The sequence below is a fragment of the Stutzerimonas kunmingensis genome, assembly GCF_021432085.1.
In the GTDB taxonomy this organism is placed as follows: domain Bacteria; phylum Pseudomonadota; class Gammaproteobacteria; order Pseudomonadales; family Pseudomonadaceae; genus Stutzerimonas.
In genome coordinates, this window is sequence record NZ_CP090366.1 from 4,658,160 (window position 1) to 4,714,951 (window position 56,792).

Consider the following 56,792-nt stretch of genomic DNA (forward strand, 5'->3'; position numbering starts at 1 on the left):
CTGCTCGAGCACGCCGATCAGGCGCTGTACGCGGCCAAGCACAACGGCCGCAACCAGGTGCAGATCGCCCAGCGCTGAGCGCACGGCCCTTTCGGCGGCGAACCGCTGTGGTCCGGACGGGTCTGACTATACTGATCTGATCCCGGTGACCGCGCGGTAGCGAGGCAACTGGGGATTCTGTGCAGTCATCCCCGGCGGAAGGAGTCCGGTTTGCCCGCAAGACCCGCGATCGGTTGGCATTCAATCGCCTTTCTCGCTGCGTTTCTGTTGCTCGTCGCGCTTGGCTGGCAAGGCAAACGCACGCAGGAAGCGCTGTTACAAACCAATCGTTCGGTCAGCCATAGCCTGGAGATCATCACTTCGGTCCAAGCAATTTTGTCTTCGTTGCAAGACATCGAAACCGGTTCGCGCGGTTTCATCCTCACTGGCGACCCTATCTATCTCGAACCTTACGAGCGCGGCCTCAGGCAACTGGAGGGCAACCGGCGCAGCTTGCAGCGCCAGGTCGACGGGCGTCATTTTCCTGATCGGCGTTGGTTCCAGACCCTGGATACAACCATTGCTGACCGCCTCGAAGTAGCCGCCAGCAATATGCAAACCCGCCGTGAGGCCGGGCTGCAGGCTGCCGTAGAGCGTCTGCGCGGGGCCGGCGGGCACCTGTTGATGGACCGCCTGCGCGCATTGCTCAACGCCGTCGAGCAACACGAGCGCAGCCACCTGGCCGCCGCCAGCGAAGCCATCGCACGCACCACCCAACGCGCGCAGCAACTGGCACTGATCGGCACGCTGGTGGTGATCGGTCTGTTCCTGGCGGCCTTCTGGGCCTTGCAGCGGAATCTGCAGATTCGCCAACAGCTCACCCGCAGCGCCCAGGCCGGCGAGGCACGTCTCGGTGCCCTGTTACAGGCCATCCCGGACCATCTCTACGCAGTTGATGAGCGGCAGCAGGTATCCAGCATTTCGCGCGGCACACCGCGCCGCGCTCCGCCACCAGAAGCGATCGAACCCTTGCTCATCGAGCTGCTCAATCAGACCGACGAAGGCGCGCTGCGGCAGAAGACCTGGTGCGAGTTGCAGACCCAGCGCACTTTCGAGGTCCGCTTGATGCCCACCGGGCTGGGCGATCATCTGGCCATCGCGCGCGACGTCAGCGAACTGCAACGCAACCGCGACAGCCTGCACGACCAGCAGGTGTTCCTCCGCCGTGTGGTCGACACCGACGACAACCTGATCTTCGTTCGCGACGCCCAGGGCCGCTTCCTGCTCTGCAATTCGGCGCTCGCTGCCCTGTTGAACGCCCGCCCCCAGGATATTGAGCAGCGCCATCCCGATGATGTGCCGTCCGCGTTGCGACTGCAGCCCCTGCTGCTGGGTGACGAAGAGCTGGCCGAGCTGGCGGGAAGCAGCGGCGATTTGCGCAGCACCGAGGTTGCGCTGACCGATGCCCATGGCACGGAACACTGGTTCCAGGTGGTCAAGCACCCGCTGCGGATCTCGGCACGTACTTGCCATGTAGTCACGGTGGCGGTGGACATCTCCCTGCGCCGACGCATGGAGCAGATGAAGACCGAATTCATCTCCACCGTTAGCCACGAGTTGCGCACGCCGCTGACCGCCATCCGCGGCGCCCTCGGCATGCTGATCGGCGGAATTGCTGGCCATATCAACGACGACGCCCGCCCGTTGCTGGATATCGCGCACAAGAACAGCGAACGCCTGGTGCGCCTGATCAACGATATTCTTGACATCGAAAAGCTCGAAGCCGGGCGCCTGGCCTTCAATTTCGGCCTGCACGACGTGCATGTGCTGGTGCAGCAGGCGCTGTCAGACATCGAGCCGTACGCCCGCGACTACGGTGTCAGCCTCGCATTGGTGAGCACCGACGAATCGCGGACGAGCGAGGCTATGGTCGACCCCGACCGATTCGCCCAGGTGATGGCTAACCTGCTCTCCAATGCGATCAAGCATTCTCCCGCCGGTGGCAGCGTAACGGTCGATCTACATCATCACGACAACGTGCTGGAACTCGGCGTGCAGGATCAGGGGCCGGGGATTCCCGAGGCTTTCCGTGGGCGCATCTTCGAGCGCTTCGCCCAGGCCGATTCCTCCGACGCCCGCCAGCGCGGCGGCACCGGGCTGGGACTGGCAATCACCCGCTCGCTGGTGCAGCAGATGCACGGACAGATCGGTTTCGACTCCCAGGAAGGTCACGGCTCGCGCTTCTGGCTGCAGCTGCCGCTGGAGGAGCAACCAGCGACGCCGCTGCAGCGACCCACTACGCCGCCGGCCAGAGCAGCCCAGCCTGACAATGCTGCGTTGATCCTCATCCTCGAGCCGGACACCCAGGCGGCCGAGCAGCTGGCCGCGGCGCTGCAGCAGCATGGCTACGCGACCTTGACCAGCGGCACCGCAGCCGAGGCACGCCGGCTGTTGCAGCAGTTCGACATCGAGGCACTGACCCTGAGCCCGGCGCTGGATGACGAAAACAGCGCGGCCTTCCTGCAGAGCCTGCGCAGCCAGCACAACTACCGCAACCTGCCGGTGCTGATCGTCAGCCTGCAGCCGCAGCGCCGCGATGATGACGACGGCACGCTGCGCGGCGGCGCGGTGGGCGTGATCGACTGGCTGCACAAACCGATCGACCCCTCGCGGGTCATGGACGTGATCCGCGCCTGTCTGCAGCTCGGCGGGCACAAACCGCGCATCCTGCACGTCGAGGACGACGACGACCTGCGGGTGCTGCTGGCCAGGCAGATCGCCGCGCTCGATGTCGATCTTTCCGGCGCCGCGACGCTGCACGAAGCGCGCGAGCTGATCGCGGCACAGACCTTCGACCTGGCGATCATCGACCTGATGCTGCCGGACGGCCAGGGCACCGAGCTGTTCGACCAGCTGGCGCAGAGCGTCCCACCGCCGCCGGTGATCATCTTTTCCGCGCTCGACACCCCGATTCAGGACGACCGCCTGGCGCTGCGCCAACTGGTGAAATCCCGTCACGACGGCGATGAGCTGGCCAGGCTGATCCAGCACCTGCTGCAACACTGGCCGCCGGGGCACACACACGAAACCGACGAGGCTCACCCATGAGCGAATCCGCCAGCAAACGCATTCTCATGGTGGAAGACGAAGAAGACATCGCCTTTCTCATCCGCTACATGCTCGAACGTCACGGCTTCGTGGTCGACCACGCCGCCGATGGGCGGCAGACATTGGAGTACTTCGCCCAGAGCGAGCCGCCGGACCTGACGCTGATGGACATCATGCTGCCCTACCATGATGGTCTGGAACTCATCGAACGGCTGCGGGCGCAACCCGGCTGGGACAGCGTGCCGGTGCTGATGCTGACGGCCAAGGCCCGTGAAGTGGACATCGTCCGAGCGCTGGAACTGGGCGCCGACGACTACGTGACCAAACCCTTCCAGCCGGAGGAACTGCTGGCGCGTATCCGTCGCCTGCTGAGGGGCCGCCGATGAAGCGAGCGGTAATGCTGCTTGCCCTGGCGCTGCCTTGCGGTGCGGCGCTGGCGGACGTCACCACCGCCGAGCGGCAGGTCCAGGCGCAACAACTGGACGCGGCCGAAGCCACACTTCGTGCGCATCTGGCTGGGCAGCCGGAGGACACCGCGGCGCAGTTCCTGCTCGCCCGTGTATTGAGCTGGCAAGGCCGCCCTGAACAGGCGCTGCCGATCTATCGCCGCCTGCTGCAGCAACAGCCGGACAACGCCGACTATCTGCTCGGCGAGGGCCAGGCGCTACTCTGGGCTGGTCATCCGCAACGGGCGCTGGAATCGCTCGAGCGCGCCGCCCAGCTCGCCCCGGACTATGCCGAGGTGCAGCAGGTGATCCAGCAGGCCCGTGCTGCGCTGACCGTGCCCAGCACCGCAGCGGCGCCCGTGCCGGTGGTCGACGCCGCGACCAGGCGACGCCACGAACTGGAAATATCCGCTCGCCAGGACTGGCTCGACAGCGGTTTTGACAACTGGCGCAGCCAGCGCCTGGACTACGCCTCGACGAAACCGGAGAGTCTCGGCTGGTATGGCGCGCTGACACGCGAGCAACGCTTCGGCGAGTGGGACGAAGGCGTCGAAGCCGGCGCCGTCATTGCGCTGGACGAGAACTGGACCCTGCAACCGGAGGTCGGCTACCAGCCGTCGCCCTATTTCCTTCCCGAGTGGCATGCCGATCTGCGCCTGCAGCGGCGGCTACCGGGCGGCTACCTCGGCGCCGTCAGTGTCCGTCGCACCGAATACGAGACGACCCGGGTCGACCGCCTGGCGCTGAGCGCCGAGCGCTACTGGAATGCCTGGCGCGCCGGCTACACGCTGAACGTCACCGATGTCGCCAATGCCGGCACGCCGATCGGTCATGACCTGGCGCTGGACTACTACTACCAGGGCCTGAGCTACGCCGGCCTGCGCCTGACCGTCGGCGAGGAAGAAGCGGTGGAGGAACAGCAGCTGATCACCAGCGACGTGCGCGCCATCAGCCTGCAAGGTCGCCACTGGTTCGACAGCCGCTGGGCGCTGAGCTGGGAAATCGGCCATCACCAGCAGGGCAGCTACTACGACCGGCAATGGCTGCAGCTCGGCCTGCGTCATGCTTTCTGAATGGCTGGCGCGCTGCCCCCGCTGGCTGTGCGAAACACCGGCGAACGCCTGGGCGCAGCTCTGGCCGGAAGACCGCATGCTGCAACTGGCGCTGTACTGCGCCCTCGGCCTCGGCACACTGACCGTGCTGGTGTTGCTGCAGGTGCTTCTGCTCGGTGAGGTATCACGCCGGCGCACCGTACGCCGGCAGCAGTTCAACGAACAGTGGCGGCCCTTCTTCGCCCTCTGCAGCTTGAGCGACGAACTCCCGCCCAGCCATGCACCGCTGCCGAGGCGGCGGCAGCTGTGGTTCCTGCTGCAGTGGAACCGCACCCAGCTGCAGCTGCGCGGCGCCGCCCGCGAGCGCATGAACCGCGCCCTGATCGCCCTGGGCATGGACCGCCAGGCCCTGAACCTGCTGCGCGGGCGGGTGCGCAGCAAGCTGATCGGCCTGACCTGCCTGCGCCATCTGGCTGAACCGACACACTGGGACGCAGTACAGTCGCTCTTGCTCAGCCGCAACTCCATCGTCGCCCTCTCCGCCGCCCAGACCCTGGTGGCGATGGACGCCAGCAAAGCCATGGAGCTGATCCTGCCGGCGGCGGTGAATCGCCCCGACTGGGCCCTGCCGCGGCTGATCAGCCTCTGCCAGCAGGCTGGCGAACAGGCCGTGACCACGCCGCTGCTGATCGTGCTGTCCTCCTCGGAAGATCCGCGTCGCGAGCGTCTGGTACCGCTGCTCGTGCAGGGCGATCCCCGCCACGCCGCGCCCTGGGCCCGCGCCCGGCTGGACGAAGGCGCACCGGCAGAATATCTGCAGGTAGCGCTGCGCTGCCTGTGCGAACTCGGCGACCCGCGCGACCGCCACCGCCTGCTACGCGCCCTGCAGCACGAACAGGACACCGTGCGTCTGGCTGCGCTGCAGGCACTGCACAAACAGGCACGCCGCGAAGACAGCGAACTGTTCCTGCCGCTGCTATCGGACAGCAGCTGGTGGGTGCGCCAGGCGGCGGCCGACAGCCTGGCGGCGATGCCGGGCGCAACGCTGGAGGGGCTGCAGCATATGCTTGAACAGGTTCGTGATCGTTACGGCAGGGACGCCCTGCGCCGCGCCATCGCGGAGGTGCGCCGGTGACCGATACCTGGCTGTGGTGGTTGCAGGTCGCATTCATCCTCTATTTCCTGCTGCTCAACGGCATGTACCTGCTGCTCAACATGCTGTCGATGGCAAGCCTCATGGGCTACATCCGGCAACGGGCGGAAACCGGCGAATTGGCGCCCTACCTGGGGGTTGAACCGCCAGTCTCGGTGCTCATGCCGGCGTTCAACGAGGAAGCGACCATCCGCACCTCGGTGCGCTCGATGCTGCAGCTGCAGTATCCCGAGTTCGAGATCGTGGTGATCAACGACGGTTCGAAGGACAACACCCTCGCCGTGCTGATCGAGGAATTCGACCTGGTGCCGCACCCCGAGCCGCTGCGCCAGGCCGTGGCCCACCAACCGGTGCAGGCCATCTATCGTTCGCGGCGCTACGCCAATCTGCGGGTGGTGGACAAGGCCAACGGCGGCAAGGCCGATGCGCTGAATGCCGGTATCAACGCGGCACGCTATGGACTGTTCTGCGGCGTCGACGCCGACTCGATCCTGCAGCGCGACAGCCTGTTGCGCGTGGTGCAGCCCTTCCTCGAAGACGAGCGCACCATCGCCGCCGGCGGCACCGTGCGCATCGCCAATGGCTCGCAGGTGCGCGGCGGCTTTCTTATCCAGGCCGGATTGCCACGCAACTGGCTGGCGCGCTTCCAGATCGTCGAATACCTGCGTGCGTTTCTCTTCGGCCGTCTCGGCTGGTCGCCGCTCAACGCCGTGCTGATCATCTCCGGCGCCTTTGGCCTGTTCGACCGCGAACGGGTGATGGCGGTCGGCGGCTATCGCACCGATACCGTTGGCGAGGACATGGAGCTGGTGGTGCGGCTGCACCGTTATCACCGCGAGAAGCGCATCCCCTACCGCATCCGCTACCTGCCGGACCCGATCTGCTGGACCGAATGCCCGGAAGATCTCGGCACCCTCGGCCGTCAGCGCAGCCGCTGGCAGCGCGGCCTGGCCGAAAGCCTCGGCCGTCATGCGCGGCTGGCTTTCAGCCTGCGTGGCGGCACGCCGGGCTGGCTGGCCTGGCCGTTCATGGCGCTGTTCGAATGGATCGGCCCGCTGATCGAGCTGGTCGGCTACGGCTTCATGCTCGCCGGCTTCGCCTTCGGTGCGGTGTCCTACGCGGCGCTGGCGGCCTTCCTGCTGGTGGCGATCGGCATGGGCATCCTGCTGTCGGTCAACGGCCTGCTGCTGGAAACCATGTCCTTCCGCGTCTACAGCCGTCGACGCGACATGCTGCAGCTATTCCTGATGGCCGTGCTGGAGAACTTCGGCTACCGCCAGCTGAACACCGTCTGGCGCTGTCGTGGCCTCTGGCAATGGTTCTCGCGACGCAAGCACCACTGGGGCGCGATGCGCCGCAGCGGGCAGTGGGGGCAAAGCTAGCTGAACGCTCAAAAAACCAAATCGGAGGGTGGATCACGCTTCATCGATCCACTGGCTGTGCAACAAGGTGGATGTAAAAGGCGACATCCACCCTACGGATGCCGTCAGAGCTGAATCCAGGTCGCCTTGAGCTCGGTGTACTTGTCGAAGGCATGCAGCGACTTGTCACGACCGTTGCCGGACTGCTTGAAGCCGCCAAACGGCGCGGTCATGTCGCCGCCGTCGTACTGATTGACCCACACGCTGCCGGCGCGCAGCGCCCGCGCGGTGCGGTGTGCCTTGGACAGGTCGGCGGTCCACACCGCCGCGGCCAGGCCATAGGGCGTGTCGTTGGCAATCGCGATCGCTTCCTCGGCGCTGTCGAAGGTGATCACCGACAGCACCGGACCGAAAATTTCCTCCTGCGCGATCTTCATCGCATTGTCGACGCCATCGAAGATGGTCGGCTCGACATACAGTCCGCCAGTCTCCTCAAGCGTGCGCTGGCCGCCGATCAGCACCTGCGCGCCGGCCTCACGCCCGGCGTCGATGTAGCCAAGCACGGTGTTGAGCTGCTGGGTGTCCACCAGCGCGCCAACGTTGGTCGCCGGATCCAGCGGATTGCCCGGCTTCCAGCCCTTGAGCGCCTCGACCACCATGGGCAGGAAGCGCTCCCTGATCGAACGCTCCACCAGCAGCCGCGAGCCGGCAGTGCAGACCTCGCCCTGGTTGAAGGCAATGGCGCCGGCCGCGGCTTGCGCTGCCGCCTGCAGGTCGGGCGCGTCGGCGAAGACGATGTTCGGGCTCTTGCCTCCGGCTTCCAGCCAGACGCGCTTCATGTTCGATTCGCCGGCATAGATCATCAGCTGCTTGGCCACCCGGGTGGAGCCGGTAAAGACCAAGGTATCGACGTCCATGTGCAGCGCCAGCGCCTTGCCGACGGTGTGGCCGTAGCCCGGCAAGACGTTGAGCACGCCGGCCGGAATGCCGGCGTCGATCGCCAGCTGGGCGATGCGGATGGCGGTCAGCGGCGACTTCTCGGACGGCTTGAGCACCACCGAATTGCCGGTGGCCAGCGCCGGGCCGAGCTTCCAGCAGGCCATCATCAGCGGGAAATTCCACGGCACGATGGCCGCCACCACGCCGACCGGCTCGCGGGTGACCAGGCCCAGCTGGTCATGGGGCGTGGCCGCCACTTCGTCGTAGATCTTGTCTATCGCCTCGCCGCTCCAGCGCAGCGCCCGCGCGGCGCCTGGGATGTCCACCGTCAGCGAGTCGCCGATCGGCTTGCCCATGTCGAGGGTTTCCAGCAGGGCCAGTTCTTCGCGGTTGGCTTCCAGCAGGTCGGCGAAGCGGATCATCACCGCCTTGCGCTTGGCCGGTGCCAGGCGCGCCCAGCTGCCGGCATCGAATGCGGCACGGGCACTGGCCACCGCCCGCTCGGCGTCGGCCTGGTCGCAGCTGGCGACCTGCGCCAGCACCCGCCCGTCCACCGGACTGATGCAGTCGAACTGGCCGCCGTCCGCCGCGGCGCAATACTCACCCTGGATAAAGGCACGACCTTCGATGTGCAGGTCGCGGGCACGCTGTTGCCAGTCGGCGAGGGTCAGGGTGGGCATGGTGCATCCTCTCTAGTCAGGTCTTCGGGCTGTGGAAAAGGCACCCTAAACCAGCGGTGCGGACCCTATCAATATTTTTTACGAACGGCCGGTCAATCGCCTTGTTTTGTTCGTTTTATTAAACATAGACTCGATGAAAACCCTGCGGCTCGCCGTCGCAGCATAGTCGCTCGCCACCCGGAGCCAGCCCCATGTCACAGGATTTCCATCCCAACGCCTCGCCCGATCACTTCTGGATGCCCTTCACCGCCAACCGCCAGTTCAAGGCCACGCCGCGCCTGCTGGAGAGTGCCGAAGGCATGTACTACACGGCGAGCGACGGCCGCCAGGTGCTCGACGGCACCGCCGGGCTCTGGTGCTGCAATGCCGGCCATGGGCGCCGCGAAATCAGCGAGGCGGTGAGCAAGCAGATCGCCAGGATGGATTTCGCCCCGACCTTCCAGATGGGCCATCCGCTGCCCTTCGAGCTGGCGGAAAAGCTCGCCGCCATCAGCCCCGAAGGCCTGAACCGGGTGTTCTTCACCAACTCCGGATCGGAATCGGCGGATACCGCGCTGAAGATCGCCCTGGCCTATCAGCGCGCCATCGGTCAGGGGTCGCGCACGCGGCTGATCGGCCGCGAGCTGGCCTATCACGGCGTCGGCTTCGGCGGCATGTCGGTCGGCGGCATGGCCAACAACCGCCGCGCCTTCGGCCCGATGCTGCCGGGCGTCGATCACCTGCCGCACACCCTCGATCTGCAGCGCAACGCCTTCAGCCGCGGCCTGCCGCAGCATGGCGTGGAGCGCGCCGATGAACTGGAACGGCTGGTGACGCTGCATGGTGCGGAGAACATCGCCGCGGTGATCGTCGAGCCGATGTCCGGCTCGGCCGGGGTGATCCTGCCACCGGTGGGCTATCTGCAACGGCTGCGCGAGATCACCGCCAGGCACGGCATCCTGCTGGTCTTCGATGAGGTCATCACCGGCTTCGGTCGCGTGGGCGAGGCCTTCGCCGCGCAGCGCTGGGGCGTCACGCCAGACATCCTCACCTGCGCCAAGGGTCTGACCAACGGCGCGATCCCCATGGGTGCGGTACTGGTCGCCGACCACCTGTTCGATGCGTTCATGAAGGGACCGGAAAGCGTCATCGAGTTCTTCCACGGCTACACCTACTCAGGGCATCCGGTGGCCTGCGCGGCGGCACTGGCGACCCAGCAAATCTATCAGCAGGAAAACCTGTTCCAGAAGGCCATCGACCTGGAGCCCTACTGGCAGGAAGCACTGTTCAGCCTGCGCGACCTGCCCAACGTGATCGACATCCGCACCGTCGGACTGGTGGCCGGCATCCAGTTCGCCGCCTATGCCGATGGCGTCGGCAAGCGCGGTTACGAAGTGTTCCGCGAGTGTTTCGAGAAGGGCCTGCTGGTACGCGCCAGCGGCGACACCATTGCGCTGTCGCCGGCGTTGATCGTCGAGAAGGCCGAGATCGACCAGATGATGGAGTTGCTCGCCGACGGTATACGTAAGGCCGGCTGAGGCTTATCCGGCCTGACGAGCCATTCTCGCCGTATTTGCAGGGAAAACCGGTGGGCTGAAGCCCACCCTACAGGGGGCCGGTGGACGTTCGGTAGGGTGGGCTTCAGCCCACCAATGCCATTGCGGCGCGGTCTCAGAGCGATTCCAGGCAGTCGGCCAGGGTGACACCGAGACCTTCCAGCAGCTTCTCGTAACCCTGCGCATCGGTCGCCAGGCCGACGCCCAGCACGTCCAGTTCCGCCATCTTCACCGGCAAGCCGGCGGTCAGCGTCTCGACCAGGCGCGGACGCGCCGGCGGTTCGCTGAACACGCAGCTCGGACCGGCCTGCTGCAGCCGCTCTCGCATGGCCGCCACATGCCGCGCGCCGGGTTGCGACTCGCCACCGGCACTGAACACGCCGGCATGGCGCAGATTGTAGGCCGCCTCGAAGTAGTCATAGGCCTCGTGGAAAACGAAGAACGGCTTGTTCTGCACCTTGCTGAAGCGCTGCTTGAGGCGGGCGTCGAGCGCCTCGATGCGCTGGGCGAAGGCCGCCGAATTGGCCTGGTAGCGCTGTGCGTTGGCCGGGTCGGCGGTGGCCAGGTCCGCAGCCATGCGCTCGGCGATCACCAGTGCGTTGGCTGGCAGCAGCCACAGGTGCGCATCAAGCGTGCCCGGCCGATGGTCGTGGTCGTGCTCGTCGGCATGGGCGGTCTCGCCATGTGCGGCTTCGTCATGCTCGTGAGCATCATGGTCATGACTGTCGTGATCGTCGTGATCGTCGTGATCGTCGTGATCGTCGTGATCGTCGTGATCGTCGTGATCGTCGTGATCGTCGTGATCGTCGTGATCGTCGTGATCGTGATGTTCAGCCTCGTCGTGCGCGTGTGCATCACCAAAACGACGCAGGGTCAGCTGCGGCAGGTCCTGCACCGCCACGGTCGTGCCTTCACGAGCGCTCAGTGCGCGCGGCAGGAAGCTCTCCAGATCCGGGCCGATCCAGTAGAACAGCTGCGCATCGCGGATACGCCGTACGTCGGACGGTCGCAGCGAGTAATGATGCGCCGAAGCGCTCGCCGGCAGCAGAACGTCAGGCTCACCGACGCCATCCTGAACCGCCGCGGCGATCAGCTGCAGCGGCTTGATGCTGGTCAGCACGCGGACTTCGGCGTGGGCGGACGCGGCGCCAGCAACCAGCGCCGCGAGCAAGGGAAGGGAAAAAAGACGATTCACGGGCGTCACTCGTACGGGGGGAATTGGTACATAATAACGTCTCTACCCCAACACGTCGCCGCTCATGTCCAAGACCCCGCTGGCCTGTACGCCCCACGACCATGACCATTGCGTCAGCCACGCGCTGGCCGAAGCCGACAGCCTCTGCGCGCGCCAGGGCGTACGCCTGACCGCCCTGCGCAAGCGTGTGCTGGAGCTGGTCTGGCAAAGCCACAGGCCGCTCGGCGCCTACGACATCCTCGCCGTACTGAGCGAGCAGGATGGCCGCCGCGCCGCGCCGCCCACCGTCTACCGCGCGCTGGATTTCCTGCTGGAGAACGGCCTGGTGCATCGCATCGCGTCGCTCAACGCCTTCATCGGCTGCAACCATCCGGAGCATCCGCACCAGGGCCAGTTCCTCATCTGCCGGCACTGCCACACCGCCATCGAACTCGAGCAACGCGCCATCGCCGAGGCCATCGACAGCGCCGCCGGCAGCGTCGGCTTCGCCGTCGAGGGGCAGACCGTGGAAGTGGTCGGCCTCTGCTCGAACTGCCGGAAAGCCGCATGAGCGAGGTGCTGCTGCGGCTGGATGACATCCACGTGCGCTTCGCCAACCAGAACGTGCTGGAAGGCGCGCAACTGCAGGTGCATCGCGGCGAGATCGTCACCCTGATCGGCCCCAACGGGGCCGGCAAGACCACGCTGGTACGGGCCGTGCTCGGCCTGCTGAAACCCGATCGCGGCCAGGTCTGGCGCAAGCCGAAGCTGCGTGTCGGCTACATGCCGCAGAAGCTCCACGTGGACCCCACCCTACCCTTGTCGGTGCTGCGCTTTCTGCGTCTGGTGCCCGGCGTCGATCGCGCCCGAGCCCTGGCTGCGCTGGGCGAAGTCGGCGCCGAGCACGTCATCGACAGCCCGCTGCAGAAGATTTCCGGCGGCGAAATGCAGCGTGTGCTGCTGGCCCGCGCGCTGCTGCGCGAGCCGGAGCTGCTGGTGCTCGACGAACCGGTGCAGGGTGTCGACGTGTCTGGCCAAGCCGAGCTGTACCGCTTGATCGGCGTGCTGCGCGACCGCTACGGCTGCGGCGTGCTGATGGTTTCCCACGATCTGCATCTGGTGATGAGCGCCACCGACCAGGTGGTCTGCCTCAATCGCCACGTCTGCTGCTCAGGGCATCCTGAGCAGGTCAGCAGCGACCCGGCCTTCGTCGAGCTGTTCGGCCAGGACGCGCGCAGTCTGGCGATCTATCACCACCAGCACGACCACAGCCACGACCTGCACGGCAGCGTGGTGACCGGCAAACCCCACGTCCACGGCCCGAACTGCAAGCACTGACATGCCCGATTTCCTTCTCAACGCCCTGCTCGCCGGCCTCGCCCTGGCGCTGGTCGCCGGCCCGCTCGGCTCCTTCGTCGTCTGGCGGCGCATGGCCTATTTCGGCGACACCCTGTCCCACGCCGCGCTGTTCGGCGTCGCCCTCGGGTTGATGCTCGACGTCAACCTGACTCTGGCGGTGACGGTCGGCTGCGTGCTGCTCGCGCTCTTGCTGGTCACCCTGCAACAGCGCCAGCCGCTGGCCTCGGACACGCTGCTCGGCATCCTCGCCCACAGCACGCTGTCGCTGGGCCTGGTGTCGCTAAGCTTCATGGATGACGTGCGCATCGACCTGATGGGCTATCTGTTCGGCGATCTGCTCGCCGTCGGGCCGAGCGATCTGGCCTGGATCATCGGCGGCAGCGCGCTGGTGCTGCTGATGCTGATTCCGCTGTGGCGTCCGCTGCTGGCGATCACCGTGCACGAGGAGCTGGCCAAGGTCGAAGGCCTGCCGGTGGCCGGTATCCGCCTGGCGCTGATGCTGCTGATCGCCGTGGTGATCGCCGTGGCGATGAAGATCGTCGGCGTGCTGCTGATCACCTCGCTGTTGATCATTCCCGCCGCCGCGGCGCAACGCCATGCGCGCACGCCGGAGCAGATGGCCTTTGGCGCCAGCGTGTTGGGCATCGTCGCGGTGTGCCTGGGCCTGACGCTGTCCTGGTTCGAAGACACCCCCGCCGGACCGTCCATCGTGGTCAGCGCCGCCGCGCTGTTCCTGCTCAGCTTCGCCTGGCCGAAGCGGGCCTGAGGCCATGACTGATCTCAAGTACCTGCGCGGTTACCCGGAGCCGCTGCTGGCGCAGGTGCGCCAGCTGATCGCAGAGCAGCGCCTGGGCGACTATCTGCAGCGTCGTTACCCGGCACGGCACGAAGTGCAGAGCGACAAGGCGCTGTATGGCTATGTGCAGGCGCTCAAGCAGGAATACCTGAAAAGCACACCGCCGATCGACAAGGTGCTCTATGACAATCGCCTGGACCTGACCCATCGCGCGCTGGGCCTGCATACCGCGGTATCACGGGTTCAGGGCGGCAAGCTCAAGGCGAAAAAGGAGATTCGCGTCGCCGCACTGTTTCGCGAGACGGCGCCGGAATTCCTGCAGATGATCGTGGTGCACGAACTCGCCCATCTGCGTGAGAGCGAGCACAACCGTGCCTTCTACAAGCTGTGCGAACACATGCTGCCCGGCTACGGGCAGATCGAGTTCGATCTGCGCCTGTTCCTGCACTGGCGCGAGCTGGAGGCGCTACCGGGCAAGAACGCCTAGCGCATCAGTGCTGCCAGGCGTCGATCCAAAATGTAGTGCCGCTCAGATCCAACCCAGCCAGCGCCACCAGGTCATCGCGAACAGCAACATGCTCAGATAGCCGATCAGCGTTACCAGCACGCCGACCTTGGCAAATTGCCGGGCGCTGAAGGTCTCGGTGCCCAGGCAAACCATGTTCTGCGGTGCATTGATCGGCAGGATGAAGCCGTAACTGACGACGAAACCGAGCAGCATGGTCATCCCCAGCCGGCTGAAGTCGCCCGGCAGGCTCAGCAACACCGAAATCAGGATCGGCAGCATCGCCGATGTCAGCGCCGTGGCACTGGCAAAGCCCAGATGGATCACGATGAGGAAGGCACCGAGAATGGCGAAGATGCCGAGCGGCGCCACCACGCCAAGCCCGGTGTGAGCGACCACCTGCGCACCCAGCCACTGTCCGGCCTGAGTCGTGAGCAATACCGTGCCGAGGCTGATACCAACACCGAAGACGATCACCGTGCCCCAAGGCACCCGCGCCTGAACCTCCTTCCAGTTCATTACGCCGATGCGCGGCAGCATCAGGATTACCAGGCCGGCATAGGTGGTGCTGGTGGTGTCGAAGCTGTGCAACTTGCCCTCGGTGGCCCAGCACAGCAGCAACCCGATGGACACGGCGAGCAGGCGCTTCTGCGCCGAGGTCATCGGTCCGAGTTCGGCGAGCGAGCGCGCCACGGCTTCCTTGCCACCGGCTATCCGCTCGGTTTCCGGCGGCAGTAGCTTGAGCACGATGACCAGCAGGACGAAGGACATCAGCACGGCCCAGGGCGCGCCGGCGATGAGCCAGTCGATCCAGCTGACACGTTCACCCAGCAGCTTGTCCATGAAGCCCACCAGCAGCAAGTTTTGCGCCGCGGCGGTCTGGATGCCGATGTTCCAAATGCTGGTGCCCTGGGCGACGATGATCATCATGCCGGCGGCGAAGTTCGAACGCTTGTCGATCCCGAATGCGGTGATGATGCCAAGCATGATCGGCACCACGCAGGCGGCGCGCGCCGTGGCGCTGGGTACCACCAGGCTGAGCAGGACGATGACCACCAGTGTGCCGCCGAGGATATGCCGCGAACTGGTGCCGACCCTGGATAGGGTCATCAGCGCAATGCGCCGGTCGAGCCCGGTCAGGGTCATCGCCGCAGCGATGAACAGGGCTCCGGCTACCAGCGCCAATGCCGGATTGGCGAAGCCGGAAAGCCCCATGCCGATCGCCTTTGAGGTGCCGTAGACGACCTCGGGGTTTTCCAGCGTAGGCGCCGTACCGATGAGGAACGCCAGCAGCGCGGTGATCATGATCGCGCTGACCTCATAGGACACCGCTTCGGTGATCCACACCACCACCGCGAACACCAGGATCGCCAGCACTCGCTGGCCGGCCACGGACAGGTCGGCAGGCAGTGGCATCAGCAGCACGCCAATGAGCGCCAGTACGGCCACCAACAGACCGATCGGGATGCCAAGCAGACCTTGGCGAAGGGCTACGTTAGGGGTATCGCTCATGGTATGGCTCCATCCGCTGACAGACGCCTTCAGCATGGGCAAGCCAGATCAGCGAGACCATGACCTGTGTCTATTGCGGGCCTTTGCGGCGAGTTAACCAAGTAAAAAAAAGCAGAACGCCGGCATGCGCCGGCGTTCTGTGGTCGATGGTTCGCAGCACGTTTCGAGCGGGCTGGCGCCCGCGCCGAACCTTGCGCAAACCTCAGGCGGGGATGGCCTCCGCCGCGGCCTCGCGCGCCCAGACCCGATGCTGGCCAAGCGCCTGGGCGAAGTTGCCGAACACACCGTCCACATCGTCACCCTCCAGCAGACCGCTGTCGGGTTGCAGGCCCAGCGATGCCAGCAGCGGCCGCGCCGCACCGAGCATGACGATAGGTTTCAGGTGCTTGTAGGCCTCCAGCACGTAGTGCTTGGCCTCGCCGGACTTGGCCATGGCCGCCGCCGCATCAGCGCCGCCGGGGACGAACACGGCGTCGAACATCACCGATGGCATACCGTCCATAGCGGCATCGACTGGTAGCATCTTTCCGTCCGCCGTTTTCACCGGCGCCGGCGACGGGCCGATGATCTTGGCCAGCGCGCCCTCCGAGGCCAGCTTGGCCTTGAACGCATCGATCGCCGCACCATCGACGCCGTTGGCTACCAGGATGGCCACCTTGCGTGACTTGATGTTGCCCGGTGCATGATTCATCAGGCTCAGCGCCGGCGAATCCTGCGGGGTTGGCGTCTTCGGCGTCACGGTCGGTGCGCTCGGCGCCGGCAGACCCAGGTTTTCGGCGACACGGCGGGCCAGCTCCAGGTCGATATTGGCGAGGATCTCGTTGACCTGGCGTTCGCGGATGAACACCCGCTCCACCTTGCCCAGCTCGAAGGTGTAGGCGCCGATGATGTGCTCCTTCTCCGGCGCGCTCATGCTGTTCCAGAACAGCGTGGCCTGGGAGAAGTGGTCGCCGAAGGATTCGCTGCGGTTGCGGATCTTGTGGCCCTCGACGCGCTCCGGATAGCTCTCGAAGCCGCCACCCTGGGCCGCCGGCGGGGTTTCCTTGGGCCAGCCGCTGTCGATCGAGTTGGGCTCGTAATTGGCGCGACCCTTGTGGATGGTCTGGCGATGGAAGGCGTCGCGCTGATTGTTGTGGAACGGACACAGCGGACGGTTGATCGGGATCTCGTGGAAGTTTGGCCCACCGAGACGCAGCAGCTGGGTGTCGGTGTAGGAAAACAGCCGGCCCTGCAGCAGCGGGTCATTGGTGAAGTCGATGCCCGGCACGATGTGGCCAATGTGGAAGGCGGCCTGCTCGGTCTCGGCGAAGAAGTTGTCCGGGTTGCGGTTGAGGGTCATCTTGCCGAGCTTCTGCACCGGCACCAGCTCCTCGGGAATGAGCTTGGTCGGGTCGAGCAGGTCGAAATCGAACTTGTGCTCGTCGGCCTCTTCCACCACCTGCACGCCCAGCTCCCACTCGAAGTAGTCGCCCATCTCGATGGACTCCCACATGTCGCGGCGATTGAAGTCCGGGTCCTTGCCGGCAATCTTCAGCGTCTCGTCCCAGACCAGCGAGAAGGCGCCCGCGACCGGCTTCCAGTGAAACTTGACGAAGCGGCTAACGCCCTCGGCGTTGATCAGACGGAAGGTGTGCACGCCAAAGCCTTCCATCGCCCGGAAGCTACGCGGCAGGGCGCGGTCGGACATGGTCCAGAGCACCATGTGCGCCGATTCCGGGGTCAGCGAGACGAAGTCCCAGAAGCTGTCGTGAGCCGACTGTGCCTGCGGGATCTCGTTGTGCGGCTCGGGTTTCACCGCGTGCACGAAGTCCGGAAACTTGATCGCGTCCTGAATGAAGAACACTGGCATGTTGTTGCCGACCAGATCGAAGTTGCCCTCGTCGGTGTAGAACTTGGTGGCGAAGCCGCGCACGTCGCGCACGGTGTCTGCCGAGCCGCGCGAGCCCTGCACGGTGGAGAAGCGCGTGAAGACTGGGGTTTCCTTGCCTTCGGCGGCGAGGAACGAGGCCTTGGTCAGCCAGCTGTGGTCGGCGTAGCTGACGAACACACCGTGCGCCGCCGAACCACGCGCATGCACGATGCGCTCGGGGATGCGCTCGTGGTCAAAGTGGGTGAGCTTCTCGCGCATGATGAAGTCTTCGAGCAGCGAGGGCCCACGGTCGCCGGCCTTGAGGGTGTTCTGGTTGTCAGCGATCTTTACGCCCTGGTTGGTGCGCAGCGCCTCGCCGGTGGCGTCGCTGCGAAATTCTTCCAGTTGGTCGAGCTTGGCGTTGTGGTTGGCACGGTCGACGGTATCGGTGCCGGCCAGCTCGCTCTGTTTAGGGGTCTTTTCGGTCATGATGGGCCTCCATTAGCGGTGAGCTGAACCGCGAACGATCGGGCCACGGTCTGGACCTGATGCGTGATCATTTCACGGCGTACCGGTTAGTGACCCCTATAGCGGCTACATGGTTGCCGGCCGAACCGATTTGCTTTGGCTATAAGCCCGATGCATTTGCTCAATCGCAGCGGCACAGACAAGCGACCTCGCCGGCAAACGGGTAGAATGCCCGGCTTTCGCCGAATATCCCGGCAACGAACGCCGCACCCACAAGGTTCGCCCGTGATCGAATTCCATCTAGTCCACAAAACCTATCGGACCGGCGGCAGAGACGTCCCTGCCCTGCAGCCGACGCAGCTGGAGATCGCCTCCGGTGAAGTCTTCGGCCTGATCGGCCATTCTGGCGCCGGCAAGAGCACGCTGCTGCGTCTGATCAACCGCCTCGAGGAACCCTCCGGCGGGCGCATCCTGGTCAACGGCGAAGATGTCACCGCGCTCGATGCCGACGGCCTGCGGCGCTTCCGCCAGCGCGTCGGGATGATCTTCCAGCACTTCAACCTGCTGATGTCCAAGACCGTGGCCGACAACGTCGCCATGCCGCTGCGCCTGGCCGGCATCCGCTCGCGCAGTGAGATCGACGCCCGCGTCGCCGCCCTGCTCGACCGTGTCGGCCTCAAGGACCACGCGCGCAAGTATCCGGCGCAGCTCTCCGGTGGTCAGAAGCAGCGCGTCGGTATTGCCCGTGCGCTGGCCACCGAGCCGAGCATCCTGCTCTGCGACGAGGCGACCAGTGCCCTCGATCCGCAGACCACCGCCTCGGTGCTGCAGCTGCTGGCCGAGATCAATCGCGAACTGAAGCTGACCATCGTGCTGATCACCCATGAGATGGACGTCATCCGCCGCGTCTGCGACCGCGTCGCGGTGATGGATGCCGGTGCCATCGTCGAACAGGGGCCGGTCACCGAAGTGTTCCTGCATCCCAAGCACCCGACCACCCAGCGCTTCGTGCTGGAAGACGAGGCGATGGATGAAAGCGAGCTGCACGACGATTTCGCTCATGTGCCGGGCCGCATCCTGCGCCTGACCTTCCAGGGCGACTCCACCTACAAGCCGCTGCTGGGCACCGTCGCCCGTGAAACCGGGGTCGACTACAGCATCCTGTCCGGGCGCATCGATCGCATCAAGGACACCCCCTACGGCCAGCTCACGCTGGCTCTGATCGGCGGTGACATGGCAGCAGCAATGGCACAACTGCAGGCCGCTGACGTGCACGTGGAGGTATTGCGCTGATGGAAGCCCTTTTCAGCTCCTTGTTAGGGAATGTCGACTGGTACGAGATCTGGCTGGCGACGCTGGACACCCTGCTGATGCTCGGCGGCTCGCTGCTGTTCACCATCCTGCTTGGCCTGCCGCTGGGCGTGCTGCTGTTTCTCTGCGGTCCGCGCCAGCTGTTCGAAAACGCGCCGCTGTATGCCGCGCTGTCATTCGTGGTCAACGTATTGCGCTCGCTGCCGTTCATCATCCTGCTGATCGTGATGATCCCCTTCACCGTGCTGATCACCGGCACCTCGCTGGGCGTGGCCGGTGCCATCCCGCCGCTGGTGGTGGGCGCTGCGCCGTTCTTCGCCCGCTTGGTGGAGACCGCGCTGCGCGAGGTGGACCGCGGCATCATCGAGGCGACCCAGGCCATGGGCGCGACGACCCGGCAGATCATCTTCAGCGCATTGCTGCCGGAAGCGCGTCCGGGCATCATCGCCGCCATCACCGTCACCGCCATCACCCTGGTGTCCTACACCGCGATGGCCGGTGTGGTGGGCGCCGGCGGCCTTGGCGACTTGGCCATCCGCTTCGGCTACCAGCGTTTCCAAACCGACGTAATGGTGGTCACCGTGGTCCTGCTGCTGGTGCTGGTGCAGGTGCTGCAAAGCGTCGGCGACCGGCTGGTCACCCATTTTTCGCGCAAATGAACCATCAGCAGGCCGTTGAAAAAACGTAGGCGAGGCAGGCAAGACAAGGCGCAACGACCAGCGGGAGTAACAGCCGAAGGCTGGCCCGAAGGGTGAGTGTAACGAGTCAAAACAGGCGAGGACGCGGAGTTTAGTACTCTAAATGAGCAGTCCGAGCCTGTTTTTAACGCAGTATTGCCAACGCAGCTAGTTTTTCGACGGCTTGCTAGGGCGAGCGAACTTCGCACCCTGATCTACCTACGAAGGAACCGAACGATGAAAAAACTGATTGCCGCCCTGGCCACCGTCGCGGCATTTTCCGCACAGGCCGCCGAAACCCTGACCGTGGCCGCCACCGCCGTGCCGCACGCCGAGCTGCTGGAGTTCGTCAAACCGCAACTGGCCGAGCAGGGCGTCGAGCTGAACGTGAAAGTCTTCACCGACTACGTGCAGCCGAACATCCAGGTTGCCGAGAAGCGCCTGGACGCCAATTTCTTCCAGCACCAGCCGTACCTGGATGAGTTCAACAAGGGCAAGGGCACCGATCTGGTCAGCGTTGCCGGCGTGCACATCGAGCCCTTCGGTGCCTACTCGAGCAAGGTCAAGTCGCTGGACGAGCTGCCCAGTGGCGCCACCGTGGTCATTCCCAACGACGCCACCAACGGCGGCCGTGCCCTGCTGCTGCTGGCCAAGGCCGGCGTGATCACGCTGAAGGATGGCGCCGGCATCACCGCCACGCCGAAAGACATTGCCGAGAACCCGAAGAACATCAAGGTGCGTGAACTGGAAGCCGCGACCCTGCCGCGCGTGCTGACCCAGGTCGACCTGGCGCTGATCAACACCAACTATGCGCTGGAAGCCAAGCTGAACCCGACCCAGGACGCCCTGGTGATCGAGGGCAGCGACTCGCCCTACGTGAACATCCTGGTCGCCCGTCCGGACAACAAGGACAGCGACGCCATGCAGAAACTGGCCGCCGCGCTGCACAGCGAGGAAGTGCGTCAGTTCATTCAGGAAAAGTACAAGGGTGCCGTCGTTCCGGCCTTCTGACCGTGACCGCTCTGTCCTGAACAAACCCCGCCTCGGCGGGGTTTTTCGTTTGAGGATTCGCCATCCAGAAAAGGCTTCGCCGTTTTCCACCCCACGAAATCTTGCACCGGCGAACGCTGTACGCCGCCTCAGGGCACCAGCACTGCCGCGCCTTGGAAACGTCCATGGCGCAGGTCATCCAGCGCCTGGTTGGCCTGCTCCAGCGGGTAGGCATGGGTTTCGGTATGGATGCCGACCTGCGCGGCGACCGGGAAGAAGTCCAGCCCGTCCTGACGGGTCAGGTTGGCCACTGAAACCAGCTCGCGTTCCTGCCAGAGGATGTCGTAGGGAAAGCTCGGGATGTCGCTCATGTGGATGCCGGCGCAGACCACCCGGCCGCCCTTGCGCACGGCGCGCAGAGCCGCCGGCACCAGCTCACCCGCCGGCGCATAGATGATCGCGGCATCCAGCGGCACCGGCGGCAGCTCGCCCGAATCACCGGCCCAGACCGCGCCCAGCGAGCGGGCGAAGTCCTGCGCCGCCAGGTCACCGGGGCGGCTGAAGGCGTAGACATCACGCCCCTGCCAGCGCGCCACCTGCATGACGATATGCGCCGCGGCACCGAAGCCGTACAGCCCGAGACGCTTGCCATCACCGGCCTTGACCAGCGAACGCCAGCCGATCAGCCCGGCACAGAGCAGCGGCGCCAGCGCCACTGGGTCGCCCTCCTCGCCGAGGGCAAAGGCGAAGCGGGCATCGGCCACCACGTATTCGGCGTAGCCGCCGGGCCGCGTATAACCGGTGAACTGCGGCGCGTCGCAGAGATTTTCCTCGGCGTGCTGGCAGTAGCTGCAGGTGCCGCAGGTATGCCCGAGCCAGGGAATGCCGACCCGCTGGCCCAGCTCGAAGCCGCTGACGCCTTCGCCCAGCGCATCGACGCGGCCGACAATCTCGTGACCCGGGATGATCGGCAGCGGCACCTCCGGCAATTCGCCATCCACCACGTGCAGGTCGGTGCGGCACACGCCGCAGGCCAGCACTTTTACCCGCAGCTCACCGGGCCCCGGTTGCGGCTCAGGCAGCTCGCGCAGCTGCAACGGCTGGCCAATCTGTTCCAGCAACATGGCTCGCATCGACGTCCCTCCTTTCGTCTCCGTCGTGCTGAGCGTAGGCCGATCGGTGGAAAAAGGCTCTAGACTCGAAGCGTCCCATGCTCAGGAGTGCCATCTATGACGCTTTCGCCCTTCCACCTTGCCATTCCCGTCCACGATCTGGCCGCCGCCCGCACCTTCTACGGCGAGGCGTTCGGCTGCGCCGAGGGCCGCAGCAGCGAACACTGGGTGGATTTCGATTTCTTCGGCCACCAGCTGGTGATCCACGAAGCGCCGAAGATGCCGCATCAGGAGGCGGCCCACAGCAACCCGGTGGACGGCCACGACGTGCCGGTGCCGCATTTCGGCGTGGTGCTTGGCTGGGAACAATGGGAGGCACTGGCAGAGCGGCTGAAGGCGCGCGGCACGCGCTTCGTCATCGAGCCCTACGTGCGCTTCCAGGGCCAGGTCGGCGAACAGGCGACCATGTTCCTGCTCGACCCCTGCGGCAATGCGCTGGAGTTCAAGGCGTTCAAGGACATGAGTCAGCTGTTCGCCAAGTGAGCAGGATCAGCCGCGCTCAGCGATGTGCTGATCCTTGAGCTTCACGTAGTTGCCGGCGGTGTAACTGAAGAAGCTGCGCTCCTTTTCGGTCAGCGGACGGGCCTGCTTTACCGGGCTGCCAACGTAGAGATAGCCGCTTTCCAACGTCTTGCCCGGCGGCACCAGGCTGCCGGCGCCGATAATCACTTCATCCTCGACCACCGCGCCGTCCATCACGATCGAGCCCATGCCCACCAGGATGCGGCTGCCCAGGGTGCAGCCGTGCAACGTGACCTTGTGGCCGACGGTGACCTCGTCGCCGATGGTCAGCGGGAAGCCATCCGGGTTGTACGGCCCGGCATGGGTGATGTGCAGCACGCTGCCGTCCTGGATGCTCGAGCGCGCGCCGATGCGGATGCGGTGCATGTCGCCGCGGATCACCGTGAGCGGCCACACCGAGCTGTCGGCGCCGATTTCCACATCGCCGATGACCACGGCGGAGTCGTCGACGAACACGCGCTCGCCCAGTTTCGGAGTGCTGTTTTGGTAGCTGCGTATCGCCACGATAGAAACCTCTTTGGCTGCGGGGAGGACCGATTGTAATTAAGATGGCCGGCATTGCCGCGTTGAACTAGGCCTGAGCAGCATGCCGCCTGGCGTGGTCAGAGTTAACTACCGGCTGCTTGCCCGGCGGCGCGTTTCGTCGCCCGGCGTTGAAAAAGCGCGGCAGCGCGTCCATCTATGACATCTGCCTGCGTGCTGGCCTGTCCAGCCTCGCTCCAGTGAGCGGCCTGCAATCCCTTTCGTCACAAGGTGTCCCCGTGAGCGCGAACAATCCCCTGCTGCAAGAATTCGACCTGCCGCCCTATTCCGAGATTCGCCCGGAGCACGTCGAACCGGCCATCGACACCATCCTCGGTGACAACCGCGTGGCGATCCAGGAGCTGCTCAGCCGCCCGGCAGAGAGCCTGGACTGGCAGACCCTGGTGGTCGGCCTCGACGAGCTGAACGATCGCCTCGCCCGTGCCTGGGGGCCGGTCGGTCACCTCAACTCCGTGTGCAACAGCCCGGAATTGCGCACCGCCTATGAGGCCTGCCTGCCCAAGCTGTCGGCCTACTACACCGAACTCGGACAGAACCGCGACCTGTTCGAGGCCTACCAGGCACTGGCTGCAAACCCCGCAGCGGCTGGCTTCGAAGTGGCGCAAAAGACCATCCTTGAGCATTCGCTGCGTGACTTCCGCTTGTCCGGTATCGACCTGCCGCCGGTGGAGCAGCAGCGCTTCGGTGCCATCCAGATGAAGCTCGCCGAGCTCGGCAGCAAGTTTTCCAACCAGCTGCTGGACGCGACCCAGGCCTGGACCCGCCACATCACCGACGAAAGCCTGCTGGCCGGCATCACCGACTCGGCCAAGGCACAGATGGCCGAGGCGGCCAAGGCCAAGGGCCTCGACGGCTGGCTGATCACCCTGGAATTCCCCAGCTACTACGCGGTGATGACCTACGCCGACAACCGCGACCTGCGCGAGGAGGTCTACACCGCCTACTGCACCCGCGCCTCGGACCAGGGCCCGAACGCCGGGCAGTTCGACAACGGTCCGGTAATGGCCGAGATCCTCGAGCTGCGCCATGAGCTGGCCGTGCTGCTCGGCTACGGCAACTTCGCCGAACTGTCGCTGGCGACCAAGATGGCCGAATCCACCGGACAGGTGCTGAGCTTCCTGCGCGACCTGGCGGTACGCAGCAAGCCGTTCGCCGAACGTGACCTGGCCGAACTGCGCGCCTTCGCCGCCGAGCAGGGTCTGGACGATCTGCAGAGCTGGGACCTCGGCTACTACGCCGAGAAGCTGCGCCAGCAGCGCTACAGCCTGAACCAGGAAGAACTGCGCGCCTACTTCCCGATCGACAAGGTGCTGTCCGGGCTGTTCTGCATCGTCCAGCGCCTGTACGGCATCGAGATTCATGAGCTGGAAGGCTTCGACGGCTGGCATCCCGAGGTGCGTCTGTTCGAGATCACCGAGAACGGCCAGCACGTCGGGCGCTTCTTCTTCGACCTCTATGCGCGGCCGAACAAGCGCGGCGGCGCCTGGATGGATGGCGCCCGCGACAAGCGCCGTACCGCCGCTGGCACGCTGCAGACGCCGGTAGCCAACCTGGTTTGCAACTTCACCCCGCCGGTGGGCGAGCGCCCTGCGCTCTTGACTCATGACGAGGTCACCACGCTGTTCCATGAATTCGGCCATGGCCTGCACCACCTGCTGACCCAGGTCGAACACGCCGGCGCCTCGGGCATCAATGGCGTGGCCTGGGATGCCGTGGAGCTGCCGAGCCAGTTCATGGAGAACTGGTGCTGGGACCCCGAAGGCCTGGCGCACATCTCCGGCCACTACCAGACCGGCGAGCGCCTGCCGCAGGACAAACTGGACATGATGCTGGCGGCGAAGAACTTCCAGTCCGGCATGATGATGGCGCGCCAGCTTGAATTCTCCCTGTTCGACTTCGAACTCCACGCCACCCATGGCGACGGTCGCAGCGTGCTGCAGGTACTCGAGCACATCCGCGACGAGGTCTCGGTGATGCGCCCACCGGCCTACAACCGCTTCCCCAACAGCTTCGCGCACATCTTTTCCGGTGGTTATGCGGCCGGTTACTACAGCTACAAGTGGGCCGAGGTGCTGTCGTCCGATGCCTTCTCGCGCTTCGAGGAAGAAGGCGTGTTCAACTCCGAGACCGGGCGCGCCTTCCGCGAGGCGATACTGGCCCGTGGCGGCTCCCAGGAGCCGATGGTACTGTTCGTCGATTTCCGAGGCCGCGAGCCGTCTATCGACGCCCTGCTGCGCCACCTCGGGCTGGTAGCGGAGGCCGCGGCATGAACGACGAAGTAACCCGTGTCACCACCAAGCGCTTCATCGCCGGGGCCGTGTGCCCCGCGTGCAGCGGTACGGACTGCATCAAGATGTGGGACATCGACGGTGTGCCGCACCGCGAATGCATCGACTGCGGCTACGCCGACACCCTCAATGCACAGGGCCAGTCCGTACCGATGGAGCTGGGCACGCGAGTCAACAAGGTCCAGCCCAAGCCGGCCAACCCGCAGGTGCAGTCGGTGCAGTTTTTCCCTAATCCGAAGTTGAAGAAGCCCGAGTAGCCACTGTGCTGCACCTGACCTGCGGCGACCTGGCCGGCGACAGCGTACGTGCGCTGCTGGCCAGGCTCGAGCCCGAGGCACAGGTGCGAGTGTTGCGCGACGACCTGGCTGTCGGACCGCTGAATGATGTGGATCGTGCGCCTTGCGCTGCTCGCGCCGCATTCTGGGAGCAGGTCTGGCCCGCAGAGGTGGCGCCACGCCCGGTGTTCGCCGATGAGCTGGCGGCTGATGCACTCTGGCTAGCCAACCTAGCCAAACAGGCTGCAGCCGTAACGGTCTGGCACGGCGACAGCGCATCCGAACAGCTGTTGCTGGCTCGCATCGCCGCGCTGCTGCAGGGCTCCAGCTGCGGGTTGCACGAAGCCGCATGCGGCACCGGAGACAGCCGCGCCGGCCAGCGCAAGGCGGTGTCCATGCATTCGCCCGAGGCACTGGCGGCGCTATACAGCCCACAGGCGGTTCCCGCGTCTCGCCAGGCTGAACTCGCTGCGGTCTGGCACGAGCAGTGCGCCAGCTCGCATGACATTCGCCGCTGGTTCGAGGGGGCGTTTCGGGGCGAAGACTATCGGCTGATCGACGCGGCGCTGGTCGCTGCCAGCCCCGACGAATTCGCTCCGCTGGCGCGTGCGATGGCCGAGGTCATGGGCCATTGCGACGGCTTCTTTCCCACGGATTTCTTCCTCTACTGGCGCGCCCGCGTACTGGCTGCCGCAGGGCGTCTGGAGGTACAGGGCGATCCAACAGCCGGTTACCGTGATCTGCAGGTGCGCCGAGTCATGAGGTGAAAGACTTCACTTCGCGGCCAAGACTCGGCGCGCCCAACCTCTAAAACAAAGAACCCGCCAAGTGGCGGGTTCCTTTTTTGTACCAGTCCAAATCAGCCTTCGACCTTCGGCGTCGCTCGCCCCGGCTGCGGTGGCGAAGCAAACAGGCGCTTGAGCTTCATTGCCGGCGCTTCGATCAGGTGCCAGGACAGCGCAGCGAGGATCAGCGTCGGCACGAAGGCGATCAGCGTCAGGCCGAGCACGCCGACCTGCGGACCGAACAGGTAGACCGTCAGCTGCTGGAACGGGAAGGCGTAGATGTACAGGCCATAGGAAAAATCGCCGTACTTGCCGAAACGCGAGATCAGCGGCAGCGGCGCGTAGGCCAGATAGAGCACCAGATACGGCAGTGCGATGAAGTACACCAGCGGGCCGATGTCGGTACGGAAGGTTGCCACCAGCGCGGCGAACAACAGCGCCGCGATCCAGCCGCGCCAGGGGATGTCGTCGCGATAGAGGAACAGTGCCGAGCCGCTGTAGTACAGCAGCCCCAGTTTGAAGATGTTCTTGATGAAGTAGGACTCGATACCCAGCTTGCCCAGCAGCCAGAAATGCCCGACGGCGAGCACGGCAATCGGCAGGAAGATCAGCCGGCGCTTGAGGAAACCGGTCAGCCCGAGAATCATCACGCCGATGTACATCAGCACTTCCAGCGGCAGTGTCCACAGCGAGCCGTTGACCACGTCCGGGTAGACGTTACCGGTGAATACGCCGGGCAGCTCGTAGCGTGTTACCAAGAGGATGTTCTGCAGGTAGGTCCAGGTGCCGTCGGCCGCGAGATACTGGCCGAGGGTCAGATGGGTGACCAGCGGCCCGATGACAAACACCGAGAGCAATACCGCGACGATCAGCGCCGGGAAGATGCGCAGAGCCCGCTTGATCAGAAAGCTCTTCGGACTGCTGCTGGCCAGCCAGGACGAGGTGATCAGATAGCCGCTCATGACGAAGAAGATGCCGACGGCGATCGAGCCGCCCTTTTCGTAGCCGGTCAGCAATGTCAGGGGCTCATCACCGCGGCGGCCAACCAGCGGATAGCTGTGGGCGAACAGCACCAGCGCCGCAGCGAAGAAGCGCAGGAAGTCGAAATTGTTCTCCCGGGTGTGGAAAGAGCCGGTGGGATGCATGGTCTGCTCCTGACGAGTAGCGGCAGTGACGTGAAGGATGGAGCGCACGCAAGCGGTGCATGCCGGTACTGCCGGATCGGTTGCGCGTCGCGCTCCGATCGTCCTTTTTGTTTGCCGGCCGGCTCCACGACAGGCGTCGCTCGCGCGTGCACCCGGTCAGCCCCTTTGTCCCGAGCGCGAGGCAAATGTTCCCGAGCCAGCCGACAGGCGGTAGCAAGCAGCGTCGATCAGCGGCGCTGGCGCGCTGTCGCCGAGGCGATTACTGTATGCATGAACAGTAACTGGATCGATTTCCATGAGTTTCCCCCGTGCCACACCACCCGGCCGCGGTACTGCGATCAACCCGGACAACCGTTTCGCCCCGACACGCAGCGAGGCGTACGACGACGGCTGGGAACAGGACGTGCCACCGACCCGCGCCACCGAAGTGCGATTCGAGACGGCCAAGAGCGTACTGACCCGTAACCAGTCGCCTGACGTGGGTTTCGATCGCTCGGTCAATCCCTATCGAGGCTGCGAACACGGTTGCATCTACTGCTTTGCGCGGCCCAGTCACGCCTATTGGGACCTGTCGCCGGGCATCGACTTCGAGACGCGGCTGATCGCCAAGACCAACCTCGCCGAGCGCCTCGCACAGGAACTCTCCAAGCCGGGCTACGTGCCGCAACCGATCGCGCTGGGGGTGAATACCGACGCCTATCAGCCGCTGGAGCGCGAGCAGCGTCTGACGCGCCAGGCGCTGGAGATCCTGCTGCGCTTCAAGCACCCGGTGCACATCATTACCAAGGGTTCGCTGGTGCTGCGCGATCTCGATCTGCTGGTGCCGTTGGCCGAGCAGCAGCTGGTCAGCGTCTCCGTCAGCCTGACCACGCTGGACGACGAACTGAAACGCATCATGGAGCCGCGCGCAGCCTCGCCCTCGGCGCGCCTGCGGGTGTTGCGCACCCTGCATGAGGCTGGCGTGCCGGTCAGCGTGATGTGTGCGCCGATGATTCCGATGATCAACGACATGGAGCTGGAGCACCTGCTCGAAGCCGCCCGCGAGGCCGGTGCGCGCTCGGCCGGCTACGTGCTGCTGCGGTTGCCCCATGAAGTGGCCACGCTGTTCGATGAATGGCTGCAGGAGCATTTCCCGCAGCGCGCTGCCCATGTCATGAGCCTGGTGCGCCAATCGCGCGGCGGCAAGGATTACGACAGCCGCTTCGGTAGTCGCATGCGCGGTGAAGGCCAGTTCGCCCAGCTGCTGGCGCAACGCTTTCAGCTGGCGTGCAAGCGCCTGGGCTTCAACCGACGGGATCAGAACTACGGCCTTGATTGCAGTCGTTTTGCCGTGCCGGGTTCGCAGATGTCGTTGCTCTGAGGTTCGCAAGCGCCGCCAGCGCCATCACTACGACAGCAATCAGGAAGCCGAAAAGGCTCGTCCTAGAGCGGTTTGTTCAGTTTCAGTTAAGTCTCGCTGACTAGCCTCGGGGCAAATGTGACCAGCCAGTCACCAGCCGCACAACCGGCCTGGATGAGTGCTGGCATGCCTTGCCCTGCATCAGGAGACCACCCATGCGTGAAATATTCACCGCTCGCGCCGAGCGCAACGAACCATCCGCACGTGGCGAAAGCGCCGACGAATCCTTCGCCCATCTGGTCGATGGCTTTCGCCGCTTTCGCACCGAGGTCTATCCCGAACAGCAGGCGCTGTTCGCCCGCCTGGCCAGGGCCCAGCAGCCGCGTGCGATGTTCATCACCTGCGCCGACTCGCGCATCGTTCCCGAGCTGATCACCCAGAGTTCGCCCGGCGACCTGTTCGTCACCCGTAACGTCGGCAATGTGGTGCCACCTTACGGCCAGATGAACGGCGGCGTCTCCAGCGCCATCGAGTACGCGGTAATGGCGCTCAACGTGCAGCACATCATCGTCTGCGGGCATTCCGACTGCGGCGCGATGAAAGCGGTTCTCGACCCCAGCGGCCTGCAACGGATGCCCACGGTGAAGGCCTGGCTGCGCCATTGCGAAGTGGCCCGCAGCCTGGTCGAGCAGAACTGCAGCTGCGGCGCCGGCGAAGCCCTGGGCGTGCTCACCGAAGAGAACGTGGTGGCCCAACTCGACCACCTGCGCACCCATCCCTCGGTCGCCGCGCGCCTCGCCGGCGGTCAGCTGTCGATCCACGGCTGGGTCTATTGCATCGAGACCAGCGAAATCCTCGCCTACGACGCCACCAGCGGCCGTTTCGCGCCGCTGGACGGCGACGGCCCGCTGCCGGTAGCAACGCCCACGCCGCGCTACCTGCAGGCCTGAACCGCCGGCCGCAAGGCATTGGCTGTCGCTTCAGGCGACGCCCCGGGGGCGTCGCCGCGTGTCGAGGATTTTTGAATGAATGCACAAACACTCAAAGCAACGCTGCCGCGTGACCTGATGGCGTCCGTGGTGGTTTTTCTGGTGGCCCTGCCGTTGTGCATGGGCATCGCCATTGCCTCGGGCATGCCGCCCGCCAAGGGCGTGATCACCGGCATCGTCGGCGGGCTGGTGGTGGGCTGGCTGGCCGGTGCACCCCTGCAGGTCAGCGGCCCGGCCGCCGGACTCACGGTGCTGGTGTTCGAACTGGTGCAGCAATACGGAGCGGCCATGCTCGGGCCGATCCTGCTACTGGCCGGTGCGCTGCAACTGCTGGCCGGTCGGCTGAAGCTGGGTTGCTGGTTCCGCGTCACCGCGCCGGCAGTGGTCTACGGCATGCTGGCCGGCATCGGCATCCTCATCGTGCTGTCGCAGTTGCACGTGATGCTGGACGGGCAGCCGGAAGCCTCCGGACTGGACAATATCAGCGCCTTTCCCGCCGCGTTATGGGCCGCGCTGCCGTTTTCCGGCGGCGGTAACGGGCTGATCGCCGCATCTCTCGGCCTGTTGACCATCGCCTGCATGTGGGCATGGGATCGGCTCAAGCCGCAGCGCCTACGCCTGCTGCCCGGCGCGCTGCTGGGCGTCGCGGCGGCAACGCTGGCGGGGCTATGGCTGGGGCTCGACGTGCGCCGTGTCGAGGTGCCGGACAATCTCGCCGATGCCATCAGCTGGCTGCAACCGGCCGATCTGCTGGCCTTCGCCGATCCCGGTCTGCTGGTCGCGGCGCTGGCCGTGGCCTTTATCACCAGCGCCGAAACCCTGCTGTCGGCGGCGGCGGTTGACCGCATGCACCAGGGTCCACGCGCTGATTTCGACCGCGAGCTCACCGCTCAGGGCGTCGGCAACATGCTCTGCGGTGTGCTCGGCGCGCTGCCGATGACCGGCGTGATCGTGCGCAGCTCGGCCAATGTGCAGGCCGGCGCGCGCACGCGGCTGTCGGCCATGCTGCACGCGCTCTGGCTGCTGGCCGCGGTGGTGCTGCTGGCCGTGCTGCTGGAGCAGATTCCAATCGCCAGCCTGGCCGGTGTGCTGGTCTACACCGGGCTCAAGCTGATCGACCTGAACGCGCTGCGCCAGCTCGGCCGCTACGGGCGCATGGCCATGCTGATCCATCTCGCCACGGCGCTGACCATCGTCGCCACCGACCTGCTGACCGGCGTCCTGCTGGGCTTCGCACTGACCCTGGGGCAACTGGCCTGGCAGGCTTCGCGGCTGAGGGCCACGGTGGTGCAGGAAGGCCGCCGGGTCGAACTGCGCATGCAGGGCGCAGCGACCTTTCTGAAGGTGCCGCGACTGGCCCGCGCGCTGGAGGGCGTGCCGAAGAATGCCTGCGTGCATGTGCCGATGACGCACCTGCAGTACATCGACCATGCCTGCATGGAGCTGCTGGAAGAATGGCAGCGCGCCAACCAGGCCAGCGGCGCACGGCTGATCATCGAGCCGCGGGCACTGACGCGGCGGGTCGAAGGTCGCCGGCGACAGGCCGTGCATCTTGCCGCGGCGGCCGACGGGAACTAATCAGGGCGACCAACCCCTCATCTTTCAGACACGACCACGCACAACGTGCACCTAGCCGGCAGCGCATCGGGTAATCCCATGCGCTGCCGGCGCTTCTGGAGGATTGAATTGGACGTTTATATCGATCTGCTGCAATGGCCGGCCATGGTGGTCACGGTGATCGCCGCCTGGCTGATCGGCTCGCTGCAGCCCGGCCGGCGCTTCGTCGGCTTCTGCTGTTTTCTGCTGAGCAACCTGCTCTGGGTGATCTGGGGCTGGCACGCCGAGGCGTGGGCGCTGATCACCCTGCAGGTCTGCCTGGCGCTGATGAACCTGCGTGGGGTGAAGAAGAACGATGCTCCCACACAGCCCGAGCCAGACGCGCCCCGCGCTTAAATTGCCAGAGTGGGATCGCTGTCTATACTCCGAATCGTAGGCGTACCTGATTGAGTTCCGACTGCGCGTGCAAGCGTCCATGTCGCCAGCGAGCGTTTCGCGGGTGGCGTTGGGCAGAATCGGACCGATCGAAAACGTAGCTGGCATGACGGGAATGGTTTCCCCGGCCAGCCGATTTTCGGCGGTGCGATGGCGGTCGGCGGGATAACAAGAATCATAAGGGGAACCCGCAATGTCTCGACATCCATGCATCTGGATGGGGCTTGGGCTTTCGGCAATATTTGGCCAGGCCCAGGCGGCCTGGGACGTGAACATGCGCTCCGGCGCCACCGACGTCAGCCGTTCGGTGTTCGATCTGCACATGACGATCTTCTGGATCTGTGTGGTCATCGGCGTGCTGGTATTCGGCGTGATGATCTGGTCGATGGTCGCGCACCGCCGCTCCAAGCGTCAGCATTCCGCTCACTTCCACGAAAACACCCGCGTCGAGGTGCTCTGGACGGTCATCCCGCTACTGATCCTGGTGGGCATGGCGATCCCGGCGACGCGCACGCTGATCCACATCTACGACTCCAGCGAATCGGACGTCGACGTGCAGATCACCGGCTACCAGTGGAAGTGGCACTACAAGTATCTGGGCGAGGACGTGGAGTTCTTCAGCAACCTCACCACGCCGCGCGAGCAGATCAACAACCAGGCGCCCAAGGGCGAAAACTACCTGCTGGAAGTCGACGAGCCGCTGGTGATTCCCGCCGGCGCCAAGGTGCGCTTCCTGATCACTGCGGCCGACGTCATCCACTCCTGGTGGGTGCCGGATCTGGCGGTGAAGAAGGACGCCATCCCCGGCTTCATCAACGAATCCTGGACCCGCGTCGAAGAGCCCGGCATCTACCGCGGCCAGTGCACCGAGCTGTGCGGCAAGGACCACGGCTTCATGCCGGTGGTGGTGGAGGTCAAGTCCGCCGAGGACTACGCCGCCTGGCTCGGCGAGAAGAAGGCCGAAGCCGCCAAGGTGGCCGAACTGACCAGCAAGGAATGGACGCTGGAAGAGCTCTCCGCGCACGGCGAGAAGGTCTACCAGACCGCTTGCGCGTCCTGCCACCAGGCCGGCGGCGAAGGCATCCCGCCAATGTTCCCGGCCCTCAAGGGCTCGGCCATCGCCACCGGCGACATCGAGGCGCACATCGACATCGTCGTCAACGGCAAGCCGGGCACCGCCATGGCGGCCTTCGGCAAGCAGCTGTCGGAAGTCGACTTGGCCGCGGTCATCACCTACGAGCGCAACGCCTGGGGCAACGAGACCGGCGACATGGTCACGCCGAAAGACGTGCTCGACTTCAAACAGGCCGAAGAAGCCACCCAGTAAGAGGATTCGGTGATGAGTGCAGTGATCGACGATCATGGTCATGCCGGACATGACCACCACCACGGCCCGGCCAAGGGTCTCTCGCGCTGGCTGCTGACCACCAACCACAAGGACATCGGTTCGATGTACCTGTGGTTCAGCTTCTGCGCCTTCCTGCTCGGCGGCTCGATGGCCATGGTCATCCGCGCCGAGCTGTTCCAGCCGGGCCTGCAGATCGTGCAGCCGGAATTCTTCAACCAGATGACCACCATGCACGGCCTGATCATGGTGTTCGGCGCAGTAATGCCGGCCTTCGTCGGCCTGGCCAACTGGATGATCCCGCTGATGATCGGCGCGCCGGACATGGCGCTGCCACGGATGAACAACTTCAGCTTCTGGCTGCTGCCGGCGGCCTTCGGCCTGCTGGTTTCGACGCTGTTCATGGAAGGCGGCGGGCCGAACTTCGGCTGGACCTTCTATGCGCCGCTGTCGACCACCTACGCGCCTGAATCCGTGACCTTCTTCATCTTCGCCATCCACTTGATGGGCATCAGCTCGATCATGGGGGCGATCAACGTGATCGCCACCATCCTCAACCTGCGTGCGCCAGGCATGACCCTGATGAAGATGCCGCTGTTCGTCTGGACCTGGCTGATCACCGCCTTCCTCTTGATCGCAGTGATGCCGGTTCTGGCGGGCGTGGTGACGATGATGCTGATGGACATCCACTTCGGCACCAGCTTCTTCAGTGCCGCCGGGGGCGGTGACCCCGTGCTGTTCCAGCACGTGTTCTGGTTCTTCGGCCATCCCGAGGTGTACATCATGATCCTGCCGGCCTTCGGCGCGGTCAGCTCGATCATCCCGGCGTTCAGCCGCAAGCCGCTGTTCGGCTACACCTCGATGGTCTACGCCACCGGGGCGATCGCCTTCCTCTCCTTCATCGTCTGGGCGCACCACATGTTCACCGTCGGCATCCCGCTGACCGGCGAGCTGTTCTTCATGTACGCCACCATGCTGATCGCCGTGCCCACCGGGGTAAAGGTGTTCAACTGGGTGTCGACGATGTGGCGCGGCTCGCTGACATTCGAGGCGCCGATGCTGTTCGCCGTGGCCTTCGTCATCCTGTTCACAATCGGCGGATTCTCCGGGCTGATGCTGGCCATCGCCCCGGCGGACTTCCAGTACCACGACACCTACTTCGTGGTGGCGCACTTCCACTACGTGCTGGTTCCGGGAGCGATCTTCGGCATCTTCGCCTCAGCCTACTACTGGCTGCCCAAGTGGACCGGGCACATGTACGACGAGACCCTGGCCAAGCTGCATTTCTGGATGAGCTTCATCGGCATGAACCTGGCGTTCTTCCCGATGCACTTCGTCGGCCTGGCCGGCATGCCGCGGCGCATCCCCGACTACAACATGATGTTCGCCAACTTCAACATGGTCTCCAGCGTCGGTGCCTTCATGTTCGGCGCCACCCAGCTGCTGTTCCTGTTCATCGTCATCAAGTGCATCCGCGGCGGCGAGCCGGCACCAGCCAAGCCTTGGGACGGCGCCGAGGGGCTGGAATGGAGCGTGCCATCGCCGGCGCCCTACCATACCTTCCAGACACCACCGGACATGAGCGATGTGCACGAGCACCGCAAGGGCACTGGCGGGGAGCTGACGCCGTGAGCAGGCAACAGGGCGTCGCTGGCAGGCCCGGCCGGGTCTGCCAGGTCGACCGCGAAAAGGCCCGCTCCCACCAAACGGGGAGGCTCTCATGAACGAGTCCCTGCCCACCCGACGCCTGGTCCGCCGCCTGCTGTTCGTCGTGGTCGGCATGTTTGGTTTCGGCTTCTTGCTGGTGCCGATCTACGACGTCATGTGCCAGGCGTTCGGCATCAACGGCAAGACCGCCGGCGCCTACACCGGCTCGCAGAGCGCCGACGCGGCGCGGGCGGTGCGGGTGCAGTTTCTCGCCACCAACGCCGCCGGCATGCGCTGGGAGTTCGGCCCGCTGGCCGACCAGCTCAGCGTGCACCCGGGCGCCAGCCAGGAGATTCGTTTCGTCGCCTACAACCCGACCGACAAGCCGATGACCGCCCAGGCGATTCCCAGCGTCTCGCCGTCGCGGGCGGCCGCGTATTTCCACAAGACCGAGTGCTTCTGCTTCACCCAGCAGGTGCTGCAACCGGGCGAGCGCATCGAAATGCCAGTGCGCTTCATCGTCGATCGCGACCTGCCCGCCGACGTGCACAACCTGACCCTTGCCTACACGCTGTTCGACATCACGTCCCGCCAGCCGCCGGTGGCCGTCAACGCCACATCGGCCCCGGCCAAGGAGAGTCTGCAATGAGCCAACAGACCACCCACGAGCAGTATTACGTTCCTGATCAGAGCAAATGGCCAATCATCGCCACCATCGCCCTGCTGGTCACCTTCTACGGCCTGGGCAGCTGGTTCAACGACCTGAAAGCCGGGCGTGACGAGTCCAGCGGGCCGATGATCTTCTTCGTCGGTGCGCTGCTGATCGCCTACATGATGTTCGGCTGGTTCGGCGCCGTGGTGAAGGAAAGCCGCGCCGGGCTGTACAGCGCACAGATGGACCGCTCGTTCCGCTGGGGCATGAGCTGGTTCATCTTCTCGGAGGTGATGTTCTTCCTCGCCTTCTTCGGCGCGCTCTTCTACATCCGCTACTGGGCCGGCCCCTGGCTGGCCGGCGAAGGCGACAAGGGCATCAGCAACATGCTCTGGCCCGGCTTCGAATACACCTGGCCGCTGCTCAACACCCCAGATCCCAAGCTCTATCCGGCACCGGAAGGCACCATCAGTGCCTGGGGCCTGCCGCTGATCAACACCATCCTGCTGGTCAGCTCCAGCTTCACCCTGACCTGGGCGCACCACGCGCTGCGCAAGAACAATCGCCAGCACCTGAAGATCGGCCTGGCGCTGACCGTGCTGCTCGGCGCCGCGTTCCTGGTCCTGCAGATCGAGGAGTACGTGCATGCCTACACCGAACTGGGGCTGACCCTGGGCTCGGGCATCTACGGCGCGACCTTCTTCATGCTCACCGGCTTTCACGGCGCCCACGTGACCATGGGCGCGATCATCCTCACGGTGATGCTGGTGCGCATCCTGCGCGGGCATTTCAGCCCGGAACAGCACTTCGGTTTCGAGGCAGCGGCCTGGTACTGGCACTTCGTCGACGTGGTGTGGATCGCGCTGTTCGTCTTCGTCTATGTGATCTAGCGAATCAGAAACCAAAGGCGGGGCGCAGCTGCCCCGTATAGAAACCCCAGCCGATCAGCGCAACGGTCAGTGCGCTGAGGCTGACCCGGATAAACAGGGCCGTGATCACGCGGGAGGTGCGGCCCTCGTCCCTGACCAGGAAGAACAACCCACTGAACAGACTGACCAGCGTGGCCACTAACAACAGAACGATCGCCGCCTTGAGCATGAGCGATTCCACGACAGGGGTATTGGGGGTGGAGTATAGCCAGCCGTATCGACACATCAGGCTGCCGGGCATGAGCGGCTTCAGGCCGGGGCTGCTGCCTACCCTGCTGGTGCTGGCCATGCTGCCGGTACTGGTCTGGCTGGGCTTCTGGCAGCTGGAGCGCGGCGAACAAAAGCGCGATCTGCTGGCACGCCAGGAGGCGAGGCAGCAAGCTGCGCCGCTATCACCGGAGCAGATCGAAAGCAGCGCCCAGCCGGCCTTTTCCCGCGTGCATCTGCAGGGTCGCTTCGATGCCGAACACAGCTTCCTGCTCGACAGCCGCACCCGTGACGGCCAGGTTGGCGTAGAGCTGCTGCAGCCCTTTCATGACGAGCTCAGCGACCGTTGGGTAATGGTCAACCGCGGCTGGATTCCCTGGCCCGATCGCCGCGTGCCGCCGGCCTTCGACACACCAGCGCAGTCTTTGAAGCTCGCCGCCTGGGTCTACGTACCGCCAGGAAAGCCGTTCATCTTCAGCCACCGCACGGCCGAGGGCTGGCCGCGCCTGATCAACCACGTCGACATCGAGGCGATGTGGCAGCAGGCCGGCCGCGAAGGCGTGATCCATGAATTGCGTCTGGAGCCCGGCCCCAGCGCCTACCGCGCCGATTGGGCGATCACCAGCATGCGCCCGTCGCAGCATCTGGGCTACGCCGTGCAGTGGTTTGCCATGGCAGCCGCCCTACTGGCGCTGTTCATCTACTTCGGCGTGCATCAGGCACGGGAGAAGCACAGTGACGACGATGAATCCAACCCTTGCCGGCCGTGAGCCGAAACGCGGCCGTGGCCGGCTGCAACTGCTGCTAATTCTCGGCGTCGTGCTGGGGCCGATGCTCCTGGCCTCGGCCATGTATCGCTTCGGCTTCTGGGTACCGCAGACCCGCAGCTACGACGGCGTGCTGATCGCCAACGGCCAGGACCGCGCAGCCATCGGCGTGACTGCAGCCTACTCCGAACGGCGCTGGGAGCTGCTGGTCACCGCCCCGCAGGGCTGCGAAACGCAGTGCCAGCAGCTGGTCTACCTGTCCCGCCAGATCAATATCGGCCTGGCTCGCGAAGCCGCCCGCGCCGGCCACGCCCTGGCCAGCGCCACCGATCTGGACGAGGCCTACGAGCAACGCCTGCGGCGCGAGTATCCGCAATTGCAACGCCATGGCCTCGACGCCGGCGTGTATGCCCGCAACCCCGAAGCACCAGCCACGCCGCAGCTTTGGATCGTCGATCCGCACGGCAACCTGGTGCTGCGATACGACGCCGAAGCCGACGGCAAGGCAATCCTCGATGACCTGAAATACCTGCTGAAGATCTCGCAGATCGGCTGACGCACTCTGCCGCTTCGCTGGGGTCCCAAACTGGCCGCCCAAGGAGAAACCGATGGCCAAACCCGGATACCGCCTCGCCCTGATCGCCACGCTGCTGGCGGTGGTGGTCGTACTGCTCGGCGCCTATACGCGGTTGACCCACGCCGGCCTCGGCTGCCCGGACTGGCCGGGTTGCTATGGTTTTCTCGCGGTGCCGATGAGCGAGCACAAGCAGAGTCTTGCTGCGCTGCGCTTTCCCGAGGCTCCACTGGAAGTGGCCAAGGGCTGGAACGAGATGATCCATCGCTATTTCGCCGGCGCGCTGGGGCTGGTGATTCTCGCCATGGCGGCGCAGGCGATACGCCGTCGCGGCCAACCCGGGCAGCCGGTGAAGTTGCCGCTGCTACTGCTCGCGGTGGTCATCGCCCAGGCGATCTTCGGCATGTGGACAGTGACCCTGCAGCTCTGGCCGCAGGTGGTTACCGCGCACCTGCTCGGCGGCTTCACCACCCTCAGCCTGCTGTTCCTGCTGTGCCTGCGGCTGTCCGGCGCCTTTGCTCCGTTGCCAGCCATCGACGGTCGGCTGCGCAAATTCGCCGGCATCGCCATGCTCGCGGTGGTCGCCCAGATCGCCCTCGGCGGCTGGGTCAGCAGCAACTATGCGGCCGTCGCCTGCACCGACTTCCCCACCTGCCATGGCGAATGGTGGCCGCGGATGGACTTCGCCAACGCCTTCAACCTGACCCATCACGACATCGGCCCGAATTACCTCGGCGGCCTGCTCTATGGCGAGGCACGCACGGCCATCCATGTCAGCCACCGCATCGGCGCACTGTGCGTGACGCTGGTGTTGCTGCTGCTGGCCGCCATGCTCATGCGCCGCGGACTCGGCCGGCTGGCCGGGCTGCTCATCGCCGCGCTGGCGCTGCAGGTCGGGCTGGGCATCAGCAACGTGGTGTTCAACCTGCCGCTGACGGTGGCCGTGGCGCACAACGGTGGTGGCGCTGCGCTGCTGCTGGTGCTGGTACTGGTCAATTACCGGCTGCGCCAGCCTGCACATGCCGCCCGGCAAACCGAGCCAGCATCGATTTTGAACACGACGGGGCAGCTCGATCTGCCCCGCGCATGACCATAAGGAGAACCCCCATGGCGACTCTACTCAGCGAACGCAGCGCCCAGGCCAGCTGGCGCGACTACCTGGAGCTGACCAAGCCGAAGGTGGTGCTGCTGATGCTCATCACCTCGCTGGTGGGCATGTTCCTCGCCACCCGCGCCGGCGTGCCCTGGACGGTGCTGCTGTTCGGCAATCTGGGCATCGCCCTGTGTGCCGGTGGCGCGGCGGCGGTGAACCATGTGGTGGACCGGCAGATCGATTCGGTGATGGCCCGCACCCACAAGCGACCCCTGGCCGAAGGCCGGGTCTCGCCAGCGGCGGCACTGACCTTCGCCTTCGTCCTCGGCGTCAGCGGGCTGGCCCTGCTGCTGACCTTCACCAATGCCCTCGCCGCCTGGCTGACCCTGGCCTCGCTGATCGGCTATGCGGTGATCTATACCGGCTTTCTCAAACGCGCCACGCCGCAGAACATCGTCATCGGCGGACTCGCCGGCGCCGCACCGCCGCTGCTCGGCTGGGTTGCGGTGACCGGCCAGGTCACCGCCGAACCGCTGCTGCTAGTGCTGATCATCTTCGCCTGGACGCCGCCGCACTTCTGGGCGCTGGCGATTCACCGCAAGGACGAGTACGCCAAGGTCAACGTGCCGATGCTGCCGGTGACCCACGGCGTGCACTACACCAAGGTGCACATCCTGCTCTACACGGTGATGCTGCTGGCGGTCAGCTTCATGCCGTTCGCCATTCACATGAGCGGCCCGCTGTACCTCGCCGCCGCAGCGTTGCTGGGTGCACGCTTCCTCTACTGGACGATCGCGCTGTACCGCGACAGCCGGCCACATGCGGCAATCAAGACCTTCAAATTCAGCATCTGGTACCTGTTCGCGCTGTTCATCGCGCTGCTGGTTGATCATTATCTGCTGCTCGATTTCTAGATAGTCGCCCAAAGGACGTTCATGACCCGCATCCAGAAAACCGTCTTCATTCTCGTGGCGCTGATCGCGCTGGTCGTCGGGCTGACGGTTTCCAAGGTGCTCAACAGCCAGCGCCAGCTCGACCCCACGCAGTTGCTGGATGCCGGCATCGTCGTGCTGCCGCAGAGCCGCACGGTGCCGTCGCTGAGCCTGACGGACCAGGACGGCGAAGCGGTAAAACTGAACGAACTGGACGGGCAGTGGACGCTGCTGTTCTTCGGCTACACCTTCTGCTCGGACATCTGCCCCACTACCCTGGCCGAACTGCGCCAACTCAACGGCATGCTGCCGGACGCCGTGCGCGACCAGCTGCGCATCATCCTCGTCAGCATCGATCCGAATCGCGACACGCCGGAAAAACTCAAGGAATACCTCGGCTACTTCAACGCCGGTTTCCAGGGGCTTACCGGCCCGCTGGACGATATCCAGACGCTGGCCAACGGCGTCGGCATTCCCTTCATACCCGGCGATACCAGCAAGGAAAACTACACCGTCGACCACAGCGGCAACCTGGTCCTGATCGGCCCGGATGGTCGGCAGCAGGGCTTTATCCGCTCGCCTTTGCGGGTGCAGAAACTGGCCGAGCAGTTGCCTGAGCTGGTCAAGCAGGCGGAGTGAGGAAAGCGAGCCTGTTGGCGTTCGCAGTGTACGGACCATAGCTGGCGCTGGGCCTGGAAGCCCGCCCCCTCTCCCTAGCTCTCTCCCAAGGGGGCGAGGGGAATGTTCGATGATGGCGCAGGCTATGGCGAATCAACGCCCGGCCCAGAGGCGGCACGCTTCGGACGTCAGCACGGCGCAGCAACCATCTTTGGCTGCACAATCATCGAACACTGCCGTAATACTCACATACCTCTGCGATCCAACCCCCTCGCCCCTCCGGGACGGCTGGGGCGCCCAGCATAGGGTCGAGTGGACGCTTCACCTCATGACCATCATGGCTCACCGACCGAACTTACCGACGCCGCGCTTCCCCTGCGAGGTTCACGCAGCACCGCGCTGATGCGTGCTCGTCGCTTGCGCCACCAGATCACCACACCGGTGGCCGACAACACCGCGATCGCCACGCCCAGCACGGCGATGAGGATGCGCCCTGGTAGGCCGAGGATGCGCCCGCCATGGATCGCCGGCTGCAGCAGATGAAACTGCTGCCCCAGCGTGCCCTGGCCGGGAATCTCCTGCCCCAGCAGACGACCGTCGGTTCCATGGAAGAACAGCCAGGCGTTGCCCTGGTTGCTGTCGTGCTCGCCGAAGCCAGCGCCATAGAAGTTGTACTCGAAGCTGTAGTACAGCTCGGTGATCGCTTCGGTCAGGCCGACTTCGGCGGCGTGCTGCATGGCGTAGTCGTACGCCTGGTGGAAGTCGTAAGCGGTGGTGCCCAGCTGCTCTGCCGGCATCCGCCCGCGGGCCTCGTAGACGCTCGGCTCAACGGGCGAGAACAGCGATACCACCGGCTTGAACACCTGCTCCGGCAGGTTCATCGCCACGCTGCTGACCGCCACCGGCGTGAGCAGCAGCCACAGCCACAGGCCGCCTGCGCGGTGTACGTCGTGGTTCATGCGCTGGCGCTTGACCTTCCAGGACGTCCACCACTTGGAAAAGAACGGCCGGCCACGAGGAAAGGTCAGCACCAGCGAGACGAAGCAATCGATCACCCAGGCGATCGCCACGATACCCATCAACCACAACCCCCAGTTGCCCGGCAGCGACAGGTTGTAGTGAAACTCGAGGATGAAGGGCACGAAGTTCTTGCGCGAGAAGCAGCATTCGCCCCAGTAGCGCGTGCCCACCGGGTCGCCGCTCACCGCATCGACGTACTGCACCACTGGGCGCTCGCCATACGGCTTGCCAGTTGCCGGATCGTTACGCGGCACCAGCGCCATCAAAGCGGCGTGACTGGGCTCACTGGGAAACTCCATGTACCAGACCTGCATGCGCGGGTTGGCCTGCTCGACGCGTTCCACCAGCGTCCCCGGCGCCAGCACCGGACCCTCGCTGGTGGTGTGGTAGAACTCCGGGTTGAGCCATTCGTCCAGCTCGTGATGGAAGGCCAGGATGCTGCCGGTAATGCCGGCGAGAAACAGGAAGATCGCCGTGGCCAGGCCGATGTAGCGGTGCAGGAGCACGAGAATGGAACGCATCGTCGGTTGTCCGTCCTTCAGAAAGCACAAAGCCGCCGGCCCTGTGGGGCCGGCGGCAGTTCAGCGTTGATCAGAAGTCGTAGGTCACGGTAGCCATGACATTGCGCTCCTCGCCGTAGTAGCACTGGCTCAGGCTGTTGCACGCGGCGACGTACTTCTCATCGGTGAGGTTGTTCAGGTTCAGGCGCGCGCCGACACCCTGCAGCCCGACGCGAGACAGGTCATAACCAAGCATGGCGTCGTACAGCGTGTAGGACGGAATGCGCAGGGTGTTCTCCGCGTCAGCCCAGCTCTTGCCGAAGTAGCGTGCGCCACCTCCCACCTGCAAACCGGCCAACGGCCCTCGGTCGAAGGTGTAGTCGGTCCACAGCGAGGCCATGTTGCGCGCCACCGCGTTGGGCGTGTTGCCGCGATTGTTGACGCCGGCAGCACCGGTGAAGTCCTTGGAATACTCGACGTCCATGTAGGTATAGCTGGCGATGACATTGACCTGTTCCAGCGGCCGCAGACGAGCTTCGACTTCCACGCCTTTGGAGGTAAGTTCGCCCACCGCGCGGTAGAAGTTCTCGTTGGAATCCTTGTTCGCCAGGTTCGATTGCTTCAAGTCGAAGTAGGAGATGGTGTAGAGATCATCGGTGCCCAGCGGCTGATACTTCAGGCCCACCTCGTACTGTTCGCCCTCGGTGGGATCGAGCAAGGTGATGTCGAAGCCGCCGCTGCCATTCGCGTTATAGGCCGCAGTGGCGTTGGGATTGAACGACTCGGAGTAGCTGGCGTAGGGCGACAGGCCGTTATCAAAGGCATAGAGCACACCAACGCGACCAGTGAATTGCTCGAGCTTGGCGCTATCGGACTGATCGCCGTAGCTCGCATCGTTGGTGTGATCGAACGAGACGTCCACCCAATCCTGGCGAACACCCAGCGAGAAGCGCCAGTTGCCGAGGCTGATCAGGTCCTGCACATAGAGGCCTGTTTGCTCCAGCTCACGGGTTTCGTCGTACTGGTGGTAGAACACCGGGCTGCCCGCACCTACGGCACCGGTGTAGGGATTGACCGAGGGCAGGCCGTAGGCTGCGTCGTAAACCACCTTGGCCTTGCGCCGCTGGTAGTCGAGGCCGGTCACCAGGGTATGGCTGAGTGCGCCGGTATCGAAGAGGAACTGCAACTGGTTGTCGATGGTCCAGGCGTGCAGCGCTTCGTCGGCCCCGGTGTAGTAGCGCACCAGTTCATCGGAACCTGGGGCCACGTAGCCGTACTGATAAACCTGCCCCGAGTCCACGGTGGAGTCCAGGTACTGGAAGTTCTGCCGCGCCGAAACGACATCATTGAAACGGTGCTCGAGCTGATAGCCGATCATCTGCTGGTCGCGCTCGAACTTCTCGTAGTCCTCGTCGCCTTCGAAGAAGCTACGCGAGATACGCTGACCGTTGCGCGACGTCACCGTGCCATCGGCCGGTAATCCGCCGTGGTAGCCGCTCTCCGGATCGCGTTGCAGCATCGCCAACAAGGTCAGGCGGGTGTCTTCGGTGAAGTCGATGCTTACCGAGGGCATCACCGCAAAGCGTTGCTCCTCGATTCCATCGACCTGGTTGTCGGCATCCTTGGCCACGCCGACCAATCGATAACTGATGCGCTCGTCATCCAGAGGCCCGGTGAAGTCGAACGCTGCCTGCTTGTAATCATTGCTGCCGTAGGAGAACTGCAGCTGGCGGCTGGCTTCCTTCTGCGGCTTCTTGCTGGTCATCGCCACCAGCCCCCCGGGCAGGCTGCGGCCATAGAGCACCGAGGACGGTCCCTTGAGGATGTCGATGCGCTCGATGAAGTACGGATCGACCTGCAGACTGCTGTAAGTGCCGCTGTCGCCCAGCAGCTTCTGACCGTCGAGGTAAAGGTTGTCCACCGAGCCATCGGTGATGCCGCGCATGGCGACGTAGTCGTAGCGCGTCGTCGCACCGTACGGCGTACTCATCAGTCCCGGCGTATAGCGCACCGCCTGAGCGATCGAGCGTGAACCCTGATCCTCGATCTGCTGGCGGGTGACCACCGAAACGGTCTGCGAAGTCTCTGCCAACGGCATGCTCGTCTTGGTCGCCACGCTGCTGTGGGTCGCGTTGTAGCCTTCCATCGAACCCAGCGCGTTGCCCAGGGCGAAACCTTCGACGGTCATCGGTTGCAGTTCGACGGCATCGGTCTGCGCGCTACGGCGCGCTAGCGAGTAGTTGCCCTGGCTGTCGCGAACGGCTTGCAGGCCGCTACCCTGCAGCAACGCAGCGAAACCGTCGTCAACGCCGTACTGCCCTTGCAGGCCGTTGCTGTCCATGCCCTGCAGCAGGCTGCCATCCACCGAGAGCAGCACACCTGCTTCACCGGCGAAACGGCTCAGTACGCTGGAGAGCGGGCCGGCGGGAATATCGTAGCTGCGCACCACCTGCTGGGTCGCAGACTGCGCCATGGCAGCGCCGGGCACGACGCTGGCCAGCGGCAGGCACAGCAGCGCGGCACGAATGCCGAGCGCCAAGGCGCGGGAGCGATTGGGAATGAACGGCAAGGCGGTCGAGCGCATGGGTGTTCCTGTTCGAGTGACGGATTTAGCCCTATGCCCAACCAGATCGAAGAAAGGGAACTGCAGATGCGAATATTTTTTATTCGTGTCCGCAACGAACTACACGCCACCTCGTGTCGCGGCAGGTTCGAGGCTGACCCACCAGGCCATGCGCCGCTCGATTCGCACCGGCAGCGTCGCCGCCAGCGCATCCAGCACACGCTCGGTGTCACCGAGGGGAAAGGCGCCGACCACCCGCAGATCGGCGATACGCGGATCGCAACCGAGATAGCCGTGTCGATAGCGCGACAGTTCGACGAGGAAATCCTCCAGCCGCTGGTTGTCGGCCAGTAATACGCCGCTCGCCCAGGCCTGATGTTCGGCGCGGGCCGCTGACAAGGGGGCGATGTGCCGGCGACTGAAATCGGTCTGCTGCCCGGCCGCCACACGGGTGATGCCTAAGCCATCCAGCTGGATATCCACAACGCCGGCGAACACGCTCAGCCGGGTATGGCCATCTTCCTGGCGCAGCGAGAAACGCGCGGCCTGTTCGCTGCGCACGCGACCTTCACGACTGGTCAGCAGCAACGGCCGCCCGCCTTGGCTGGGCGAGGCATCGACAAGCAGCTCACCGCGGTAAAGCGCCAGCCTGCGCGCGGTCGCGTCGTCGGCAATATCCACCGCGGTATCGGTGTTCAGCCAGAGCTGCGAGCCATCAGTCAGGCGCAGGTCGCGCACCTCACCAACCGCGGTTCGCTCATCGGCCGTCCACTGTCGCCAGGGCAGCGATCCGCCGGCCAGGCTCAGTGCCGCGCCGCCACAAAGCACGGACAGCACCTTCAGTGCCTGGCGACGGTTCGATTGGCGGCTGTGCAACATCGCGCCGGCAGTGCGCCCGACGGCATCGTCGGCCAGCGGCTGGAACTGGCCACTGATGCGTTCGACCCTAGCCCACGCGCGGGCATGCTCCGGCTGTTCCAGCCACGCGTTCCAGGCCTGGCGCTCGCCAGCGCTGGCCGCACCGGACTGCAACACGGCAAACCATTTCGCCGCTTCCTGCAGCACGCGGTAATCGATGCCCATCAGTCCTCCGCCACCAGCAGCAGGCAATGCAACATGGCCTGAGCCATGTACTTCTTCACCATCCGCTCGGAAACGCCGAGTTCGATGGCGATTGCGGCGTAGGTCATGCCCTGCAGCTGCGACATGAGAAAGGCGCTGCGCACCTTCGCCGGCAGCTGGGCCAGCATGGCGTCGACCTGCAGCAAGGTTTCGACGATCAACGCCTGGGATTCCGGCGATGGCGCCACGGGCTCGGGTTGCAGTGCCAGCGCATCAAGATAGGCCTGCTCGATCTGTCGGCGCCGCCAATGGTTGATCAACAGGCCCTTGGCGATGGTATGCAGGTAGGCTCTGGGTTCGCGGATGGCGCCCATGTCCTGATCCTTGGTCATCACCCGCACGAAGGTGTCCTGCGCGAGGTCGGCCGCCCTCTGATTACAGCCCAGCTGACGCCGCAGCCAGCCGTTAAGCCAGCCGTTATGCTCGGCATAGAGCCGATGCAGCATCTGCTGTCGAACCATACCTTCAATTGCCATGCGGCCTCCCATGAGCGCTGCAAGCGTTAATGCTAACGCTTCTCAACAGCACAAATCCATCGGCAATCGCTGTATTACGTTCTTTTGTCGACCGACGTCCATTCGAGCACGGTGCAGAAAAAGCTCGACTAGGCTGAAGGAAACAACCCATCTCCGGAGGCACGCTCATGACCCAACTGCCACGTCTGGCCGCTTTTGCGCTCCTCTCCCTGACGCTAATGCCCGCCCATGCGCAGCAGATCCTGCCGGGCCTCTGGGAATTCAGCAGCGGCGATATACAGGTGGATGGCCAGCAGATGCCGGGCATGGACGCGATGCTGGCGCAGATGGAGAACCTGCCCGCCGACCAGCGCCGGATGATGGAGGAGATGCTGGCCGCGCAGGGCGTGAAACTCGGCGGCAAGGGCGTACAAATCTGTCTGAGCAAGGCTCAGGTGGAGTCCGATGAGCTGCCCTTTCAGGATGACCCGGCCTGTACCCAGGAGATCACCGAGCGTGGCGACAAGCTGTGGAAATTCAGGTTCGAGTGCCCTGATGCCCGAGGTCAGGGCGAGACGCGCTTCATCAGCGACAAGGAGTTCGTCAGTACCGTGGAAAGTGAATACCGCCAAGGCACCGAGACCGGTACCTCGCGAATCGAATCCCACGCGCGCTGGATAGCGGACGATTGCGGCGCATTGAAACCGGCTCGGTAGAAGGCAACTGGGAAATCAGCCGGGGTTCCACGTGAAACCCCCATGGCTGCTGGGCGGGAGTCAGTTTTTCTCCCAACTACCTTGGTTGTTCTGCTCGCAAGCGGGCTGAAGAAAGCGCGCATCACTGGCGATGCCGTAATAGTGAATGTCCTGCCGGTACGGCATGTTCGACACCTGCGCGTTGCGGCAGACACCGAAGGCCCCGTCCGGGCAATGATCGACGAACTCGACTTCGACCTCGTGATCCTTCAACTGCGGCTGACAGAAGCCGGTGCGGAACAGCTCTGCGGGAATGTTGATGTTCGCCTGGCAAAGCTTCACTGCCACGCGGTCGTCGTGGCTGTTAATGACGCACGCTTCGGCCATCACGTCGCCAGCGACGAGCAGGCCGCACAGGGCTGTCAGCAAGAACGGTAACCGCACGATTTCACCTCTCCGAGAATCGCCGGCGACTTTAACATGAGCCACCCGCCCCTTTCAGACCCAGCGCAAAATGCGCACCATAGCCGCCATGCTCGAACATATCCCAACCCATGTCATCGGCGGCCCGCTCGGCGCCGGCAAAACCAGCCTGATTCGCCATCTGCTCGATCAGAAGCCAGCCGGCGAACGCTGGGCGGTGCTGATCAACGAGTTCGGCCAGATCGGGCTGGATGCCGCGTTACTGACGACCGAAGCAGACGGCATCAGCCTGGCGGAGATCCCCGGCGGCTGCCTGTGTTGTGTCAACGGCGTGCCGTTCCAGGTCGGCCTGGCGCGCCTGCTGCGTCAGGCAAAACCAGACCGCTTGCTGATCGAACCCTCCGGCCTGGGCCACCCGGCGGAATTGCTGCGGCAGCTCAGGCTACCGCCATGGCAGAACGTGCTGAGCGTCCAGCCAACCGTGCTGGTACTGGATGCCGCCGCCCTCAGCCGCGGCGAACCCCTGCCCGACAGCCAGCAGCAGGCCCTGGCCCAAGCCGGCCTGCTGCTGATGAACAAGAGCGAAACGCTGGACCAACCCAGCCGTACCCGACTGGCAGAGCAGCTGCCTGAGCAAACGCTTTACTGGACCACGCAAGGCCAGTTGCCCCTGGAACGCTTACCGGGTATCGGCGCTCGCGCCAGTGAAGCGACACGCGCGACCACACTGCCCAGCGGGTCGGCGACGCTGGCGCAGGTGTGGCTCGATCCGCGCCAGCCGATCTGCCAGGTTCAGGCGACAGCAGAGCACTGGAGCATCGGCTGGCGCTGGCACCCGAGCCAGCGTTTCGATCTCGGCCAGCTCTCGAAATGGCTGACGTGCTGGCCCTGCCGTCGCGCCAAGCTGGTAATTCACGGCCGCAGCGGTTGGCTGTCAGCCAACGCACTGGACGGTCAGGCGTTGGTCTTCAGGAGCAGCGAATGGCGGCGGGACTCAAGGATAGAGCTGATCTTCAGCGAACCTCAGTCGCAGGCGGAACTGCAACAGGGCATGGTCGAGTGCCTTATCGACGACTGACCTGTCATTCGCGGGGGCGGCGCCAGTCGTCCAATTGAATCACCCTCCCCGGCTCGTCGGCGGGCTGAAACGGATGCGCCGCCAGTTCGATACGACCGATCTGCGCACCGAACATGACGATGGTGCCGGGGTGGCGCTGCTCACCAGTGACGGTGAACTCGAAACCGTAGATACGCGCGAGCCGGCGCTGGCCGCGTGCATCCGGCAACAGCGTCAGCTTGCGAAAGGCCACATTGCCGTCGAGCAATTCCACATCGAGCTTCTGGCAGTGCCGGCGCACCGCCTGCAGGGCGCGCTCGCGAATACCGTGGGAGTGCCACAGCCAGGCGCTGGCGGCAGCCAGCAGCATGAACAGAAACAGATTGCTCAGAGTCAGCATGAAGTAATGGAAAGTGTCCGGCGGGCGCACAGCTTAACAGGCCGTCGCGGCGACGCCGTGTCGATACCGTCGTATATCTGCTTCAGCTTTCCAGCCAGACGTCGCGCGCCCAATGCCAGACGGTCTCCCAGGTTTCCTCATCGGTCAGCTCGCAGTCGTCGCCGTCCCACAGGGTGACTTCGCCTTCCAGATCGACCACGTAATAGTCGCGCCCGTCCTGGCAGATCGGGATCAGGTCGCGCGGCACGCCGGCATCCCAGGCATTGGCGGCGACTTCCGGCAGGTAGGTGTGTGACTGCGGATCGGTGGCGGTGACCGGCTCCAGGCGCCCGTAAATCACATCGCTGACCTGAAGCAGGAACTCGCGCAGGCCGAACGGGAGGTTGATCAACAGCTGTTCCTCGATCTCCACCAAGAGATCGTCGTCGGGCAGTTCCAGCGGTACCGGCACCGGCTCGTTGAGCTCGCGCAGCTGTTCGATGACTTCTTCCACACCCCACCTCCTGTCGTATGCCCCTGGGCAAGGCCCGTTTATACAGCCCGCCGGATTGGCGAGCTAGTTCTGTCGCGTTAAAGTGCATGGCCTAGCGAAACGCTCGGTTAAGACCTTCACAGCGACTTGCCCGATTCAGTACGCACAATTGCGGAATTTTAGGTAGCAATTTGCATTGGTGCCTGCCAGACACGTCTGGTCCGCTCGGACCTGAACAAGGACACGCAATGACCACTACCGAAGCCCAGGAATTGCTCCAGGCCATCGACCGATGCGCCGACGAGCCGATCCATATCCCCGGTAGCATCCAGCCCCATGGCTTCCTGCTGGTGGTCAGCGAACCCGAACTGCGCGTGCAGCAGGCCAGTGAAAACGTTCAGCACTGGCTCGGAATCGACGCCCGCTCGCTACTCGGTCAGCCACTGTCGAACCTGCTGCCCACCGCACGCCTCGAAGCCGGTCTCACGGCACTGAGCGAAGACGACCACAACCCCTTTCACCTGAGCGATGTGAGCATCGGTCTCACTGGTGTCGCCGGCCAGGCGTTCGCCCTGCTCGGCCATCGCCATCGCGGCCAGCTGATCCTCGAATTCGAACGCGCGGAAACCTCGGGCCAGGCCTACGACACCCTCTACCCGCTGATGCGCACCTTCGTCGCCCAGCTGCAGGACAGCCGCGAGCTCGAAGCGCTCTGCCAACTGGCGGTTCGGGAGGTCAAGCGCATCACCGGCTTCGGCCGCGTCAAAGCCTATCGCTTCGATGCCGAAGACAACGGCGTGGTGCTGGCAGAGGTCGCCGACCCCGGCTATCCAAGCTACCTCGGGCTGTGCTTCCCGGCCGCCGACATTCCTCAGCAGGCGCGCCGGCTGTATCGCGAGAACCTGATCCGGGTGATCCAGGATGCCAACTATCAACCCTCGCCACTGGTGCCGGCGCTCAATCCGGTCTCCGGCGCGCCACTGGACCTGAGCTTCGCCGCATTGCGCAGCGTTTCCCCGGTGCATCTGCAGTACATGCGCAACATGGGCACGCTGGCGTCGATGTCGATCTCCATCGTCATTCGCGACCGCCTCTGGGGGCTGATCTCCTGCCATGATGCCGAACCGCGTGCGGTCAGCTACCAGACCCGCACCGCCTGCGAGCTGCTCGGCCGCATCCTCTCGCTGCAGATCGAGGCGAGGGAAAGCGAGACCCTCGCGCAGCGCAAGCTGGAACTGCGCCACCAGATCGTCCACCTGCTCGCGGCGATGGCCGATCGCGACAGCGTGGTCGAGGGTTTCCGCCATCTCCCCGAGGTGGTGCTGGGGTTCGCCGGTGCCGACGGCGCGGCGATCATCTCCGCCGACAAGTGCGAAACCGTCGGCGACACGCCGGAGCATGAACAGATCCTGCAGCTGGCGCAGTGGCTGGGCGAACGGCGCGACGAGCTGGTCTTCCACAGTGACTGCGTCGGCCGCGACATCCCCGGCATGCCGGCGCTCGCCGAGCGCTGTGCCGGGGTCATGGCCATCTCCATCTCGCGCCTGCACGCGCACTATCTGATCTGGTTTCGCCACGAGCAGATCAAGACCGTCAACTGGGCCGGTCAGCCGGAAAAACAGATCGACCGTCAGAGCGGTGCGCTCACTCCGCGACACAGCTTCGAACAATGGCAGGAAACCCTGCGCGGCTATGCGCAGCCCTGGGATCAGGTGGTGATCGAGGGCGCGCTGGAGTTGCGCAATGCGGTGCTCGGTATCGTCTTGCGCAAAGCCGAGGAAATGGCCCAGCTGGCCGGCGAGTTGCGCGCCAGCAACAAGGAGCTGGAGGCCTTCTCCTACAGCGTGTCCCACGACCTGCGCGCACCGCTGCGGCACATCGCCGGCTACACCGAGCTGCTCAGCGAGATGGAAAGCAAGCAGTTGAGCGAACGCGGGATGCGCTTTCTCGACAACATCGCCGACGCTGCACGCTTTGCCGGCACGCTGGTGGACAACCTGCTGAGCTTCTCGCAGATGGGCCGTTCGGCATTGCGGCTGTCGGATGTCGACCTCGGTGCGCTGGTCGCCTCGATCCGCCAAGAGCTGGCACCCGACTGCGAAGATCGCCAGATCGAATGGCACCTGTTGCCGATGCCGATCGTCGTCGCCGATGCCGCCTTCATTCATATGGTGCTGCGCAACCTGATCGATAATGCGGTCAAGTACAGCCGCACCCGTGAGGTGGCCGTCATCGAAGTGGGCGCCGAACAGCGCGCCGGCGAGGTGGTGGTCTACGTGCGCGACAACGGCGTCGGCTTCGACATGCAGTACTCGAGCAAGCTGTTCGGCGTGTTCCAGCGCTTGCACCGTATGGAGGAATTCGAAGGCACCGGCATCGGCCTGGCGAGCGTGCGCCGCATCATCGAGCGCCACGATGGCCAGGTCTGGGCCGAAGGCCAGCTGGACAAGGGCGCCACGTTCTACTTCTCACTCCCCAAACTGTCCTACACATCGCCCCTCCTGGACCGAGACATCTGATGCTCAAACCGATACTGCTGGTCGAAGACAATCCCCACGACCTGGAACTCACCCTGATCGCGCTGGAGCGCAGCCAGCTGGCCAATGAAGTGGTGATCATGCGTGACGGTGCCGAGGCGCTGAGCTATCTGCAGCGCACCGGCGCCTACGCCGATCGTGCCGATGGCAATCCGGCAGTGCTGCTGCTGGACCTGAAACTGCCCAAGGTCGACGGCCTGGAAGTGCTCAAGACCGTACGTGAGACCGCCGAGTTGCGCAGCATTCCGGTGGTCATGCTGACCTCCTCGCGGGAGGAACCCGACCTGATGAAAGCCTACGAGCTCGGGGTGAACGCTTACGTCGTCAAACCGGTCGAATTCAAAGATTTTGTCGCCGCAATCTCCGACCTCGGCATCTTCTGGGCCGTGCTCAACGAGCCGCCACCCGGTTCGCTGCGACTCAAGCGCGCGCGCAACAAAGACGAAAAGAACTGAACGAGCATTGCCGGCCCGCGCCTGGCTGGCCGTTTCAATGATTCGTGCTTCCTCGACAGGATGGATATGCCAGCGTCAAAGAACATCAGCGTCCTGTTCATCGAGGACAGCCCGCACGACGCCGAACTCGCCCAGCTGGCGCTGGAGCGCAGTGGCTACACCCTGCACACCGAACTGGTCTACAGCCATGCCGGCGTGGTGGAAGCACTGCAGCGACGCGCCTTCGACCTGATCCTGGCGGACTTCATTCTGCCAGGCTTCTCCGGCAGCCAGGCCCTGCAGGAAGCACGCCGGCTGGCGCCACAGACCCCCTTCATCTTCCTCTCCGGCGTGTTCGGCGAGGAGCACGCGGTCAACATGATGCGCTCCGGCGCCGTCGACTACGTGCTCAAACAGAACCTCGGCTTTCTGCCCAAGGCCGTGGAGCGGGCACTGGCCGAAGTCAACGAACGGCGCCGCCGCCTGCAGGCCGAACAGGCTTTGCGCGAGGTCGAGGTGCGCGCGCGCCTGGCCATCGATGCGGCACGCCTGGGCATGTGGGACTACGAACCGCAGAGTGGCACGCTGATCTGGGATCAGCGCTGCCGGGCCATGCTCGGTATCGGTGAACAGGACCCGGTGGACATGCCGCTGTACGAACGGCTCTGCCACCCGGAAGACCGCGAGCGGATACGCGAGGAGATCGCCCGCACCATCGCCGGTGAAGACGATGGCGAATTCTGCACCACCTATCGCGTGCTTTTCGATGATGGCAGCCTGCGCTGGATGGAAACCCGCGGCCAGGCCTTCTTCGAAGGCGGGCAATGCTCGCGCTTCGTCGGCGTGGTGATGGACATCACCGAACAACAGCTGGCGACTCAGACCCTCAGGCAGATGAACGAAACCCTGGGCGAGCGCGTGCAGGAGCGCACCCGCGAACGTGACCGCACCTGGGAGTTGTCCCGTGACCTGCTGGCGGTCACCCGCCTGGACATGATGCCGGTCGCGCTCAATCCCATCTGGGAAGACGCCTTCGGTTGGCCGCTGGAACAGCTCATGCAGCACCCGCTGAGCTGGCTGGTGCATCCCGACGATCTGCAGGCGACCCAGGAAGAAAATGCCCGTGTCGGCCAAGGCAAGGTCACCAACCGTTTCGTCAATCGCATGCGCCATCGCGATGGCAGCTATCGCTGGCTGTCCTGGTCGGTGGTCGCCGATGACGGACGCATCTACTCGGCGGCGCGGGACATCACCAGCGAAATCGCCGCGGTCGACAAACTGGCCGAGGCCAACCGCGAGCTGCGCGCGCAAATCCAGGAGCGCGAACGCGTCGAGGCCACGCTGCAGCAGATGCAGCGTCTGGAAGCCGTCGGCCAGCTGACCGCCGGCGTCGCCCATGACTTCAACAACCTGCTGACGGTCATCCTCACCAGCGCCAGCTTTCTGCAGAGCGATCTCGAGCAGGGCGCCCCGACAGAGCGTAGCTTGCGACGTCTGCAGTACATCCGCGAATCCGGCGAGCGCGGTGCCACGCTGACCAGTCAGCTGCTCGCCTTCGCCCGGCGCCAGCAGCTCACGCCGGCGGCGATCGACCTCAACGACACCCTGGTCAGCCTGCTCAGCCTGCTGAAGAGCACCCTCGGCGGCAGCGTCAGCATCGAGACCGACACCCAGGCCAACATCTGGCACGCGCTGGTGGACCCGACCCAGATCGAGATGATCATCCTCAATCTGGCGATCAATGCCCGCGATGCCATGGGTGACAGCGGGCGACTGACGCTGGGCACGCGCAATGTGGTGGTCAGCGAGGCGGCACTGCGCGCCGAAGACCCCGGCCCAGGCGAGTACGTAGTGCTTTCGGTGACCGATACCGGCACCGGCATGAGCGAGGAAGTGCTGAGCAAGGCGTTCGAGCCCTTCTTCACCACCAAGGAAGTCGGCAAAGGCTCGGGCCTCGGCCTGGCGCAGGTTTTCGGTTTCGCCAAGCAATCCGGTGGCGGTGCCCGTATCGAAAGCCGCGAGGGCGTCGGCACCACGGTCAAGGTATTCCTGCCCCGCACTGCGGCTCCACAGCAGCAGGAGCCGACCGTGGCTGTGAGTGCCGGCAGCCGCGAAGACAATGCGCAACACAGCATCCTGCTGGTGGACGACGATCCCAGCGTGCGCGAGGTGACCGCATTGATGCTGCAGGATCTCGGCTTCGCGGTGACCGAGGCGGACAGCGGCGACCACGCCTTGCAGCTGCTGGCAGGTGATATCGAAGTCGATCTGCTGCTGGCCGATTTCGCCATGCCGGGGATGAACGGCGGCGAACTGGCCCGCGCCGTGCGCATGCGCCACCCTGAGCTGCCGGTCATTTTCGTGACCGGCTACGCCGAACTGTGCGAACTGGGCCTGGCCGGCTACTCGATCATCCAGAAGCCGTTCCGCGAGGAACAGCTGGCGAACAAAATCTACCTGGCACTCAAGGAAGGCAGCCTGACCGATGGCTGAGCTGCGTGCACGCCTCAGACAAGCCACGGCGCCACTACATGAGCAAGTAGATGCCGCCTTCTCGGACTTCAGCCTCGAGCAGCCAGACGATTATCGTCGCTTCCTGCGTGCCCACAGCCGGGTCCTCAGCGCCGCGGAGATCGCGCTGGAGCGCGCCGGTTTCGCCGCTCTGCTCGACGACTGGCCGATGCGGGTGCGCCGTCATGCCTTATGGGCCGATCTGGCCGAACTGGAATGCCCGTCTCCAGCAGCGCTGTCGATACCGTCATTGAACGATTTCGCCAGCTGCTGGGGCGTCGCCTACGTGCTGGAAGGGTCTCGCCTGGGTGGCCGCGTGCTCGCACGGCGTGTACGTCAGGCCAACCAGACCGTCCCCATTCGTTACCTCGAGCATGGTGAGGTCGCCAGGCTCTGGCCGGCCTTCCTCGCCCGTCTCGAACAGCATGCTGCCAGTTACGCCTGGGAACCGATGCTGCTCGCCGCCGAACAGACCTTCGCCCTGTTCGCCGAAGCTGCCGCGCTGGAACACGACTGCGAATACGGCTGAAAGCACAAAGGCCCCGCAGGGCCTTTGCTTTACGCAACAACAACACACGTGGATGCCCAGAATATAGTTTGACATAGAGGGCCGCAAAATCCGCAAGCTTCAGCGCTATGGCATGCCGCAACAACGGAAATATAGTTCGACACAGCCTAACGCGTCCGCCGGAAAAGCCCCACCGCAGCCAGGAATAAAGTCTGACACCGCCGCCCTGGCTCGGCTTATTTTGCCTACTCCGCCAACTTCCTGAGCGACACCGAGCATGGCGTGATCATGTAAGTGGAAACGACTCCGGTGCATCGTACTGCCGCAGTCGACTCGACCAGAACGATGGTCGAGTGTTTCGAAGCGCAGTTCGATCTAACGCCGGAACGCCTCATTGGCTATGCCGCCTATGCGGTGCAATCCGCCTAAAGAGGTGCGTTCACGGGCCGCGGTTTGAGCTTTAGGGAAAATCCCTCCTCGCTTTTCTCCACTATCAGCTCATCTCCCAGCGTCCAACCGAGTTTCGCAAGTAACTCAGATGGAAGCTCAACGATTACGTCTCCGCTGCCGTCTCCCGGATCTTGGCAGACAACTCGCCAGCTGTTAGGTGTGTCCATGACGCCACCCTCCTTACAGAAGCTAAAGTCAGAAGCATGGCGGAGACGCCTTACCATAGCGCACACCCATGTCGTAGATTCCCCCTATTTGGAGGCTAAACCATGACAGAGCCCAGCGACCACGAAATTGGCCATCCCGAGGGATTGATTCCTGCGCTCGCAGCCAGCGCCACGCATGCTGCTTACCTGCGTGCAGTTCAGGCAGGCCGTACGCTGATAATGGCGAGGGATGGATGGCTCGTTCGAATTGATCCGGACGGCTCAGAGACGCGGCTTCGCGCCTTACCCATGAAGCATAAGGTAACGGCGGGGAGCGTCTTTCATTTTAGCGCGCAATTGCGGAGCTAGGGCTGCCCAACGCGGATACGACTGCCTCACGAAAGTGGCGGGCGCAGGCAGTACCGCCAAGATCTTGAGGCGGTGAGTGCGGCAAGCTTAATCCGTACAATGCCGCTTCGTTTGCTCTGTGTAGCCCGATGAAGCACCCGATGGTGGCAATCACCGAGGCCACGCCAGGTCGCCTGGATCGAAGTAGCTGCTACAGGTAGCAGACGTGATCGACACGAAGCCTGATTTGCGTGGCTGTCCATTCGCATCGCTTGGCCTGCCGTCCGAGAATGGATTCCCGCGGCAGTTATTTGGAATCTGCGGTGCTGCTCGACCTGGCTTGTTAGCTGGCGTAAACCAAGATCCATCACGGCGACCAGATGAAGACCGGTGGAATTAGGAGGCGATGCGAATGCCGCACGCCGAGTACTTCTGGTTAAGCG

Annotated in this window: 54 protein-coding genes and 1 pseudogene (2 of these 55 cut by a window edge); 38 read left to right on the plus strand and 17 right to left on the minus strand. The window is 64.6% G+C overall.

Going from position 1 to position 56,792, the window contains the following annotated elements; genetic code table 11:
* The 6 genes from LW136_RS22200 to LW136_RS22225 form a co-directional block, all read left to right on the plus strand.
* Positions 1-78: the 3' portion of a diguanylate cyclase gene (locus LW136_RS22200; RefSeq protein ID WP_234174243.1), read on the plus strand. The gene continues 1,560 nt to the left of window position 1, outside the view; 78 of the gene's 1,638 nt are visible here — the last part of the coding sequence; its start codon lies off the left edge, out of view; its stop codon occupies positions 76-78.
* A gap of 132 nt (positions 79-210) precedes the next feature.
* Complete coding sequence (locus LW136_RS22205) at positions 211-3,087, plus strand: ATP-binding protein (protein WP_234174245.1); 2,877 nt, start codon at positions 211-213, stop codon at positions 3,085-3,087.
* The gene (locus LW136_RS22210; protein WP_234174247.1) at positions 3,084-3,473 is read left to right on the plus strand and encodes a response regulator transcription factor; all 390 of its coding nucleotides are present in this window, start codon (positions 3,084-3,086) and stop codon (positions 3,471-3,473) included. The genes LW136_RS22205 and LW136_RS22210 overlap by 4 nt, the downstream gene beginning before the upstream one ends.
* Complete coding sequence (locus LW136_RS22215) at positions 3,470-4,606, plus strand: YaiO family outer membrane beta-barrel protein (protein WP_234174248.1); 1,137 nt, start codon at positions 3,470-3,472, stop codon at positions 4,604-4,606. The genes LW136_RS22210 and LW136_RS22215 overlap by 4 nt, the downstream gene beginning before the upstream one ends.
* Positions 4,596-5,720: a HEAT repeat domain-containing protein gene (locus LW136_RS22220; protein WP_234174250.1), complete on the plus strand. Its 1,125-nt coding sequence runs from the start codon at positions 4,596-4,598 to the stop codon at positions 5,718-5,720. The genes LW136_RS22215 and LW136_RS22220 overlap by 11 nt, the downstream gene beginning before the upstream one ends.
* Positions 5,717-7,120 carry a glycosyltransferase family 2 protein gene (locus LW136_RS22225; protein WP_234174252.1) on the plus strand — a complete coding sequence of 468 codons (1,404 nt, stop codon included), beginning with the start codon at positions 5,717-5,719 and terminating at the stop codon, positions 7,118-7,120. The genes LW136_RS22220 and LW136_RS22225 overlap by 4 nt, the downstream gene beginning before the upstream one ends.
* 104 nt (positions 7,121-7,224) lie before the next feature.
* On the opposite strand, the gene LW136_RS22230 is transcribed toward LW136_RS22225, so the two are convergent.
* The gene (locus LW136_RS22230) at positions 7,225-8,718 is read right to left on the minus strand and encodes an aldehyde dehydrogenase (protein ID WP_234174254.1); all 1,494 of its coding nucleotides are present in this window, start codon (positions 8,716-8,718) and stop codon (positions 7,225-7,227) included.
* 191 nt (positions 8,719-8,909) lie between these two features.
* Here LW136_RS22230 and aptA point away from each other — a divergent pair, with 191 nt between their 5' ends.
* Positions 8,910-10,235 (plus strand): omega-aminotransferase AptA, encoded by a 1,326-nt coding sequence (gene aptA / locus LW136_RS22235; protein WP_234174255.1) that lies wholly within the window; start codon positions 8,910-8,912, stop codon positions 10,233-10,235.
* 133 nt (positions 10,236-10,368) lie between these two features.
* Here the strand turns inward: aptA and LW136_RS22240 are convergent, their stop codons facing one another.
* Positions 10,369-11,448 carry a zinc ABC transporter substrate-binding protein gene (locus LW136_RS22240; RefSeq protein ID WP_234174257.1) on the minus strand — a complete coding sequence of 360 codons (1,080 nt, stop codon included), beginning with the start codon at positions 11,446-11,448 and terminating at the stop codon, positions 10,369-10,371.
* A gap of 64 nt (positions 11,449-11,512) precedes the next feature.
* Here LW136_RS22240 and zur point away from each other — a divergent pair, with 64 nt between their 5' ends.
* From zur to LW136_RS22260, 4 genes are read left to right on the plus strand one after another with little or no spacing between them, the layout of a single operon-like run.
* Positions 11,513-11,998, plus strand: coding sequence for a zinc uptake transcriptional repressor Zur (zur, locus tag LW136_RS22245; RefSeq protein WP_045666923.1), 486 nt, complete (start codon positions 11,513-11,515; stop codon positions 11,996-11,998).
* Positions 11,995-12,765, plus strand: a complete 771-nt coding sequence (gene znuC, locus LW136_RS22250) for a zinc ABC transporter ATP-binding protein ZnuC (protein WP_234174258.1) — start codon at positions 11,995-11,997, stop codon at positions 12,763-12,765. The genes zur and znuC overlap by 4 nt, the downstream gene beginning before the upstream one ends.
* 1 nt (position 12,766) lies before the next feature.
* Positions 12,767-13,552, plus strand: a complete 786-nt coding sequence (znuB, locus tag LW136_RS22255; protein ID WP_014822193.1) for a zinc ABC transporter permease subunit ZnuB — start codon at positions 12,767-12,769, stop codon at positions 13,550-13,552.
* 4 nt (positions 13,553-13,556) lie between these two features.
* The gene (locus LW136_RS22260; protein ID WP_234174260.1) at positions 13,557-14,069 is read left to right on the plus strand and encodes a M48 family metallopeptidase; all 513 of its coding nucleotides are present in this window, start codon (positions 13,557-13,559) and stop codon (positions 14,067-14,069) included.
* Between the two features lie 42 nt (positions 14,070-14,111).
* Here LW136_RS22260 and LW136_RS22265 read toward each other — a convergent pair whose 3' ends face one another.
* Both LW136_RS22265 and katE read right to left on the minus strand, forming a co-directional pair.
* Entirely contained in the window at positions 14,112-15,599 is a 1,488-nt protein-coding gene (locus LW136_RS22265; RefSeq protein ID WP_234174262.1) for a DASS family sodium-coupled anion symporter, read from the minus strand.
* A gap of 202 nt (positions 15,600-15,801) precedes the next feature.
* A complete protein-coding gene (katE, locus tag LW136_RS22270) occupies positions 15,802-17,937 on the minus strand; it encodes a catalase HPII (protein WP_234174263.1) in 2,136 nt (711 codons plus the stop codon).
* 264 nt (positions 17,938-18,201) lie between these two features.
* Between katE and LW136_RS22275 the strand changes: the two genes are divergently transcribed.
* From LW136_RS22275 to LW136_RS22285, 3 genes are all read left to right on the plus strand, one after another.
* On the plus strand, positions 18,202-19,209 hold the full coding sequence (locus LW136_RS22275) for a methionine ABC transporter ATP-binding protein (protein WP_234174265.1): 1,008 nt from the start codon (positions 18,202-18,204) through the stop codon (positions 19,207-19,209).
* Positions 19,209-19,886, plus strand: a complete 678-nt coding sequence (locus LW136_RS22280; protein WP_014822197.1) for a methionine ABC transporter permease — start codon at positions 19,209-19,211, stop codon at positions 19,884-19,886. The genes LW136_RS22275 and LW136_RS22280 overlap by 1 nt, the downstream gene beginning before the upstream one ends.
* 255 nt (positions 19,887-20,141) lie before the next feature.
* Positions 20,142-20,915 (plus strand): MetQ/NlpA family ABC transporter substrate-binding protein, encoded by a 774-nt coding sequence (locus LW136_RS22285; RefSeq protein ID WP_234174267.1) that lies wholly within the window; start codon positions 20,142-20,144, stop codon positions 20,913-20,915.
* Positions 20,916-21,043: 128 nt separating this feature from the next.
* Here the strand turns inward: LW136_RS22285 and LW136_RS22290 are convergent, their stop codons facing one another.
* Positions 21,044-22,027, minus strand: a complete 984-nt coding sequence (locus LW136_RS22290) for a zinc-dependent alcohol dehydrogenase family protein (protein ID WP_234174268.1) — start codon at positions 22,025-22,027, stop codon at positions 21,044-21,046.
* Positions 22,028-22,123: 96 nt separating this feature from the next.
* Between LW136_RS22290 and LW136_RS22295 the strand changes: the two genes are divergently transcribed.
* Positions 22,124-22,549 (plus strand): VOC family protein, encoded by a 426-nt coding sequence (locus tag LW136_RS22295; RefSeq protein WP_044314221.1) that lies wholly within the window; start codon positions 22,124-22,126, stop codon positions 22,547-22,549.
* Between the two features lie 6 nt (positions 22,550-22,555).
* On the opposite strand, the gene LW136_RS22300 is transcribed toward LW136_RS22295, so the two are convergent.
* Positions 22,556-23,092 carry a gamma carbonic anhydrase family protein gene (locus LW136_RS22300; RefSeq protein WP_234174270.1) on the minus strand — a complete coding sequence of 179 codons (537 nt, stop codon included), beginning with the start codon at positions 23,090-23,092 and terminating at the stop codon, positions 22,556-22,558.
* A 257-nt stretch (positions 23,093-23,349) separates the two neighbouring features.
* Between LW136_RS22300 and prlC the strand changes: the two genes are divergently transcribed.
* The 3 genes from prlC to LW136_RS22315 are packed head-to-tail and all read left to right on the plus strand — an operon-like array spanning position 23,350 to position 26,461.
* The gene (gene prlC, locus LW136_RS22305; protein ID WP_234174272.1) at positions 23,350-25,401 is read left to right on the plus strand and encodes an oligopeptidase A; all 2,052 of its coding nucleotides are present in this window, start codon (positions 23,350-23,352) and stop codon (positions 25,399-25,401) included.
* A complete protein-coding gene (locus LW136_RS22310; protein ID WP_125897950.1) occupies positions 25,398-25,676 on the plus strand; it encodes a YheV family putative zinc ribbon protein in 279 nt (92 codons plus the stop codon). Before prlC ends, LW136_RS22310 begins: the two co-directional genes overlap by 4 nt.
* Positions 25,677-25,681: 5 nt before the next feature.
* Positions 25,682-26,461: a DUF1835 domain-containing protein gene (locus LW136_RS22315; protein ID WP_234174274.1), complete on the plus strand. Its 780-nt coding sequence runs from the start codon at positions 25,682-25,684 to the stop codon at positions 26,459-26,461.
* A gap of 92 nt (positions 26,462-26,553) precedes the next feature.
* Here the strand turns inward: LW136_RS22315 and LW136_RS22320 are convergent, their stop codons facing one another.
* Entirely contained in the window at positions 26,554-27,624 is a 1,071-nt protein-coding gene (locus LW136_RS22320; RefSeq protein WP_234174275.1) for an acyltransferase family protein, read from the minus strand.
* A gap of 295 nt (positions 27,625-27,919) precedes the next feature.
* On the opposite strand from LW136_RS22320, the gene LW136_RS22325 reads away from it, so the two are divergent.
* The 8 genes from LW136_RS22325 (at position 27,920) to LW136_RS22360 (ending at position 36,478) form a co-directional block, all read left to right on the plus strand.
* Positions 27,920-28,984 (plus strand): PA0069 family radical SAM protein, encoded by a 1,065-nt coding sequence (locus LW136_RS22325; RefSeq protein ID WP_234174276.1) that lies wholly within the window; start codon positions 27,920-27,922, stop codon positions 28,982-28,984.
* 194 nt (positions 28,985-29,178) lie between these two features.
* Entirely contained in the window at positions 29,179-29,913 is a 735-nt protein-coding gene (locus tag LW136_RS22330) for a carbonic anhydrase (RefSeq protein WP_234174277.1), read from the plus strand.
* Positions 29,914-29,988: 75 nt separating this feature from the next.
* Positions 29,989-31,530, plus strand: coding sequence for a SulP family inorganic anion transporter (locus LW136_RS22335; protein ID WP_234174278.1), 1,542 nt, complete (start codon positions 29,989-29,991; stop codon positions 31,528-31,530).
* Positions 31,531-31,638: 108 nt separating this feature from the next.
* Complete coding sequence (locus LW136_RS22340; RefSeq protein WP_003303649.1) at positions 31,639-31,905, plus strand: hypothetical protein; 267 nt, start codon at positions 31,639-31,641, stop codon at positions 31,903-31,905.
* Positions 31,906-32,137: 232 nt separating this feature from the next.
* Positions 32,138-33,271: a cytochrome c oxidase subunit II gene (coxB, locus tag LW136_RS22345; RefSeq protein ID WP_234174279.1), complete on the plus strand. Its 1,134-nt coding sequence runs from the start codon at positions 32,138-32,140 to the stop codon at positions 33,269-33,271.
* 12 nt (positions 33,272-33,283) lie between these two features.
* Positions 33,284-34,921 carry a cytochrome c oxidase subunit I gene (gene ctaD, locus LW136_RS22350; protein WP_234174280.1) on the plus strand — a complete coding sequence of 546 codons (1,638 nt, stop codon included), beginning with the start codon at positions 33,284-33,286 and terminating at the stop codon, positions 34,919-34,921.
* An 88-nt stretch (positions 34,922-35,009) separates the two neighbouring features.
* A complete protein-coding gene (locus tag LW136_RS22355; protein WP_003303654.1) occupies positions 35,010-35,585 on the plus strand; it encodes a cytochrome c oxidase assembly protein in 576 nt (191 codons plus the stop codon).
* Complete coding sequence (locus tag LW136_RS22360) at positions 35,582-36,478, plus strand: cytochrome c oxidase subunit 3 (RefSeq protein ID WP_023445734.1); 897 nt, start codon at positions 35,582-35,584, stop codon at positions 36,476-36,478. The genes LW136_RS22355 and LW136_RS22360 overlap by 4 nt, the downstream gene beginning before the upstream one ends.
* A 4-nt stretch (positions 36,479-36,482) precedes the next feature.
* Here the strand turns inward: LW136_RS22360 and LW136_RS22365 are convergent, their stop codons facing one another.
* On the minus strand, positions 36,483-36,686 hold the full coding sequence (locus tag LW136_RS22365) for a twin transmembrane helix small protein (protein WP_003303658.1): 204 nt from the start codon (positions 36,684-36,686) through the stop codon (positions 36,483-36,485).
* Between the two features lie 70 nt (positions 36,687-36,756).
* Between LW136_RS22365 and LW136_RS22370 the strand changes: the two genes are divergently transcribed.
* From LW136_RS22370 to LW136_RS22390, 5 genes are read left to right on the plus strand one after another with little or no spacing between them, the layout of a single operon-like run.
* A complete protein-coding gene (locus LW136_RS22370) occupies positions 36,757-37,494 on the plus strand; it encodes an SURF1 family protein (protein WP_234174281.1) in 738 nt (245 codons plus the stop codon).
* A complete protein-coding gene (locus tag LW136_RS22375; protein ID WP_234174282.1) occupies positions 37,469-38,047 on the plus strand; it encodes a hypothetical protein in 579 nt (192 codons plus the stop codon). The genes LW136_RS22370 and LW136_RS22375 overlap by 26 nt, the downstream gene beginning before the upstream one ends.
* 52 nt (positions 38,048-38,099) lie before the next feature.
* A complete protein-coding gene (locus LW136_RS22380; protein WP_234174283.1) occupies positions 38,100-39,155 on the plus strand; it encodes a COX15/CtaA family protein in 1,056 nt (351 codons plus the stop codon).
* A 17-nt stretch (positions 39,156-39,172) separates the two neighbouring features.
* Positions 39,173-40,072 carry a heme o synthase gene (cyoE, locus tag LW136_RS22385; RefSeq protein ID WP_014822215.1) on the plus strand — a complete coding sequence of 300 codons (900 nt, stop codon included), beginning with the start codon at positions 39,173-39,175 and terminating at the stop codon, positions 40,070-40,072.
* Between the two features lie 21 nt (positions 40,073-40,093).
* On the plus strand, positions 40,094-40,729 hold the full coding sequence (locus tag LW136_RS22390; RefSeq protein WP_234174284.1) for an SCO family protein: 636 nt from the start codon (positions 40,094-40,096) through the stop codon (positions 40,727-40,729).
* A 314-nt stretch (positions 40,730-41,043) separates the two neighbouring features.
* Here the strand turns inward: LW136_RS22390 and LW136_RS22395 are convergent, their stop codons facing one another.
* From LW136_RS22395 to LW136_RS22410, 4 genes are all read right to left on the minus strand, one after another.
* A complete protein-coding gene (locus LW136_RS22395; protein WP_234174285.1) occupies positions 41,044-42,249 on the minus strand; it encodes a PepSY-associated TM helix domain-containing protein in 1,206 nt (401 codons plus the stop codon).
* A 70-nt stretch (positions 42,250-42,319) separates the two neighbouring features.
* A complete protein-coding gene (locus LW136_RS22400; RefSeq protein WP_234174287.1) occupies positions 42,320-44,812 on the minus strand; it encodes a TonB-dependent siderophore receptor in 2,493 nt (830 codons plus the stop codon).
* Between the two features lie 99 nt (positions 44,813-44,911).
* Complete coding sequence (locus LW136_RS22405; protein WP_234174288.1) at positions 44,912-45,874, minus strand: FecR domain-containing protein; 963 nt, start codon at positions 45,872-45,874, stop codon at positions 44,912-44,914.
* Positions 45,874-46,389, minus strand: a complete 516-nt coding sequence (locus LW136_RS22410) for a sigma-70 family RNA polymerase sigma factor (RefSeq protein WP_234174290.1) — start codon at positions 46,387-46,389, stop codon at positions 45,874-45,876. The genes LW136_RS22405 and LW136_RS22410 overlap by 1 nt, the downstream gene beginning before the upstream one ends.
* Before the next feature lie 167 nt (positions 46,390-46,556).
* On the opposite strand from LW136_RS22410, the gene LW136_RS22415 reads away from it, so the two are divergent.
* A complete protein-coding gene (locus LW136_RS22415) occupies positions 46,557-47,084 on the plus strand; it encodes a DUF3617 domain-containing protein (RefSeq protein ID WP_014822221.1) in 528 nt (175 codons plus the stop codon).
* Positions 47,085-47,144: 60 nt separating this feature from the next.
* Here LW136_RS22415 and LW136_RS22420 read toward each other — a convergent pair whose 3' ends face one another.
* The gene (locus tag LW136_RS22420; RefSeq protein ID WP_041015548.1) at positions 47,145-47,507 is read right to left on the minus strand and encodes a hypothetical protein; all 363 of its coding nucleotides are present in this window, start codon (positions 47,505-47,507) and stop codon (positions 47,145-47,147) included.
* 88 nt (positions 47,508-47,595) lie between these two features.
* Here LW136_RS22420 and LW136_RS22425 point away from each other — a divergent pair, with 88 nt between their 5' ends.
* Complete coding sequence (locus LW136_RS22425; RefSeq protein ID WP_473774565.1) at positions 47,596-48,564, plus strand: CobW family GTP-binding protein; 969 nt, start codon at positions 47,596-47,598, stop codon at positions 48,562-48,564.
* A gap of 4 nt (positions 48,565-48,568) precedes the next feature.
* On the opposite strand, the gene LW136_RS22430 is transcribed toward LW136_RS22425, so the two are convergent.
* Both LW136_RS22430 and LW136_RS22435 read right to left on the minus strand, forming a co-directional pair.
* A complete protein-coding gene (locus LW136_RS22430) occupies positions 48,569-48,943 on the minus strand; it encodes a DUF3301 domain-containing protein (protein ID WP_179485305.1) in 375 nt (124 codons plus the stop codon).
* A gap of 82 nt (positions 48,944-49,025) precedes the next feature.
* Positions 49,026-49,436 carry an SMI1/KNR4 family protein gene (locus LW136_RS22435; protein ID WP_044313777.1) on the minus strand — a complete coding sequence of 137 codons (411 nt, stop codon included), beginning with the start codon at positions 49,434-49,436 and terminating at the stop codon, positions 49,026-49,028.
* Between the two features lie 227 nt (positions 49,437-49,663).
* Between LW136_RS22435 and LW136_RS22440 the strand changes: the two genes are divergently transcribed.
* The 5 genes and pseudogenes from LW136_RS22440 to LW136_RS22460 all read left to right on the plus strand — a co-directional run.
* Positions 49,664-51,934 carry an ATP-binding protein gene (locus tag LW136_RS22440; protein ID WP_234174293.1) on the plus strand — a complete coding sequence of 757 codons (2,271 nt, stop codon included), beginning with the start codon at positions 49,664-49,666 and terminating at the stop codon, positions 51,932-51,934.
* Entirely contained in the window at positions 51,934-52,407 is a 474-nt protein-coding gene (locus LW136_RS22445; protein WP_003303677.1) for a response regulator, read from the plus strand. The genes LW136_RS22440 and LW136_RS22445 overlap by 1 nt, the downstream gene beginning before the upstream one ends.
* 66 nt (positions 52,408-52,473) lie before the next feature.
* The gene (locus LW136_RS22450) at positions 52,474-54,879 is read left to right on the plus strand and encodes a response regulator (RefSeq protein ID WP_234174295.1); all 2,406 of its coding nucleotides are present in this window, start codon (positions 52,474-52,476) and stop codon (positions 54,877-54,879) included.
* Positions 54,872-55,426, plus strand: a complete 555-nt coding sequence (locus tag LW136_RS22455) for a biliverdin-producing heme oxygenase (protein ID WP_023446461.1) — start codon at positions 54,872-54,874, stop codon at positions 55,424-55,426. Before LW136_RS22450 ends, LW136_RS22455 begins: the two co-directional genes overlap by 8 nt.
* A gap of 207 nt (positions 55,427-55,633) precedes the next feature.
* Positions 55,634-55,816, plus strand: a pseudogene (locus tag LW136_RS22460) (IS5/IS1182 family transposase); the annotation flags it as partial.
* 14 nt (positions 55,817-55,830) lie between these two features.
* On the opposite strand, the gene LW136_RS22465 reads toward LW136_RS22460, so the two are convergent.
* On the minus strand, positions 55,831-56,022 hold the full coding sequence (locus LW136_RS22465; protein WP_020307714.1) for a periplasmic substrate-binding domain-containing protein: 192 nt from the start codon (positions 56,020-56,022) through the stop codon (positions 55,831-55,833).
* Between the two features lie 723 nt (positions 56,023-56,745).
* A protein-coding gene (locus tag LW136_RS22470) for a hypothetical protein (protein ID WP_020307713.1) crosses the window boundary here: on the minus strand, positions 56,746-56,792 show its 3' portion. It continues 271 nt past the right edge of the window; 47 of the gene's 318 nt are visible here — the last part of the coding sequence; its start codon lies off the right edge, out of view — the gene reads right to left on this strand; the stop codon is at positions 56,746-56,748.

Excerpts from the sequence above, each read along its gene's own strand:
- LW136_RS22440 (WP_234174293.1), top strand. The coding sequence starts at position 49,664 with ATGACCACTACCGAAGCCCAGGAATTGCTCCAGGCCATCGACCGATGC.
- LW136_RS22370 (WP_234174281.1), top strand. The coding sequence starts at position 36,757 with ATGAGCGGCTTCAGGCCGGGGCTGCTGCCTACCCTGCTGGTGCTGGCC.
- ctaD (WP_234174280.1), top strand. The coding sequence starts at position 33,284 with ATGAGTGCAGTGATCGACGATCATGGTCATGCCGGACATGACCACCAC.
- LW136_RS22365 (WP_003303658.1), bottom strand. The coding sequence starts at position 36,686 with ATGCTCAAGGCGGCGATCGTTCTGTTGTTAGTGGCCACGCTGGTCAGT.
- LW136_RS22400 (WP_234174287.1), bottom strand. The coding sequence starts at position 44,812 with ATGCGCTCGACCGCCTTGCCGTTCATTCCCAATCGCTCCCGCGCCTTG.
- zur (WP_045666923.1), top strand. The coding sequence starts at position 11,513 with ATGTCCAAGACCCCGCTGGCCTGTACGCCCCACGACCATGACCATTGC.
- LW136_RS22285 (WP_234174267.1), top strand. The coding sequence starts at position 20,142 with ATGAAAAAACTGATTGCCGCCCTGGCCACCGTCGCGGCATTTTCCGCA.
- LW136_RS22265 (WP_234174262.1), bottom strand. The coding sequence starts at position 15,599 with ATGAGCGATACCCCTAACGTAGCCCTTCGCCAAGGTCTGCTTGGCATC.
- LW136_RS22450 (WP_234174295.1), top strand. The coding sequence starts at position 52,474 with ATGCCAGCGTCAAAGAACATCAGCGTCCTGTTCATCGAGGACAGCCCG.
- coxB (WP_234174279.1), top strand. The coding sequence starts at position 32,138 with ATGTCTCGACATCCATGCATCTGGATGGGGCTTGGGCTTTCGGCAATA.
- LW136_RS22295 (WP_044314221.1), top strand. The coding sequence starts at position 22,124 with ATGACGCTTTCGCCCTTCCACCTTGCCATTCCCGTCCACGATCTGGCC.
- LW136_RS22405 (WP_234174288.1), bottom strand. The coding sequence starts at position 45,874 with ATGGGCATCGATTACCGCGTGCTGCAGGAAGCGGCGAAATGGTTTGCC.
- LW136_RS22260 (WP_234174260.1), top strand. The coding sequence starts at position 13,557 with ATGACTGATCTCAAGTACCTGCGCGGTTACCCGGAGCCGCTGCTGGCG.
- LW136_RS22220 (WP_234174250.1), top strand. The coding sequence starts at position 4,596 with ATGCTTTCTGAATGGCTGGCGCGCTGCCCCCGCTGGCTGTGCGAAACA.
- LW136_RS22375 (WP_234174282.1), top strand. The coding sequence starts at position 37,469 with ATGAATCCAACCCTTGCCGGCCGTGAGCCGAAACGCGGCCGTGGCCGG.
- LW136_RS22330 (WP_234174277.1), top strand. The coding sequence starts at position 29,179 with ATGCGTGAAATATTCACCGCTCGCGCCGAGCGCAACGAACCATCCGCA.
- LW136_RS22215 (WP_234174248.1), top strand. The coding sequence starts at position 3,470 with ATGAAGCGAGCGGTAATGCTGCTTGCCCTGGCGCTGCCTTGCGGTGCG.
- LW136_RS22310 (WP_125897950.1), top strand. The coding sequence starts at position 25,398 with ATGAACGACGAAGTAACCCGTGTCACCACCAAGCGCTTCATCGCCGGG.
- LW136_RS22445 (WP_003303677.1), top strand. The coding sequence starts at position 51,934 with ATGCTCAAACCGATACTGCTGGTCGAAGACAATCCCCACGACCTGGAA.
- LW136_RS22395 (WP_234174285.1), bottom strand. The coding sequence starts at position 42,249 with ATGCGTTCCATTCTCGTGCTCCTGCACCGCTACATCGGCCTGGCCACG.
- LW136_RS22280 (WP_014822197.1), top strand. The coding sequence starts at position 19,209 with ATGGAAGCCCTTTTCAGCTCCTTGTTAGGGAATGTCGACTGGTACGAG.
- LW136_RS22430 (WP_179485305.1), bottom strand. The coding sequence starts at position 48,943 with ATGCTGACTCTGAGCAATCTGTTTCTGTTCATGCTGCTGGCTGCCGCC.
- LW136_RS22210 (WP_234174247.1), top strand. The coding sequence starts at position 3,084 with ATGAGCGAATCCGCCAGCAAACGCATTCTCATGGTGGAAGACGAAGAA.
- LW136_RS22335 (WP_234174278.1), top strand. The coding sequence starts at position 29,989 with ATGAATGCACAAACACTCAAAGCAACGCTGCCGCGTGACCTGATGGCG.
- LW136_RS22380 (WP_234174283.1), top strand. The coding sequence starts at position 38,100 with ATGGCCAAACCCGGATACCGCCTCGCCCTGATCGCCACGCTGCTGGCG.
- znuB (WP_014822193.1), top strand. The coding sequence starts at position 12,767 with ATGCCCGATTTCCTTCTCAACGCCCTGCTCGCCGGCCTCGCCCTGGCG.
- LW136_RS22355 (WP_003303654.1), top strand. The coding sequence starts at position 35,010 with ATGAACGAGTCCCTGCCCACCCGACGCCTGGTCCGCCGCCTGCTGTTC.
- znuC (WP_234174258.1), top strand. The coding sequence starts at position 11,995 with ATGAGCGAGGTGCTGCTGCGGCTGGATGACATCCACGTGCGCTTCGCC.
- LW136_RS22360 (WP_023445734.1), top strand. The coding sequence starts at position 35,582 with ATGAGCCAACAGACCACCCACGAGCAGTATTACGTTCCTGATCAGAGC.
- LW136_RS22455 (WP_023446461.1), top strand. The coding sequence starts at position 54,872 with ATGGCTGAGCTGCGTGCACGCCTCAGACAAGCCACGGCGCCACTACAT.
- katE (WP_234174263.1), bottom strand. The coding sequence starts at position 17,937 with ATGACCGAAAAGACCCCTAAACAGAGCGAGCTGGCCGGCACCGATACC.
- LW136_RS22415 (WP_014822221.1), top strand. The coding sequence starts at position 46,557 with ATGACCCAACTGCCACGTCTGGCCGCTTTTGCGCTCCTCTCCCTGACG.
- aptA (WP_234174255.1), top strand. The coding sequence starts at position 8,910 with ATGTCACAGGATTTCCATCCCAACGCCTCGCCCGATCACTTCTGGATG.
- LW136_RS22320 (WP_234174275.1), bottom strand. The coding sequence starts at position 27,624 with ATGCATCCCACCGGCTCTTTCCACACCCGGGAGAACAATTTCGACTTC.
- LW136_RS22390 (WP_234174284.1), top strand. The coding sequence starts at position 40,094 with ATGACCCGCATCCAGAAAACCGTCTTCATTCTCGTGGCGCTGATCGCG.
- LW136_RS22230 (WP_234174254.1), bottom strand. The coding sequence starts at position 8,718 with ATGCCCACCCTGACCCTCGCCGACTGGCAACAGCGTGCCCGCGACCTG.
- LW136_RS22410 (WP_234174290.1), bottom strand. The coding sequence starts at position 46,389 with ATGGCAATTGAAGGTATGGTTCGACAGCAGATGCTGCATCGGCTCTAT.
- LW136_RS22465 (WP_020307714.1), bottom strand. The coding sequence starts at position 56,022 with ATGGACACACCTAACAGCTGGCGAGTTGTCTGCCAAGATCCGGGAGAC.
- LW136_RS22325 (WP_234174276.1), top strand. The coding sequence starts at position 27,920 with ATGAGTTTCCCCCGTGCCACACCACCCGGCCGCGGTACTGCGATCAAC.
- cyoE (WP_014822215.1), top strand. The coding sequence starts at position 39,173 with ATGGCGACTCTACTCAGCGAACGCAGCGCCCAGGCCAGCTGGCGCGAC.
- LW136_RS22290 (WP_234174268.1), bottom strand. The coding sequence starts at position 22,027 with ATGCGAGCCATGTTGCTGGAACAGATTGGCCAGCCGTTGCAGCTGCGC.
- LW136_RS22425 (WP_473774565.1), top strand. The coding sequence starts at position 47,596 with ATGCTCGAACATATCCCAACCCATGTCATCGGCGGCCCGCTCGGCGCC.